Source organism: Streptomyces sp. NPDC000941, assembly GCF_053599555.1.
Genome location: NZ_JBSFMM010000065.1, coordinates 1 through 50,308 on the forward strand (window position 1 = coordinate 1; position 50,308 = coordinate 50,308).

Sequence of the window (50,308 nt, forward strand, 5' to 3'; positions counted from 1 at the left end):
CGCCCCGCGCGGCCGCGGTCAGCCGCTCGCTGTCCGTCGCGTCCAGCGCGATGTGTTCGATGCCGGGCTCCGGCCCGACCTGGTGATGACCCGTACCGTATGACCCTGCTCGACCAGCAGCCGAGTGGTGGCGGCCCCTGCGGGCCCGGACCCTATGACGACATGGAGGCTCACACCAGCACACTAGCGCGCGTACGCGGGGCGGCTCGACGGCGGGCCGCGCAGGGCCGCGGCAGGAAGCGCCTACTTCAGCTGGACCTCGTCGTAGCGCCCCACCACGACGCGCGCCTGGTTCTCCAGGCTCTCCGAACCGGCCACCCAGTAGTTTCCGTGCCCCCTGGTGTCGGTGGACATCTGGTTGGCGCCGAAGATGCGGTCGTGGGGGGTGATGAACTGGGTCAGCCCCTCGTGGTGGCCATGGGACGGCGCCCCCAGCCTGGGGACCGGGTCGTCCTTCGCCTTCTGGTTCCACACATGCCCCGGGGGTACGTCCATGTCCTCGGCCCGCCCCACCTGGACGCCGGGGCTGCCGCTGAACATCACATCGTCCGCCTCCAGGGTGCCCTGGCGGGCGGCGGAACCCGCCACCACGCTCCCGTAGCTGTGGGCCTGCACCGACAGATGGTCATTGGCCGACGGGCTGTGGGAGGTGTGCAGCCCCGACAGGAAGTCGTTGAAATCTCCCGCCGCCCGGTCGGCGTACCTGTCCAACGCGCCTTGCGGGAACATGTTCTGCGGAGCGTCGTAGCCCTGCCAGGTGATGGTCGACACCTCGGGGTCGCCCGGCATCGCGCTGGCGGCCTGCCACAGATTGGTGCCCCTGACGATGGGGGTGCGGATGGCGCCGAGTTTGCTCTTGGTGCCGTCGACCATCACGGCGGTGTGGTCGGCCGTGTCCGGGTTGCCGTTCGCGATGATCGCGCGCCCGTTGTTCTCGGGGTCGATATCCAGCAGATACGCGGGCGGCAGCCCGTCACCGGTCGGTTTGTAATCGGACGGTCTCTTGCTGGGATAGGGGTCGACCTTTCCCGTGAGATCGAAACGCTCCTGAATGGCGTTCAGCCCGTCGAGGGAGGACTTCACATGCTTCCGGTGGTTGTCCCATTTGAGCCATTCCGGGTTGATCACGTAAGAGCGCCCGGCGAGGATGTTCTTCGGCTTGGGCTCGGGCGGCAGATTGGCCAGCTCGGTCTGGTACTTCGCCCGCTGCTCATTGAGCACGACGCGGTTGGCCTCGTCGCGGTCCTCGACGGGGAGGCCGTCCAGCTTGCCGATGCTCGCCGGGAAGAGGGAGATGTATTCCGCCTGCTCCTCTTTGCTCAGGCTCTTCCACCAGGCCGCGTTGTCCTTGGGGGACTTGTCCTTGGGAACGTCGCGCAGATAGTCCCCGACCGTCTTCTCAACCGCCCCCCGGTCGTTGTCCGCATCGATCCAGTCATCCTTGGTGACCGACAGATCGGCCGTCGTGATCAGCTTGCCCAGCGTCTTGGCGTACTTGCCGTCCGCCTCGGTCGCGTCCTTGAGCGCGTCACCGATCCGGTCGGCGAACCCCTGGGCCCGCTGCTTCGGCGTCGTCGTGACATACGGCGTACGGCCGCTACCCACCGGCTCGTACTCCTGGCCCGGCAGCAGCACGAGCGGCGGTTTGTACTCCACCGAACCGTCTTCCTTGACGGTCATCCCGGCGTCCTGCGCGTCCTGGACGGCGTTGTCCAGTTTCTTCTTCGCCGCCCGCAACTCCGCGGCCAGCCCGTTCAACGCCGTCAGGATCAGCGCACACTCCACCTGCATATAGTGGAAGTTCCCACTCAGCCGCTCCAGCCGCCCCAGCGCCGCACCGACCCCCTGCCCTTTGAGCCCCCCGCGAAGCTTCGCGTTGATCTCATTGTTCAGCCGGTCCTTGGCCGCACTGGCACTGCTGCTCACCTTGTGCCAGCCGTCCGCCGCCTGCTCGAACTGGCCAGGATCGACCGCCTTCAACTGCGCGAAAGTCACCATGAAGCGGGCCCCCGTCCCCGAACCTAACCAAGCGCAATAACGGACGGGAAGTTTACGTGAGTTCCGCTGTTTGGGTGTGGGTACCGGGAATCACCTCGACATCTCAGCTCCACGCACCACATGGGTGAGGGGACTCCCGTTCGCCAGACGGGTGATGTTGGCGGCGATCTCGGTGGCCCGGTCGGCGAAGGTTTCCTCGGTATGGCCGGAGTTGTGCGGTGTCATCACCACATTGGGCAGGGTGTGGAACGGCAGCCGGCTCGGGGGGTGCGGCGGGCCGGCCCACCATACGTCGAGGGCCGCGCCGGCGATCGTGCCGGCCGACAGCGCCTCGTACAGTGCCTCCTCCTGAACGACGGGGCCGCGGGCGACATTGACGAGAAGGGTGTGGCGGCCCATCGCGGCCAGCTCGGCCGGTCCGATCAGCCCGCGGGTCGCGGGGCCCAGTGGAACGGTGACCACGACGATGTCGGAGTCGGCCAGCAGTTCCGGCAGCCGGTCCGTGCCGCCCACCCAGTCGGGCCGCAGATCGTCCGGCAGGGGGGCCGACGGATCGCGGCGTACGGCCCGTACGCCCAGGCCCACCGCCTGGCACAGCCGGCCGATCTCCGTCCCCGTCTCCCCGAAGCCGATGACGCCGACGCGCCGCCCCCGCAGGGTGTCCCCGAACGGCAGCGTGACGTCGACGGCGACGTTCCGCCACCGCCCCGTACGCAGCTCCTGATCGGCCGCGAGCACACGCCGGGACAGCATCAGCACACACATCAGGACGTGTTCGGCGATCGATCTGCCGTGGTGGTGGGTGTTGGCCACGATCACCTCCGGCCCCAGCGCCCCCAGGGGGATGCCGTCGTAGCCCGCGCCGACCACATGGACGAGCCGGAGCCGTCGGGCCCGCCGCGCGGCGTCCTCGGTGAGCTGTGAGCCGATGTATACGTCGATGTCGCCGATGGCGTCGGCGATCCGCTCCGCGTCCCAGTCGGAGGCCTCCAGCCACTCGTGGTGGCCCTCGGTACGCGTCCTCAGCCGCTCGCTGAACCTGCTCAGGATCCGGTGGTTGAGCATGATGCGCATGGCGCGGTCACCACCGGGGCGTGGTGGGGTCGAAGTCGGGGTCGACGCGGCGCATATAGCCGGTGTCGTCGCGGTCGCGCAGCCCGCAGTCGAGGTACTGCTGGTGCAGCCGGGCGAGCGCGTCCCGGTCGAGATCCACGCCGAGTCCGGGGGCGGTGGGCACGTCGACCTGCCCTTCGGTGAACCGCAGCACTCCGGGGGCGATCACGTCCTCGTCCGGCCGCTTCCACGGCCAGTGCGTATCGCAGGCGTAGGTCAGCCGTGGCGTGGCGGCGGCCAGATGGGTCATCGCGGCGAGGCTGATGCCCAGATGGGAGTTGGAGTGCATGGACATGCCGAGGCCGAAGGTCTCGCAGATCGCGCCGAGGTGCGCAGCACGCCGCAGACCGCCCCAGAAGTGGTGGTCGGACAGCACGATGCCCACCGAGCCCTGTGCGACGGCGGGGGCGAGGTCGTCGAAGGAGACGACGCACATATTGGTGGCGAGCGGTGTGTCGGTCTGCCGTGCCACGGCCGCCATACCGGCCAGGCCCGGGGTCGGGTCCTCCAGGTACTGGAGGGTTCCACCGAGTTCCCGGGCGACGTGGAGCGAGGTCTCCTCGCTCCACGCACCGTTCGGGTCGAGCCGCAGCGGCAGTTCGGGGAAGGCCTCCCGCAGGGCGCGGATCGCGGCGATCTCCTCGTCGGGAGCGAAGACGCCGCCCTTGAGCTTGATGGAGGAGAAGCCGTACTGGTCGATCATGCGCCGGGCCTGTTCGACCAGCCCCTCCGGGTCGAGCGCGGCGCCCCAGTCGTCGTCCGGCTGATCCGGGTGTCCGGCCCACTTGTAGAAGAGGTAGGCGCTGTAGGGGACGGAGGGACGCACGGCGCCGCCGAGGAGGTCGCTGACCGGCCGCCCGACCAGCTTGCCCTGGATGTCCAGGGCGGCGACGTCGAACGGCGACACCACGCGGTCCACCGTGCTGCTGCCCGTGACCATGCCGGACATGCCGTCGCCTCCGGAGGTGTCCGAACCTAGCGCGCGGCGGGTGCGCGACAGCAGGTCGTTCAGGCTCCAGATGTCCATGCCGACAAGTTCCTCGGCGGTCCGGCGCACCCGCTCCAGATGCACGCTGCCACCGTAGGTCTCACCGATGCCGGTGACGCCGCCTTCCGTGGTGACTTCGACGATGGTGCGCAGCGCGTACGGCTCATGCACTCCCACCGTGTTGAGCAAGGGGTAGTCCCGGAAAGCCACCGGGGTCACCGTGACTTCGGCGATGCGTTCAGCCGTCCCAGCCATGAACACCGTCCTCATATGTAGCCGACGTCTTCATTTGTAAACAGGAGCCCGTCCGGCTGTCAATGTTCCGGCACCGGCGTGAGCAGGCTGCCCTCGGTCATGAACCGGTGCAGATTGCGGAAGGTGAGCTCCCCCATGGCCTCACGTGTCTCATGGGTGGCGCTGGCGATATGCGGAAGCAGGACGACCGTGTCCAGGTCCAGCAGATCCTTGGGGACACGGGGCTCATCCGCGAAGACGTCGAGTGCCGCGCCCGCTATCCCACCGCTGACCAGGGCGTTCACCAGGGCCGGCTCATCGATGACACTGCCCCTCGAGACGTTCACCAGACAGCCCTGGGGGCCGAGCGCGTCGAGCACACTCGCCGAGACCAGGCCCTGGGTGGCGCCGCCTCCGGAGACCGCCACGACCAGCGCGTCACATTCCGCGGCGAGCTCGGTGGGCGAGGACACACGCCGATAGCTCACGTCCTCGACGGGCGTACGTGAGCAGTAAAGGAGCTCGACATCGAAGCCCTCGAGCCGCCGGGCGATGGCGCGGCCGATCCTGCCGAGCCCGAGGATGCCCACGCGCTTTCCGCTCACCTTGGACGCGAGGGGGAAGGCGTCCTGGAGCCAGTCGCCGCGGCGGACGAAGCGGTCGGCGGCCGACAGCCGGCGCATCACATCGATCAGGGCGCCGACGGCGAGATCGGCCACGCAGTCGGTGAGGACGTCCGGGGTGTTGCTGACGTCGATACCGCGCGCCCGGGCCCGGGCGACATCCGTGGTCTCGTAGCCGACCCCGAAGTGGACGATCGCGCGGAGCGCGGGCAGGGCGTCCATCAGCTCGTTCGACACGCCGATCCGGGCGCTGGTCACAGCCGCCACCACCTCGCCACCGTGGTCCCGCAGATAGGCGTCGGGATCGGGCAGTTCCGCGAGCCGCACGGTGTGATGGTGCTCGGCCAGCGCGGACTCCAGCGTCGGCAGCAGTGGACACACCTGCAACACGGTGCCGACGGTGCCAGTTGAGGAAGGCATGGGGCCACTCCCGTTCTTGTGGAATGGGCGGGAGCGTATGGCCGATTTCGATGCGTGTCTAAGCTCAAAACTGTATCGCTCGATACCTTCTCCATATCAATGGGTGACCGCGGGGCCCGTCCCGACCTGCTGCGGACCGCGCAACCAACGCTTTGGCCACACCCCTTGACGCCCCTGCACCTCGGCCTTAGCTTCGGCGTTTACAAATGCAGACCGGGTACGCATGTATGGACAGCCATGTCAGCAATCGCGTCTCCGGCGGCACCACTTCAGCCCTTTCGGAGATACGCCGACGATGAAGTCCTCCGTACGCTCCTTGCCTCGCCCAAGAAGGTCCCGAGCACATCCGGTTCTCGCGCTTCTGGCCTCGGGCACGATGCTGCTGACCAGCGCGTGCACCGTGGCGAACAGCGACAGCGCCGGTGACGCCGGCAGCGCGGACGGCAGCACGCTGCGGGTGGTTCTCACCCAGGAACCCCCTACGCTGGAACCCTGCGAGTCATCCACAACCGCGACCGGTGTCGTGGTCCGCTCCAACATCACCGAACCGCTGATTGAACGGGACCCCACCTCGGGCAAACTGGAACCGCTGCTGTCCACCGGCTGGCGGCAGACAAAGCCCACCACGTGGACCTTCGACATCCGCACCGGCGTGACCTTCCAGAACGGGCAGCCGTTCACGGCGAAAGACGCCGCCTTCTCCATCGACCGCGCCGTGAACTCCGATCTCGCCTGCAACGTCGACGGCTATGTCTTCGGCGACGAGAAACTCGATGTGCGCGCCGTCAGCCCCACCCGGCTGACCGTCACCACCAAGAAGGCCGACCCCATCCTCCCGCTGCGGATCAGCTTCATCGAGGTCGTGCCGCGCACCACCGACACCAAGGCCAAGGTGCGCATACCGATCGGCACCGGCCCCTACGCCGTCGAGAAGTGGCAGACCGGTGTCTCGATCTCCCTGGCCCGCAACAACAAGTACTGGGGGAAGGCTCCCGCCTACCCCCGGGCCACCTATGTCTGGCGCAGCGATGCCAGCGTCCGGGCCGCCATGATCAACAAGGGCGAGGCCGACATCACCACATCGCTGGACCCCATGGACGCGACCAAGGAGAACTCGGTCGCCTACCCCAACAACGAGACGACCGCCCTGCGTCTTGACGGCCGCGAGGCACCGCTCGATGACATCCGGGTGCGCAAGGCGATCGGCATGGCCATCGACCGCGACGGCATCATCGACGCCCTGCTCGACGGGAAGGCCAAACCCGCCGCGCAACTCGTCCCACCCGGTGTGGTGGGCCACAACGACGACCTCGTCCCTCCCTCGTACGACGTGGCCAAGGCCCGTGCGCTGGTCAAGGAGGCGGCCGCCGACGGCGTCCCTGTCAACCGGCGGATCACCATCGTCGCGCGCAACGGCCAGTTCGCCGGGATCGCGGAGACGGCCGAGGCCCTGCAGTACGAGATGGATCAGATAGGGCTGAACGTAAGGATTCGTATGGCGGACACGGCCACCAGTCTTCAGTACCAGCTGCGTCCGCTGCCCCGCGGTGTCGGGCCGATCGCGATGCTGGTCATGCACGGCAACCAGGCCGGGGACGCGGCCTTCACCACCAGTCAGTACCTGCTGAGCGACGGCCCGCAGTCCACGTTCGGCACCAAGGAGCTCGACCGGCGGATCGCCGCCGCGAACGAGCTGTCCGGCAAGGCGCGTGCGAAGGCCTTCGCGGATCTGCTCGCCTATCAGAACAAGACGGTCGCGCAGTTCGCCTACCTGGCTCATATGCGCGGACTGCTCGGCCTGTCGCCGTCGGTCCGGTACCGGCCGAACTCCGCCACCGGAGACGAGATGCGGCTGGCCGAGGCCAGCCCCGTGAAGGCGGGGAAGCACTGATATGACGTCCTTCCTCGGCAAGCGCATCATCTCCAGCGCGATCCCGCTGGTGTTCGTGGTGCTGGGCGTGTTCTGCCTGGCACGCCTGACCGGCAACCCGGTCGACCTCTATCTCCCGCTGAGCGCCACCCCGCAGCAGCGCGCGGAGTTCTCCGCCGCGCACGGCTTCGACGACTCCATCCCGGTGCAGCTGTGGGACTACCTCGGCCAGGCCGTGCAGTTCGACTTCGGCACCTCGCTGCGCACCGGGCAGTCGGCCGCCACGATGGTGCTCGACGCGTTTCCCGTCACGCTCCAGCTCGCCGGTATGACCATGCTGCTGGCGATCCTCGGCGCGCTGCTGGTCGGCAGCCTCGCCGCGTACCGGCCCAACTCGCTCATCGACCGGATCGCCGGTCTGCTGTCGATGATCGCGGCCAGCATCCCCGACTTCTGGTTCGCCATCATGGGTGTGCTGGTCTTCGGAGTGGGCCTGGACTGGCTGCCGACCTCCGGCACGCTGGGCGGCCCCGAGGTGTGGGTGCTGCCCATCGCCACCTTGCTGATCCGTCCGTTCGGCGTGCTCGTCCAGGTGGTCCGCGGCAGCATGGTCGGCGCGCTGTCCGCGCCGTACGTCAAGGTCGCCCGCAGCAAGGGGGCCGGCGCCGGGCGCGTGGTGTTCGGACACGCCCTGCGCAACGCCGTCACGCCCGTCCTGACCGTCGCCGGAGACCTCACCGTCGGTCTCGTCAACGGCGCGGTGATCGTGGAGACGATCTTCGGCTGGCCCGGAATCGGCAAGCTCATGATCGACTCGATTCTGCAGCGCGACTTCGCCGTGCTCCAGGCCGCCGTTCTGATCACCGCCGTGACAATCTTCGCGCTGAACATCCTCGTCGACGTCTGCCACGCCTTGATCGACCCCCGAGTGCGCCAGGCGGTGCCGGCGTGAGTGAAGGAGCCAACATGACCGATCCCGCGGACCGTCCCTCCGACGACACCGCCTCCGCACCTGACACCACTGCCACTTCTGAGGCCGCGTCGCCGCGCACCCGCCCGCCCCGCTGGTGGCTGCTGCTCGGCCGGGACCGTGGCGCGGCCGTCGCGGCCGTCATCCTCGCCCTGGTGTTCCTGGTCGCGCTGCTCGGCCGGCTGTTCATCGGCGACCGGGCGATACGGCAGGACCTGCGCGCCTCGCTGCGCCCGCCGTCCTTCGACCACGGCTTCTACGGGCTGCTCGGCACGGACGTACTGGGCCGCAGCGTGCTGGCCCGGCTGATCGAGGCCGCCGGGACGACGCTGTACGTTGCGGTGCCCGCGGTGCTGTGCTCGCTGCTGATCGGCTCCGCGCTGGGGATGTGGGCCGGCTACCACGGTGGCTGGCGCGAGAACATCGCGATGCGCGTCGCCGATGTCATCCTCAGCTTCCCGTCCCTGCTGGTCGCGGTGGTCGTGCTGTATGTCTTCGCGCCCAGCGCGCTGAACATCGTGCTGATCCTCGCCGTCGCGCGTATCCCCGTCTATCTGCGCACCGCCCGCGCGGAGTCGGCCGAGCTCAGGAGCCGGCTGTTCGTCGACGCGGCCCGGACCTTCGGCACCCCGAGCCGGCAGATCATCTACCGGCACATTCTGCCGATCGCGCTGCCGACGCTGCTGACGGTGGCCACGCTCGACTTCTGTTTCGTCATGCTGACCGAGTCCAGCTTGAGTTTCCTCGGCATCGGGATCCAGCCCCCCGATGTGAGCTGGGGCCTGATGGTGGCCCAGGGCCGCCAGTATCTGCAGACCGCCTGGTGGATCGCCGTGCTGCCGGGCATCGCGATCGTACTCACCACGGTGTCGGCCACGGTGCTCGCCGCCTGGGTGCGCCTGGCCACGGATCCCGCGCAGCGCTGGCGTCTGACGCTGCCCAAGAAGCGGCGCGGGACCCGAGCCGCTGTTTCCCCGGAGGTGATCGCGTGAAGCCGTCAACCCTGCCCCCACCCGCCGCGGCCGAAGGCGCCGCGCTCGAGGTCGAAGGGCTCCGCGTCGAACTGCGCACCCCCTCCGGCACGGTCCGCGCCGTGGACGACGTCAGCTTCAGCGTGCGCAAGGGGCGCACACTGGCGCTGCTGGGCGAGTCCGGCTGCGGAAAGTCCATGACCGCCCTGTCGATCGCCGGGCTGCTCGACCCGGTGGCCGAGGTGACGGAGGGATCCGTACGGGTGTCCGGCACCGATGTGCTGCGGCTCAGCCCGGCGGGCCGCAGAAAGCTCGCCGGCCCCGGTCTGTCGATCGTCTTCCAGGACGCGCTGACCGCGCTCAACCCCGTACAGCCGGTCGGCAGGCAACTCGCCGAGCCGTTCCGCATCCATCGCGGTCTTTCGCGGCGCGAGGCCAAGGAGAAGGCGATCGAGCTGATGACCCGCGTCGGCATCCCCGAACCGCGGCTGCGGGCCCGCTCGTATCCGCATCAGTTCTCCGGCGGTATGCGCCAGCGCCTGCTGATCGCGATGGCCGTCGCCCTCGACCCCGACGTACTGATCGCCGACGAGCCCACGACCGCCCTCGACGTCACCGTGCAGGCGCAGATCATGCGGCTGCTGCGGGATCTGCAGACCGAGCGGGACATGGCGATCGTCCTGATCACCCACGACCTGGCGGTGGTCGCCCAGCGCGCCGACGATGTGGTGGTCATGTACGCGGGCAATGTGGTGGAGACCGGCCCGGTACAAGAGGTGTTCGCCCGCCCCCGCCACCCCTACACCAAGGGGTTGCTCGACTCCGTACCCGAGCATGCCGTCAGGGGCCGCCCGCTGCCCGCCGTACCGGGCAGCCCGCCCGAGCTCAGCGCGGTCCCCTCCGGCTGTGTCTTCCAGGCCAGATGCCCGCTGGTCAGGGAGCGCTGCGCCCAGGAACGTCCTCATCTGGTGTCCGTCGACGCCTCGCGCTCGGCCGCCTGCCACTTTTCCGAGGAGCTCGACCGTGTCTGAGATCTCTGGGGCCCCGACCTCCGGGGCCCCCGTCACCGAAACCACCGCCACGGGCCCGCGCCGCGACAGCTCGGCCGGCTCCCCGCCCCTGCTCGAGGTCAGCGGCATCACCAAGTCGTTCGGCCATGGGCGCCGGCGTCTGACCGCGCTGGACGGAGTCGATGTGCGGCTCGAGCGCGGGGAGACCCTTGGCCTGGTCGGCGAGTCCGGATGCGGTAAGTCGACCCTGGCCAGGGTGGTGCTCGGGCTCGAGCGGCCGGACGCGGGGACGGTGCGCTTCGACGGCACCGACCCGTTCACCCTCAAGGGCAAGGAACTGCTGGCCTGGCGGCGTCGGGTGCAGATGGTGTTCCAGGACCCGTTCGCCTCGCTCAACGCCCGGATGTCAGCGGCCGACCTCATCGGGGAGCCGTGGCGCACCCACCGCAACATCGTGCCCACGGCCAAGGACCGGGAGCGACGGGTACGTGAGCTGCTGTCCCTCGTCGGACTGCGGGACAGTGACGCCCATCGCTACCCGAACGAGTTCTCCGGCGGGCAGCGGCAGCGCATCGGCATCGCCCGCGCGCTGGCGCTCGACCCCGACCTCATCGTGTGCGACGAGCCGGTGTCCGCGCTGGACCTGTCGGTGCAGGCCCAGGTGCTCAATGTGCTCTCCGAGCTGCGGGAAAGGCTCGGCGTCTCCTATGTCTTCATCTCCCATGACCTCTCGGTGGTCCGGCATGTCTCCGACCGGGTGACGGTGATGTATCTGGGCAAGGTCATCGAACACGGCCTCACCGAGGACGTCTTCGACCGGCCCCTGCACCCCTACACCGCCGCCCTGATGTCGGCCGCGCCCACGCTCGACGTCTCCGGGGAGACACCCGACGAGGAGATCCAGTTGCGCGGGGAGATCCCCTCCCCGTTCGACATTCCGTCGGGCTGTAGGTTCCGCACCCGCTGCTGGAAGAGCGAGGCCCGGTGCGCCGAGCACGCTCCCCTGGCGATCACCCGCGACGGCTCCGCGGACCCCGGGCGGGAGCCGCATGAGGCGCTGTGCCACTTCCCGCTGGGCACCGGGCCGAGGGGAGCGTGAGCGCGCCGGAGTTCGCCCTGCTCTTCGTCACCGTGGCGGTCGGGTCGCTGCTCCAGGTCTCCATAGGCTTCGGACTCGGCCTGATCGCCGCCCCGGTGATCGCCACGCTGGACCCCTCGCTCACCCCGGTGGTGGTGCTGCTGCTCGCCACCGGGGTCACGGGCGCGGTCATGGCGCTGGAGGGCGGGCACGCGGACGTACGAGGAGCGGGGTGGGCGCTGGTCGGCCGGGTGCCGGGCGTCCTGGGCGGCGCGGCACTGGTCGCCCTGCTGCCCGCCCGGCAACTCGCCTTCCTCGTCGCCGCGGTCGTCCTCGCGGGCGTCGCGGTGAGCCTGCGCGGCTTCGTACCCCGCACGGGACGGCGGTCCGTGCTGCTGGCCGGGCTGGTCTCGGGGGTGATGGGCACGGCCACCTCCATCGGAGGGCCGCCGATGGCCATGGTCTGGCAGCGCTTGAGCGGCCCGAAGCTGCGCTCCACGATGAGCGGGTTCTTCCTGGTCGGCTCCGCGATGAGTCTGGTCACGCTGGCGGCGACCGGGGCCGTGCACACGAACAGCCTGCGGTACACCGCCCTGCTGGCCCCGGCCGCGGCAATCGGGGTGCTGCTGGCCCGCCCGCTGTCGGGCAGGCTGGACATGCGGCGTACCCGGTCCGCCGCCATGGTGCTCGCGGTGGCGAGCGCGACCGTGCTGGTGGTCCAGCAGTTCGTCTGAGCCTGGCGCCGGCGCGTCAGGCGCTCGCCGCGCGCGCCGCCGCCAGGTCCGTCACCAGGCGCTCCTCGACCGGAACGCTCGGGTCGGAGTACTGGCCCGACAGACAGACGGGCCCCGTCCAGCCCATGGCCGCCAGCCGGTCGAAGACCGCCGACCAGTTCGACCGCCCCTCGGCGCCCGGGACGAACCACGGCTTCCAGTGACCGCCGACCGACTCACCGGCCGACCCACCGGCGGGCTCGACCGGCACATGGACGACGTTCTTGAGGTTGACGATGCCGAGCCGGTCCGCGACCAGCGGCAGCGTCACCCCGGGGTCGTCGCCCGCGAGCGCGTCGTGGGCCGCGTCCCACACCACCCGGAAACCGTCCACCGGCAGCCCGTCGAGAAGGTCCATCACGCCCAGCGCGGAGGAGACGAAGCGCCCATGGTGCGGCTGCACCCCCACCTGCACGCCGTACCGCTTCACCAGGGGCGCGGCGGCCTCCAGGCGCTGCCGGAAGCGGCGTACGGAGGCGGTGTAGCCGTCGGGGCCGAGCTCGGCCATGACGCGGATCATCGGTACGTCCGCCGCCCGGCACGCCGCGAAGACGGGTTCGTCCAGGCCGCTCGCGACGCTGATGACCTCGACGCCCTCGGCCCTCAGCCGTGCGGCGAAGGGCGGCAGCAGCCGTTCCGCCTCGGCCGGGGTGACATAGGCGCTGTCCCGTACCGGGACCTCGGCGCCGCTGAAGCCGAGCCCGGAGACCAGCTTGCCCAGTTCGTCGCCGGGCAGGGCGGACCAGGGCTTGGTGAAGACGGACCACAGATATGTCATGGGTCAGCGGCCTCCGAGTCCGCTCATGGTGATGCCTTTGACGAACCATCGCTGGGTGAGGAAGAAGAGCAGGATCAGCGGGACGGTGGTGATGGTGGCCGCCATCAGCATCAGGTTCCACTGGGTTCCGTTGGTGGACTGGAACACCTGGAGGCCGACCGACGCGGTTCTGGTGGCGTCGCTGTTGGAGATCACCAGCGGCCAGAGCAGGTTGTTCCACTGGCTGATGAACTTGAACACGGCCAGGGTGGCGATGGCCGGTACGGCCAGCGGGACGATCACCCGGATGAAGGTCTGCCAGCGGTTCGCCCCGTCCAGCCGGGCCGCCTCCTCGTAGTCGCGGGGGATGCCGAGGAAGAACTGCCGCAGCAGGAACACCCCGAGCGCGGTGAAGGCGTGCGGCAGGATCATCCCCGCCCAGGTGTCGACCCCGTGCAACTTGGCGACCAGGATGAACTGCGGGACCAGGGTGACCTGCGACGGGATCATCAAGGTGGCCAGATACACCCCGAACAGCACCTCGCGGCCCCGGAAGTTGAGCCGGGCGAAGGCGTACGCGGCCAGCGCCGCGGTGATCGTCTCCAGGATCGTGGTGCCACCGGCGAAGATCACGGTGTTCAGCAGATAGCGGCCGATGGGGACCAGGTCGAAGGCGCGGCTGATGTTCTCGGTGTGCCAACTGCTCGGCCAGAACGAGGGCTTGGTCTGCATCGACTCGGTGTCGGACTGGAAGGCGACCAGCACCATCATCACGATCGGGGTGAGGGTGACCGCCGTGGCCAGGAAGCAGGTGAACACCAGCAGTTTCCGTCGGGCGACGGGCGAGCGGCGCAGCGGCGCGAGTACGGGGATGTCAGTTGTCATAGTGCACCAGCCTCCGCTGGAGGAGGAACTGCATCGCGGTGACCACCGCGATGAAGGCGAACAGCACGATCGACTGCGCGGCCGCGTAGCCCTGCTCGTAGTTCTGGAACCCCGTTTGGTAGATGTACATGACGAGGGTGGTGGTACGTGACCCCGGCCCGCCGTCCGTCATCACCAGGGCCTGGTCGAACACCTGGAACGAATTGATGATCGAGGTGACGACGACAAAGAACATCGCCGGTGAGAGCAGTGGCAGCGTCACACTGCGGAAGGTCCGCCACGGTGTGGCGCCGTCGACCCTGGCGGCCTCGTACAGCTGCTGCGGGATGGCCTGCAGTCCGGCCAGGAAGATCACCATGCCGAAGCCGAAGCTCTTCCAGACGCTCATCACGATCAGCGCCGGCATCGCCCAGTCGTCCGAGATCAGCCACGCCGGGCCGTCGATTCCGAAGACGCCGAGCACGGCGTTGACCAGTCCGTCGGTCGGGATGTAGAGCCAGACCCAGACGAAGGCCACCGCGACGGTGATGGTGGCGTACGGCAGCAGAAGCAGCGAACGGAAGACCGCGATGCGCCGGAGCCCCTGGTTGAGCAGCAGGGCGAGGGCCAGGCTGACCAGCAGGGTCAACGGCACGCTGGCGAAGGTGAAGTACAGGGTGTTGCCGAATGCCGACCAGAAGGTCGCGTCCGGTCCCAGCCGGGTGAAGTTGTCAAGGCCCGCGAAGCTGGGCGGGCTGAACAGGTTCCAGTCGAGCAGCGAGATCACACCCGCGGCGATGACCGGGCCGGCGGTGAAGACGAGGAATCCGATCAGACTGGGCAGCAGAAACAGCCAGGCGGCGAACGCCTCCGAGCGGCGCCACCGGGGGCGTGGGGGCCGCGGAGTCGGGGTCCGGGATGCGGCGGTGCGGGTGTCGACAGCCATGGTCATCCTCACTCACCGCGCCGGTCGGCCTGTCGGACGGCGTCCCGGTGCTGACGCATCAGGACGTTCAGCCGGGGGTTGATGTTCTCGATGGTCTCGGCGACCGTCAGATCGCCGAGAAAGGCCCGTGGCAGCTCCTGGCCCATCAGCAGCCGCACCCGGTTCCAGTTGGTGGTCACGTCGAAGGGGTGGCCGCCGCCGACCTCACCCTTGAGAATCTTCTGGACGACGCCGAGGTTGGCGGGCGGTGGTTTGAAGGCGCTGCCCGACGAGCGTCTGGCCGGGTTGTTGCGCCCGGCCGTCGCATAGATGTCCAGCGCGCCGGTGCTGGTCAGGGTCTTCAGCAGCCGCCAGGCCAGGTCCAGGTCGGAGCCCTTGACGCCGGAGGGGATGCCGAAGCTGGAGCCCGATACGCGCGGTTTGCTGCCCGCGGGCCCCGCCGGGAAGGGGACGATGTCCCATTCGAAGGGCGCCTTGCGGACGTTGAGCACCTGCCAGGGCCCGTTCTGCATAAAGGCGACGTTGCCCTGGAGGAAGTTGGACAGGGCGGCGCCGCTGGCCTTCGCGCTGACCAGGTTGGTGATCGGCGGGGTCGCGCGGTCCTTGACGAACAGATCGATGACGAATTCGATGGCGTGCCGGGCCTCGGGGGCGTCCAGGGCGCTGCCGTCGCCTTTGTCGTTGATGACGTTGCCGCCGGCGGAGTAGATCCACGACACCAGGTCGTCGATGGCCGGACCGCAGGTGAATCCGTAACTGTCCTTGGGCCCGCTCAGCTCGATCGCCAGATCCCGCAGGGTCTCCCAGGTCATGGGCTCGGTGGGGGACGGCGGGTCGATGCCGTGCTTGTCCAGCAGCGTCTTGTTGTAGTAGAGCACGGTGGGCGCCACGTCGAAGCCGATGCCGTACGTCTTGCCGGCGAAGGACGAGATCGACCGGATCGCGGGGTAGAAGTCGTCGAGGTCGAAGTCCGGGTCGTCGGCGATCAGATCGTCCAGCGGCCGGTGCGCGCCGCGCGCCGCGTAGGTCGGCACCATCCAGCCGTTGATACCGGTGACCAGACTGGCCGTTCCGCTGACCAGTTGCAGGTCGAGTTTGGTGGCGTAGCTGTCCGACGGGGTGAGCGTCGAGACCGACTTGACGTGCATGCGTTTCTCGACGTATTCGCCGAACGAGGCCCAGACCTTGCCCTCCTCCGGGCCGTTGGACCACATGGACCAGGTGGCGGTGCCCGGTGGCGGGCCGGTCGAGCAGCCGCTCAGGCCCGCGACGGCGAGCCCTCCGGCGGCGGTTCTTCTGAGCAGGGTGCGGCGGGACAGGCTGGAAGACATCGTCGTCTCCTCGCTGTTCAAGGACGTGCTGTGGTGGGGACGTGCTGGGGGGGCTCCGGTGAGGACGTGCGGTGTCAGGCGAACGCCAGGTCCGTCGACTCGGCGCGGATGCGCTCCTCGTCGACCTCGACACCGAGGCCGGGAGCGGTGGGGACGGTCGCGACGGCCGAGACGATGTCCAGGTGGTCGACGTAGAGATCGGACAGCAGCTCGGGGCCGTTCAGCTCGGCCGGAAGGGCCAGTTCCAGCTGGCTGAACAGATGCAGCGCCGCCGCGAAGCCGATACCGCAGTCGGTCAGCCCGCTGGCCAGCACCTCCAGACCGCCGGCCAGGGCGACTTGGGCCGTCTTCAGCGCGCTGCGGATGCCACCGGACTTGCAGAGCTTGACGACCACCAGATCGGCGGCGTCGAGGCGGAGGGTACGGGCCAGGTCCTGGGCGGTGAAGCTGCCCTCGTCGATGGCGACCGGGAGGTCGATCATGCTGCGCAGCCGCTGCAGACCGAGGGTGTCGGTGCTCGGCACGGGCTGTTCCACGCAGTGGATCCCCGGCACGTCGTGCAGCGCGTGCAGCAGCCGCTTCAGCCCGCTCGGCCGGTAGGACTGGTTGGCGTCCAGCCAGATGGGTTTGGCTGTCGCCACTTCTGCGACGGCCGTGACGGCCGCGGCGTCGGCGTCGATGTCCCCGCCGATCTTCACCTTGTACGCCGGGTAGTCGGCGGACGCTCGCGCATGCTCGCGGACCGCGGCCGGCTCCCCCACGCCGATGGCCGAGCAGAGCGGGATGGTGTCCCGTACCTTGCCGCCCAGCAGGGCGTGGACCGGCAGCCCGGCAAGTTTGCCCGCCGCATCGTGCATGGCGATGTCGACCGCGGCCCGGGCGAACGGAAAGCCGTTGGACACCGCGGGGCTGAGCCGACGGTTCGCTCGTGCGTGGAACAACTCCACGTCGAAGGGGGTGAGTTCGAGCAGCAGGGGCGCCAGGTGCCGCTTGATGACCACGGCGATCGTCTCGGCGGTCTCATAGCTCCAGCTCGGCAGGGCCCGCTGTTCGCCCCAGCCGACGACGCCGTCCTCCGTGGCCAGCCTGACGAAGATCACCAACCCCGCCTGGTCCGGGGTGCCGACGGTGCCGCTGCCGAGTACGAACCGCCGGGCGAACGGCACGGCCACGGGGAAGACATCGACCGCCGTGATACGCGACATGGGAGCGTGGGTCCTTTCGCGGGAGACCTGAGAGGGAGAGCTGAGGGGGTGCGCAGGCAGGTGGTCATGCGGTGGTCGGCCATGCGGCGGGATCGACGTGGCTCGGGCCGTGGACGCCCTTGTCGAGCCAGTCCACGACATCGGTCAGCACATATCCGGCCAGCGCGAGATGCCCTTCCGTGGTGTCTCCGGCGATATGCGGGGTGAGCAGCAGATTCCGGCAGCTCAGCACGGATTCGCCGAAGCTCGGGGGCTCGGGGTCGTACACATCCAGCGCGGCGAGGAGCCGGCCGGACAGGACGTGGTCGAGAAGCGCCGGCTGGTCGACGGCGGGGCCGCGCGAGGAGTTGACGACGATCGTGCCGTCGGGCATCGCCTCGATGAGCTGCCTGGTCACCATTCCCCGGGTCGCCGGCAGATCGGGTACGTGCAGCGAGACGAACGCACAGCGAAGCGTCTCCGCCAGCGTGGCGGTGCGGACGCCGAGCGCGGCGGCCCGTGTCTCGTCCAGGTACGGGTCGTACACCAGCACATCGCAGCCGAACGGCTTCAGCAGGGTGATCAGGGCGCGTGCGGTGGAGCTGGCTCCGACGATGCCCACGGAGCGGCCGGCGAGTTCGCCACCCCTGAAGTCCTTCTGTTTCCAGCCGCCACCGCGCAGCGCGGCGTCGAACCGCGGCAGACGGCGGGCGAGGGTGAGCATCGCGGCCAGGCAGTACTCCCCCACCGACCAGGCGATCCGGCCCGCGGCGGAGAAGACGGTGACGCCCTGGTCGAGCACCTGGCGATCGATGAGCTTCTTCACGGTGCCGGCCGCATGGGCGACCACCTTGGGGCCGCCGCCGTCGGCCCAGATCGACGCGTCCAGATGAGGGGTGCCCCAACTGGTCAGCAATACGTCGCAGCCGGCGGCCAACCGGGCCACTTCCCGGTCGTCAAGACCACCTTCGACCCAGGTCGCCTCGAAGTGTTCCTCGATCAGACGCCGGGCATCGGGGCCGCATACGTCGGCGGCGCGCTCGGGGGTCATGACGACGGCGAGTTTGGACACCATTGCTCCTCGTACCGGGTCTGCCTGCGCTGGTGTCACGACCGTAGGGACCCGCGGTTATGCCCGTCCAAGCCCCATTTCGCATTGCGCGATACCTTGACGGCATGGGCGTTTCTCTGCCATGGCCCCACGGCCGGCGTCCTCGGCCCGCACAGCGCGCCTAGGCGCTGACGGCCGCCCGCTCACGGGCCGCGCGCACCGCCGCGGACAGGCCGGTGATGTCGTACGCCCCCTGGTGTCTGCGCCCGTTGACGAAGAACGTGGGGGTGCCCGCCACCCCGCCGACATCCGCCGACTCCACATCCTCCGCGACACGGGCCGAACCGGCGCGGGAGCGCATGTCCCGCTCGAAGCGCGCCACGTCCAGACCGATGTCCGCGGCGTATCCGCGCAGGTCGTCGAAGCGCAGGGCGCCCTGGTGGCTGAGCAGCAGGTCGTGCATGTCCCAGTAGCCGCCCTGGAGGGCCGCCGCCTCGGCGGCCTCGGCGGCCAGCTGGGCGTGGACGTGCACATCCGTCAGGGGGAGGTGGCGCCATACGTAGCGCACATCTCCGAAGTCCCCCAGCAGCTCACGGATGACCGGCTCGGCCTGGCCGCAGTAGGGGCATTCGTAGTCGCCGTACTCGACGACGGTCACCGGGGCGTCGCGGGGTCCGCGCACATGGTCGCGGTGGGGGTCCACGGGCACGGGGAGGTCGATGATCGTTTCGGCCTTGCCCAGCAGCGCTCGCAGCTGGGCTTCCCGGGGAAGCGCCCCGATGGCGCGGGTGATCAGCCAGCTGATGACAAAGGAGCAGAGGACGGCGCTCAGGATGCCGATCTTGGCGTCCTGGAGGCCGGTGCCGTGGAAGGCAAGGGTGGCGATCAGCAGGGAGACTGTGAAGCCCACCCCGGACAGCGAGCCCCCGACGGCGACGGCTCCCCATCCGACCGGCAGCCGGATACGGCCGCGGCTGAGCCAGGTGGTCAGTGCCGACGCGCCGATGACGCCGATCGGCTTGCCGAGGGTGTAACCGAGCAGGATGCCGAGGGTGATCGGTGAGGAGAACGCGCGTGACAGCTGCTCGCCGCTGATCGGGATGCCGGCGTTGGCCAGGGCGAAGAGGGGCACGATGACATAGCCGGCCCAGGGGTGGAAGATCTGCTGCAGGCGGTCGTTGGGTGAGATCGCGGAGGCCAGTCCGGCGCGGACCGAGCGCTCGAGTTCGGGTGTGGGTTGTTCGCGGAACAGCCGGAACAGCCCGGTGGCGCGCTCCAGGTCGCTGCGCGCCGCGGGGTAGGCGTAGGTCAGCAGCCCCATGGCCAGCCCGATGACCACGGGATCCACACCCGATTCGAGCATGGCGGCCCAGCCCACCACCGCGAGCACCGCGTAGACGGCGCCGCGGCGCACTCCCAGCCGCCGCGCCAGCAGGACGACGGCGAAGGTGCCCATGGCCACCAGCAGCGCCGGGACGGAGAGGCCGCTGTTGTAGGCGATGGCGATGACGGCCAGCGCCAGGAAGTCGTCGACCACGGTGATGGTGAGGATGAAAACCCGCAGGCTGGAGGGCATGTGCCGGCCGACCACGGCGAGGATCCCCAGGGCGAAGGCGGTGTCCGTGGACATGGCCGCGCCCCAGCCCTGCGCCGATGCGTGGCCGGCGTTGATCGCGAGGTAGATGGCGACCGGTACGAGCATGCCGCACAGGCCCGCCGCGACCGGCAGGGCCAGTCGGCTGCGTTCGCGCAGTTCCCCCATGTCGAACTCGCGCCGCGCCTCCAGGCCGACGACGAAGAAGAACACCGTCATCAGCCCGCTGTTGACCCATTCGCGCAGGTTGAGCGCGATGCCATGGGAGCCGAGCCGCAGGGACAGATGCGTATGCCAGAACGCCTCATAGGCCGAGGGCGTCAGATTGGCCCAGATGAGCGCGGCGAACGCCGCCGTCACCAGGACGGCGGCGCTGCCGGTTTCGGTCCGCAGGAAGTCACGGAGCGGGGAGTGCGAGTCGGCTGCGCAGGCGGTCTGCTCCGTGTAGTCGTTGGCCTCGGAGGACATGATCAGCCGCGCACCGCGCCCTGCCCGGACGGCGTGGTCATGTCGTCGGCGCGGTGGCCGTCGATGGCCCTCTTCCGGTTGTTCGGCAGCTCTGTCAGGACGGTGCTCACTTCTACCTCGCGTCGTAATCCAAGTGTCCGACATGCCCGGCGGCCGTGCCCGCCGGGCTCTCGCCGACACTTCGCCGGGGCGGCGGTTCTCGCCGCAACAGCGACCACCAGCCGTTTCATTCCTGGGCGGCCGAATCGCTGCCCCGGCCTATATGAGGACCTTGACGAGGGCTTCCCCGAGTGCGGTGGCCGAGGCCGGATTCTGCCCGGTGACCAGGCGGCCGTCGACGACCACATGCGGTTCGAAGTCGGGTGCGCCGGTGTGCTTGGCGCCCCGCTCCTCGAGCCTGCTCTGCAGCAGGAACGGCACCACGTCGGTCAGCCCCACCGCGGCCTCCTCGCTGTTGGTGAACCCCGCGACGTTCTTGCCGTCGACCAGATACGCCCCATTGGACAGCTTGAGGTTGACCAGGCCCGCCGGGCCGTGGCACACCGCGGCGACCGCCCCTCCGGCCTCGTAGATGTCACGCGCGATACGGGCGAGACCGGCGCTGTCGGGGAAGTCCCATACGGCGCCGTGACCGCCCACGTACAGGATGGCGTCGTAGTCGCCGGGGGTGATGTCCTCCGGCCGGGCCGTCGCCGCCAGCTTCTCCGCGATACGCGGATCCTCCAGGAAGGCCTTCTGGATCGGATCGGACAGGTCGCGGCCGTCCATCGGCGGACGGCCCCCGGAGACCGAGACCAGGTCGACCTCGTAACCGGCGTCGGACAGCACCTTCCAGGGGTGCGCGGCCTCGCCCACATAGAAGCCTGTGGTCCGGCCGGTTTCGCCGAGTTCCTGGTGGCTGGTCAGGGCGAGCAGGATCCTTCGGGTGCCGGGCATGGCGGTCTCCTCTGTGCTTCCGATGTGCTTTCGATGTGCTTTCGATCGAGGGGCAGTTCCCCGGCCCCCCGGCGTCTGTGCAGCGTAGAGCGGCGCACCCATGGGCGACCAATGGGAAGATCGCCCCACACCCATCGGAAAACAGATGGGTGTGCCGGACCCTGAGGAGCCCTGGTGGATCTGTCCCTGCTGAAGACCTTCCTGGCCGTCCACCGGTCCGGTTCCCTCACGGCGGCGGCGCGCCAGGTCGGCCGGTCCCAGTCCACCGTCACCGCGCAGATCCGCACGCTGGAGGAGCAGCTGGGCCAGCAGCTGTTTCTGCGTATGCCGCGGGGCGTCGTACCGACGTCCGTGGCCGATGAACTCGCCGCCGAGGCCGGTCCGCATGTGGATGCCCTCGCCACCATCGCCGAGCGCGGCGTCGCCGGCCGGACCACCCCGTTCACCAAGCCCATGCATCTGGCCGGCCCCGCCGAACTCATGAGCACGCGGGTGCTGGCCGCGCTGGCGCCGCTGGTCCATGACGGACTGCGGCTGAGGGTGACCCTGGGGCTGACCGACGAGCTGCTGGCCGGTCTCCCCGACGGCCGGTTCGACCTGGTCATCTCGACCCACCGCCCGCGCGGCAAGGCGATCGCTTCGGTGCCGCTCACGGATGAGGAGTTCGTCCTGGTCGCCGCCCCGCACCTGGCCGCGCTCGTCGACGGCGGGCAGCTCATTCGCGAAGGGCCGGTGGCCCTGCGCGAGCTCCCCCTGATCAGCTATGCGGAGGACCGCCCCATCATCCGCCGCTACTGGCGCACCGTGTTCGGCACCCGCCCCACGAGCAGCCCCGCTGTCGTCGTCCCCAGATCTGCGGGGTGTGCTGACCGCCACTGTCGCCGGTTCCGGGATCACGGTGCTGCCGCGCTATCTGTGCGCGAAGGAACTCGCTTCCGGTGCCCTGGTGCCGCTCCTGGAGCCCGAGATCCCGCCCATCAACACGCTCTACCTCGCCTGTCGCGTCGGCACCGAGAACGCACCGTCGATCGCCGCCGTTCGCACCCGGCTGCTCATGCAGGCGCCCTCGTGGTGACGTCGGGGGCCCGGTCGCCTGACATGTCGGCGGCGTGTCGCGACGCCGAGGCCGGCCTCCACGGGTGGTGAGTTCGCGGATGCGCTGGGTGGGCCGGTACGGTCGTCCAGGAGATCGGCCGGCGCGATGGACTCCTCGCCCGCCAGCGGGCGGTCGCTGCGCAGTACGGCCTCATAGGCGTCGGTCGCGAGGTGGAGGGCTCCGCGAGGAAGCGGGTCCGGGTCGATGAGCACGGCCGCGTCGACCGTACCGCGGCGGCCGCGCCGGAATAGCACTTTCCCTAGTCCGGGCTCCGTATCCTGGCTGTGCGTCTCTGGAAAGTGTTATGCCTCAGGGGATAAATCAAGCGACATACAGAGGCGGCATGGAAATGACCATAATTTTCGATCCGCGAGATCCGTCGGTCCGCACCGACCCATATCCCATCTATCGACGCCTGCGCGAGACAGACCCCCTCCATCAATCACACTTCGGCTATTGGGTTCTTTCGCGCTACGCCGATGTGGATGCCGTACTGCGCGCGCCTGGAGCGTCGAGCGAGTTCTATCGGGACCGGACATGGGCCAACCGCCGCGGTGGTCCGGACAGCCCTCTCGTGCAGAGCGTACGAAAATGGATGCTCATGCTCGACGGTCCCGCCCATCGACGGATCCGAGGCGCGATCAGCAAGGTTTTCACCCGGGCCTCAGTGGAACGGCTACGGCCGCGCATAGCCGCCGAGACCGCCCGGCTGCTCGACGCCGTGGGCGAAGGTAAGACGGATCTCATCCACCGTCTTGCTCTGCCCCTTCCGGTGACTGTGACCTGCGAACTTCTCGGTTTACCCGGGAGTGATCGAGACCAGTGCCGCCGTTGGACGGAACAAATAAGCCGCGTGATCGACCCCTCGATAACCGCCGAGGACGCGGTCGAGATGAACGCGGCGGAGGTGGAATTTCGCGAGTACGTCGCCGGCCATCTCAAAGAGCGCAGGTCAGCGCCGCGAGACGATATTCTCTCCCTCCTTCTGCACGCCGAGGTCGATGGCGGGCGGCTGACCGAGGAGGAGATCATCGCCAATGTCCAGTTCTTGTTCGTCGCAGGCCATGAGACCACCGTCAATCTGATCGGAAACGGCCTCCTGGCGCTGCTCCGCCATCCCGACCAGTTGCGCATGCTGCGCGACAACCCGGAAATCATCACCGACTCGATCGATGAGATCACTCGATACGACCCTCCCGTGCAGATCGTCTCCAGGCTCCTGACCGAAGATGTCCCCTTGGCAGAGGTCACCCTCCCCGCGGGTGCCAAGGTGATGCTGCTTTTCGGGGCGGCCGGCCGTGACCCCGAGCGCTATCCCGATCCCGACCGCCTCGACCTGACCCGCACCGGAGTGAAAACGCTGGCCTTCAGCGGTGGACCGCACTACTGCATCGGTGCCGCGCTGGGGAAGCTGGAGACCTCGATGGTGCTGACGGAGCTGCTGCGGCGCTATTCCACGATCGAGCTCACCGGCGACGACCTGGTCTGGCGACCGAACGTCAGCTTTCGCGGGCTGCGGGAACTGCCGCTCCATCTGGTGCGCTGACGCGGCTCGCCGGTCTCAGCCGAAGGTGTCCCGCATCCAGTCGCGCATCAGGCCGGCCGTATGCGGGGCGTGTTCCTCCAGCATGGTGAAGTGGTTGCCGCGGGTGATGACGGCGGTGTGGTCGTACGGCCAGACGGGTTGCCAGTCCCAGTCCGCCGGCCAGCTCTCCAGCGGCTCCCCGGCGCGTACGAACAGCACCGGGGCCGGCAGCTCGGTGAACGGCCAGGCGAATGTCTCGTAGTGCAGCATGGCGGTGACCCAGTTGTCGTCGCTGGGCACCGCGGAGTCCGGGTCGTCGGCCCGGTGCTGGAGTTCCCCCCGCAGACCGGGGGCCAGCAGGGTGAGCCGTTCGTCCTCGCCGGGGGCGTAGCTGTCCAGCAGGATGACACCGACGGGCGGGACGCCCTGGTCGTAGAGGTACCGGGCGAGCATATGGGCGATCAGGCCGCCGGAGGACAGGCCTGCGAGCACGAAGGGCCGCTCCCCCAACTCCGCGCGCAGACTGGCGGCGTGCGTCTCGAGCAGCGCTTCCGGGGTCTTGGGGAGCGGGTCGCCGCGGTGGAATCCCGGTTGCCGCAGCGCCCAGACGTCCCGCTCGCCCTGGAACGGCTTCGCGAGACGCGCGTACTGCACCGGATCCGATGTGCCGACGGCCGAGGTGACACACACCAGCGCCGGCCCCTCCGGGCCACCGGCCAGCCGGGGCGGTCGTGGGATCCGCGGCAGCTCGGCCGGCGAGGTGAAGTAGGCGCGCGTCTGCGCCCAGGCGGTGGCCCTGGTCCGGGCGATCAGCTCGTCGACGGTCTCGCCGTGCTCCTCGGGGGCCGGTTCGCCCTCCGGCCGGGCCAGCACTTCCGCCAGATGCCGGACCAGCGCCGGCGGGGTCGGATGGTCGAAGGTGACGGTCGCCCGCAGCCGTATGTCGAGGGCCTGGCTGAGGTGGTTGCGGATGTGCACGGCGGCCAGTGAGTCCACGCCCATCTCCAGGAACCCGGCGTGCGGTCTGAGCTCGTCCGTGCCGTCGTGTCCGAGGACCAGCGCGACCTTGTCCAGCACCAGGTCGAGCAGCGCCCGTTCGCGCTCCGGTTCGTCCAGGCGGTCGAGCAGCTGACGCGGATTGTCCCCCGGGATCTCCGGCCGGTTCACCAGCTCCCGCAGCAGTGGCCTGACCTGACGGCCACGCAGGTCGAGCCGGGCGGGTACGAGCACCGGGTCGGCGAGTGCGGCCGCGGCGTCGAAGAGCGCCAGCGCCTCCTTGGTGGACAGTGAGTCGGCGGTGGACGGTGGGGTGGCGGCCGAGTCGAGGTGGCGGGTCATATCGCTGCGTTCCTGCCACAGGCCCCAGGCGAGCGAGACCGCGGGCAGCCCTCGCGCGCGCCGGTGGTGTGCCAGCGCGTCGAGTACGGCGTTGGCGGCGGCGTAGTTGGACTGGCCGGCGCTGCCCGCGGTGGCGGCGGCCGACGAGAACAGCACGAACGACGTCAGTGGCAGGTCCTGGGTCAGTTCGTGCAGGGCGAGCGCGGCCTCGGCCTTCGGCCGCAGGACGGCGTCGACGCGGTCCTCGTTCATGGCCGTCACCACGCCGTCGTCGAGCACCCCGGCCGCGTGGACGACGACCGTCGGCCGGTGTGCGCCGAGCAGTTGGGCCAGTTGAGTCCGGTCCGCGACGTCGCAGGCGACCACGGTGACGGTGGCGCCCAGTGCGCCGAGCTCGTCCCGCAGTCCTGGTGCCTGGCCACGGCGGCCGGCCAGGACCAGCCGCCGCACCCCGTGCGCGGTGACCAGATGGCGGGCCAGCAGCCGGCCGAGGGTGCCGGTGCCGCCGGTGATCAGAACGGTGTCCTCGGGCCCGGCGAACGTTCCGGGAGCCCGGGGGACGACCCGCACCAGGCGGCGCGCCAGCACCTGTCCGCCCCGCAGGGCGACCTCGGGTTCATCGGCGGCCAGGGCGGCGGTGATCGTCTGCGGGGTGATCTCATCGGCGTCCAGCAGGACGAACCGGCCGGGTTCCTCGGTCTGCGCCGACCGCACCAGGCCGATGACGGCCGCGCCCGCCAGGTCGGGGAGGTCGTCGCCGGTCCTGGCCGCCACCGCGCCCGAGGTGAGGAACACCAGCCGGGACGCCGCGAACTCGGGGCGCCCACACCACCATTGGACCAGCCTCAGTGCGCGGTGTGCGGATTCCCGGACCGAGCCGTGTGAGCCGCCGACGAGCACAGCGCCCGGCACCGGCAGACCCGCGCGGACCGCCTCCTCCAGCGTCGTGAGATCGGGGAAAGCCGGGAAGTGGCGGGTCTGGAAACCCACGGCCACCATGGTTTCCGCCGCGAGCCCGCCCGAAGGGCGCACCTCGACCCACCTGTTCCGGAACAGCGCGTCTCGCGGGGCGCCGCTGCGTACGGCCGCCGGGCGCAACACCAGCGAGTCCACCGACAGCACCGGCGCGCCCTCGCTGTCGGTCACGGTCAGCCGCACCCCGCCGTCGACGGATCCGCACAGTCGCACCCGCAGCGCCGAGGGCCCAGCCGCATGCGCGGTGACACCGGTCCAGGTGAACGGCAGCACCGGTCCGTTGCTCTCGTCAGCCTCGCCAGCCGCCGGGCCGCTGAAGCCGAGAGCGTGCAGGGCGGAGTCGAGGAGCGCCGGATGGACCACGAAGCCGTGGGTGTCCACTGGGCAGGCCACCTCGCAGAAGACCTCGTCGCCGCGGAGCCATACGGTGCGCAGCCCCTGGAACGTGGGGCCGTAGCCCAGCCCGTGGCCGATCAGCGCGGGGTAGAGCCCGGTGTGCGGGACCTCTTCCGCGTCGGCGGGCGGCCACTTCTCCAGCGCCTCGGGCTCGGCGGGTGCCGGGCTCAGCACGCCTTCGCCGTGCCGCACCCAGCCCGCGCCGTCCACCTTCGCATGGAGGTCCAGCCTGCGGCGCCCGGTGCCATCCGGTGCGCCGACGCGCAACTGCACCGTGGCGGCCCCCTCGTCCGGCAGGACCAGCGGCACCGCCAGGGTCAGTTCCTCGACCGTGGCGCAGTTCGCCACGGCGCCCGCGTGCAGCGTGAATTCGAGCCAGGCGGTGCCGGGCAGGATCACCTCGTCCAGTACACGGTGGTCGGCAAGCCACGGAGTCGACTCCGTCGACAGACGTCCGATCAGCACCAGCTCATCGCTCCCGGCCAGCTCGACCGCCGGATCCAGCACGGGATGGTCAGCGCTTCTGGACTCACCCGGCATCAGCCAGAACCGCTTGCGTTCGAACGGATAGGTGGGCAGTTCGGTGAATCCGGGTGTGTCAGGACCCGCCCATACCGTCCAATCAGGACACAGACCGCGGACGTACAGTTCGGCGAGCGAGGAGAGCAGCGCCCTGCGGCCGTCCTCCCCGCGGCGCAGCGATCCGACGACCACGGCCTTGTCGCCGACGGCCTCCAGAACCGCCGGGCCCAGCACGGGGTGCGGGCCGACCTCCACGAAGAACGAGTGTTCCGGCGCCGCGAGCCCGGCGATGACCTGGTCGAACCGCACCGGAAGGCGCAGGTTCCGGTACCAGTACCCGGCGTCGAGCTCCGTCCCGGCGAGTACGGCGCCGGTCACCGCCGAGTGGAAGGGGATGTCCGTGGCCTTCGGCGAGATCGGGGCCAGCTCGGTGAGGACGCGGTCGCGGACGAGCTCCATCTCGGGTGAATGGGACGCGTAGTCCACCGGCAGCTTCCGTACCCGTATGCCGGATTCGGCCAGGTCCGCCAGCAGTACGTCGAGCGCGTCGGTGTCTCCGGCGACCACCGTAGCCCTCGGTCCGTTGACCGTCGCGATGCACAGCTTCTCGTCCAGGCGGGGCCACAGTTCGTCCGCCGGCAGTTCCACCGAAGCCATCCCGCCGCTGCCGGACAGCCGGGTCAGCGCCTTGGCACGCCGGGACACCACCAGCGCGGCGTCCTGGAGGGACAGTGCGCCTGCCACATGGGCGGCGGCGATCTCCCCCTGGCTGTGCCCCACCACGGCATCCGGTTCGATGCCGCAGGAGCGCCAGAGGGCGGCGAGCGCGACCATGACCGCGAACAGCGCCGGCTGCACCACGTCCACTCGCTCCAGCGAGGGCGCGTCCGGCTCCTGCCGCAGCACGGCCCACAGGTCCCAGCCGACATGCGGCGCCAGCGTCCGGGCGCAGCGGTGGATGTGCTCCCGGAACACCGGCGATGTCTCCAGCAGGTCACCGGCCATTCCCGCCCACTGACCGCCCTGGCCGGGGAAGACGAACACCACTTTGCCGGTCAGATCGGCGGTGCCGGTGATCAGGCCCGGCGCGGTGCCGCCGCGGCTCAACGCGGTCAGGCCGGCCCGGGGATCCGTATCGAGCACCACGGCACGGCGCTCGAATGTGCTGCGGGAGGTGACCAGCGCGGAGGCGACGCCTGTCGCGTCCCTACCGTCGACATACGAGAGCAGCTGTGTTGCCTTGGCACGGAGGGCGGAGTCGGTACGTGCCGAGAACACCCACGGCAGCGGTTCCGCTCCGGCGGCCGGTGTCACTTTGGCGGGTGGCGCCTCTTCGAGAATCACATGGGCGTTGGTGCCACTGATGCCGAACGCGGACACTCCCGCGCGCCGGGGGCGGCCCGGGCCGGCCGGCCAGCGGCGGCTTTCGGTGAGCAGTTCCACCGCGCCCGAGTCCCAGTCCACCTGCGACGACGGGGTGTCCGCATGCAGCGTCTTCGGCAGGGTCCGGTTTCGCAGCGCCAGTACGGTCTTCAGCACCCCGGCGATACCGGCGGCGGCTTGGGTGTGCCCGATGTTCGACTTCACCGACCCGATGGCCAGCGGGGTTTCCCGGTCGCCACCGTACGCCGCCTGCAGCGCCGACGCCTCGATCGGATCGCCGAGCCGGGTCCCCGTGCCATGCGCCTCGACGGCGTCCACATCCCGGCCGCGCAGCCCGGCGTCGGCCAGCGCGTCGCGGATGACCCGCTGCTGTGCGAGCCCGTTCGGCGCGGTCAGCCCGTTGGAGGCGCCGTCGGAGTTGATCGCGGTGCCCCGCACCACGGCCAGCACCGGGTGTCCGTGGGCGAGGGCGTCGGTCAGCCGCTCGACGAGCACGACCCCGGCACCCTCGCCCCAGCCCACGCCGTCCGCCGCCTCGGCGAACGCCTTGCAGCGGCCGTCCGCGGCGAGCGCGCCCTGGCGCCGGAAGGCGGCGAACAGTCCGGGCGTGGACAGCACGACGACACCGCCGGCCAGCGCGAGATCGCACTCCCCCGAGCGCAGCGAGCGGACGGCCAGATGCAACGCCACCAGCGAGGACGAGCACGCGGTGTCGATCGTGGCCGACGGGCCCTCCAGTCCGAGGAAGTAGGCGACTCGCCCGGACAGCACGCTGGCCGCGGTGCCGGTCGCCAGGTGGTCGGCGTGTTCGTTGTGGTTGCTGACCTTGCCCAGCAGGCCGCGGTAGTCCTGGTCGTTGGTGCCGGTGAACACTCCGGTCCGGGAGCCGCGCAGGGACAGCGGGTCGATCCCGGCCCGCTCCACCGCTTCCCAGGAAATTTCCAGCATCAGCCGCTGTTGCGGATCCATCGACAGGGCCTCCCGGGGGCCGATGCCGAAGAAGCCCGCGTCGAACCATGCCGGGTCGGTCAGAAACGCCCCCGCCCCGGTGAACTCGTCGGGCCAGCCGCGGTCGGTGGGAAAGGGCGTGACGGCGTCCCGGCCCTCGCCGACCAGCCGCCACAGCCCCTCCGGGTCGCTCACTCCACCGGGGAACCGGCAGCCCGCGCCCACGATGGCGATCGGTTCGCGGTCGCCGGCCTCGGCCACACGCAGCCGTTCCCGGGCGTCCCGCAGCGCGGTGGTCAGGCGCTGCACGGTGTCGAGGAGCCTGTCGTCAGCCATCGTGGCGGTCCTCCCCGGCCCGGGAGAGTTCCTGTTCGGCGAGGCTCAGGATGGCCTCGAGATCGGTCGTCCCGGGCTCCGCCTCCGGCGGTGTGCGGTCGGGTGGAACGGTGTCCGGGGCGAGCTCCGTGGCGAGGTGGCCGGCCAGCGCGGAGGGGGTGGGATGGTCGAACAGCACACTGGCGGGCATCCGCAGCCCGGTCTGCGCGCTGAGCTGGTTGCGCAGTTCGACGATGCCCAGCGAGCTGAGCCCCTGCTCATGGAAGGGTTTCGCGGGCTGGATCTGCGCGGCCGAGTCGTGCCCGAGCAGCTGCGCGGTGTTCTGGCACACCAGATCGCGCAGCGTACGGACGCACTCGGCCCGCGGCATCCCGGCGAGCCGCCGTACCAGCGCGGAGATCTCCGCGGGCGGCGGGGCGGCCTTGCTCTGCTGGGCCTCGGGCAGGTCCGTGAACAGCGGGCTGTTGCGGGTGGTGGCGAGCGTCGAGAGGAATCGCGTCCAGTCGATGTCCGCGATGACGAGCCCGGATTCGTCGTGTGCGCAGGCCCGGGCCAGTAGGTCGATCGCCAGGTCCGGGTCGAGCACCGTCATGCCGTTGCGGCGCAGCCGCGTGCCCACGATCTGCGCGTCGGTCCCGTCCACCGCCATGCCACCGGCCCCCCATGGCCCCCAGGCCATCGACGTGGCCGCGAGTCCGTCGGCGCAGCGTTGTTCGGCGAGCGCGTCGAGGTAGGTGTTGGCCGCCGCGTAGTTGGCCTGACCGGCGTTGCCGACCGCGCCGGTGGCGGAGGAGAACAGCACGAACGCCTCCAGCTTCCCCGCGAGTTCGTGGAGGTTCTTGGCGCCGGTGGCCTTGGCGTGCAGAACGCGTTCGAGCCGCTGGGGGTCCAGCGCGTCGATCACGCCGTCGTCGAGCACCCCGGCCGCATGCGCCACCGCGGTCAGCGGGCGGTCCTCGGGGATGCGTGCGAGCAGGGCCGCCACCCCTTCCCGGTCGCCCACGTCGCAGGCGGCGGTGTCGACCTCGGCGCCGAGCGCGGTCAGCTCGGCGACCAGTTCGGGGTCGTCGGCGTGCCGGCCCGTCAGCAGCAGCCGTTCGGCGCCCTCGGCGGCCAGCCACTTCGCGACGCGCCGGCCCAGCGCGCCGAACGCTCCGGTGATGAGGGTGGTGCCGCGTACGGGCCACTCGCGCCGGGGATCGGTGGGCAGCGGTGCGCGCAGCAGACGCCGGACGAACACTCCTGTGGCGCGGATGGCGGCCTGGTCTTCGGCCGAGGAAAGGATCCCGGCCAGCCGTTCGGCCGCTGGTGCGTCGAGGGTGGCGGGGAGGTCGACCAGTCCGCCCCACCGCCCGGGGTGCTCAAGGGCCGCTACCCGGCCCAGTCCCCACACCATGGCCTGCACCGGGCTGCCGAGCCGGTCGCCGTGGCCCGTGGACACCGCGCCCTGCGTCGCACACCACAGGGGCGCTTCGAGCCCGGCGTCCCCCATGGCCTGGATGAGCGCCGTGGTCAGCGCGAGTCCCCCGGGTACGCCGGGTGTGCCCGGACGAGTCCGCTCCGCCAGCGCCAGCAGGGACAGCACCCCGTCGATCGGTTCGCCGTTCGCCGCGGACACCAGGCGCTCGGCGATCTCGGTGCGGTCCGCGTCGACGGCGAGGGGCAGTGTCCGGGAGCCGAGCGTGGCGCCGAGGGTTTGTGGCACGGGGAGGGTGTCGCAGTGGACGATCAGCCAGTTGCGCGGGGAGGCGGTCCGGTCCGCCGTGGGCTGCCAGCCGATCCGGTACCGCAGCCGGTCCATCTCGGCTTCCCGGTCCGTCTGCTGGGGGCGGTTCACGGCCGCGTCGGGCAGCAGCCAGAACCGCTTGCGCTGGAAGGCGTACGTGGGCAGGTCCACGCGCCGGGCCCCGCTTCCGGCGTACCACCGCGACCAGTCCGGCCCATGGCCGCGTACGTGCAACGCCGCGATGGCGCCGAGCACATCGTCGTGGCGCAGGGCGGGGATCACCACCGCCTCGGCGGTTTCCATGAGGCAGTCGGCGGCCATCTCGGTGAGCGTGCTATCCGGTCCCAGCTCCAGGAAGGTGGTGACCCCGTCGTCGTGCAGGGTCTGCATCCCGTCGTGGAAGCGGACCGTACCGCGCACATGGCGGACCCAGTACTCGGGGGAACACAGCTCGTCGGCGGTGGCGAGTTGCCCGGTCAGATCGGAGACGACGGGGATCTCGGGCGGATGGTAGGTCAGGCTCCGGGCGACCGTGTGGAACGCGTCGAGCATGGGCTCCATCAGGGAGGAGTGGAACGCGTGGCTGACCCGCAGGCGCGCGGTCCTGCGGCCCTGGGCGCGGAACCGCTCCGCCAGTGCGACGACCGCCTCCTCGGCACCGGAGATCACCACCGACCGGTGGCCGTTCACCGCCGCCAACGACACGCCCGGCGGTAGTTCCTCCAGTTCGTCCCGCGCCGCCGCCACCGCGTACATCGCCCCTTCTTCGGGCAGCGCCTGCATGAGCGAGCCACGCGCCGCGACCAGTGCGCACGCGTCCGGCAAGGACAGGACTCCGGCCAGATGGGCGGCGGTCAGCCCGCCGAGGGAGTGTCCCAGCAGCAGGTCCGGCCGGATGCCCCAGCTTTCGAGCAGCCGGAACAGCGCCACTTGGAAGGCGAAAAGACCGGTCTGCGCGTACTCGGTCCGGTTCAGCAGTTCCTGATCCGTGCCGAACACCGTCTCCTTCACCGGCAGGCCCAGCCCGGCGCACACCTCGTCGAAGGCATCGGCGAAGACCGGGTACGCCGTGTACAGCCCGTGTCCCATGCCCACCCGCTGACTGCCCTGACCGGTCAGCAGAAAGGCCAGACCGCCCTCTGCCACCGCGCCGACCGTGAGGTCGGGGTCGGGCCGGCCCGCCGCCAGCGCGGTCAGCGAGCGCCGCAGCCGGTCGTGGTCGCCACCGGTGAGGACGGCTCGGTGGGTCAGGGCCGAGCGGGTCGTGGCCAGTGAGAAGCCGATGTCGCGCGTGTGGAGGTCGGGATGGGCGTCCCAGTGCGCGGCGAGTTGTCCGGCCTGGGCGCGCAGAGCGGCCTGTGAGCCGCCGGAGACGGTCCACAGCGAAGGGACGCTCCGTACGGGCTCCGCCGGAGCCGGTGGCTCGGCGGGCGGCTGCTGAAGGATGACGTGGGCGTTGGTCCCGCCGATCCCGAACGACGACACGCCCGCCCGCCGGAGCGGGCCCTGGTCGGGCCATGGCGTGTCCTCGGTCACCAGCCGCAGCCCGGCGGCCCAGTCCACATGCGGGCTTGGCCGGTCGACGTTCAGGGTCGCCGGGACCAGCCCGTGCCGCATGGCCAGCACCATCTTCATCACGCCTGCCGCGCCGGCCGCGGCCTGGGTGTGGCCCAGATTGGATTTCAGCGAGCCCACCAGCAGCGGGCGGTCCGGGGGCCGGTGCGCCCCGTATGCCTCCAGGAGGGCACCGGCTTCGATCGGGTCGCCGAGCATCGTCCCGGTGCCGTGCGCCTCCACGACGTCCACGTCGGACGGTCGCAGCCGGGCGTCGGCGAGCGCGGAGAGCAGCAGCCGGTGCTGGGCGGCGCCGTTGGGCGCGGTGAACCCGTTGCTCGCGCCGTCGGAGTTGACCGCCGAGCCCGCGATCAGGGCGAGCACCGGATGGCCGTTGCGGCGCGCGTCGGAGTACCGCTCCAGGACGAACATGCCACCCCCTTCGGCCCAGGCGGTGCCGTCGGCGCCCTCGGCGAAGGGTTTCGCCCGCGCGTCCGGTGCGAGCCCGCCCTGGCGGCTGAACTCGACGAACACCAGGGGCGACGACAGCACGGTCACCGCGCCCGCCAGCGCCAGCGAACACTCGCCACGGCGCAGCGCGGCTGCGGCGAGATGCAGCCCGACCAGCGACGACGAACACGCCGTGTCGATGGCGAGATTGGGCCCGTTCAGCCCGAAGGTGTACGAGATCCGGCCGGAGGCCGTGCTGGCCCCGGTGCCGATCGCCAGATGCGGTCGCAGACAGATGTCCGCGTACCCGGGGCCGGTGCCGTAGTGGCCGTATGACAGCCCGGCGTACACCCCGGTGTCGCTGCCGCGGAGGGTGGCCGGGTCGATACCGGCCCGTTCACATGCTTCCCAGGTCAGTTCGAGCAGCAGCCGCTGCTGCGGATCCATCTCCAGTGCCTCGTGTCCGCCGATGCCGAAGAAGGCGGGATCGAACTCGGCGGCGTCGTGGAGAAATCCGCCGTGGCGCACATAGCTGGTGCCCGGGCGTTTGCGCTCCGGGTCGTACAGTCCGGCCAGGTCCCAGCCGCGGTCCTCGGGCATCGGCGATATGACCTCACGGCCTTCGGCGAGCAGCCGCCACAGGTCGTCCGGCGATCGCACCCCTGCTGGAAACCGGCAGCTCATCGCGGTGATGGCGATCGGCTCGTCCGGGCCGGTCCGGCGGGGGCGGGCGGCCACCGGCCGGGGTGTGCGGTTCTCCAGGTGGGCCGCCAGCCGGTTCGGGGTCGGATGGTCGAAGAGCGCGGCTGTGGCGATCTTCAGCCCGGTCCGCTTCCGCAGTCGGTTCACCAGTTGCACGGCGGCGAGGGAGTCGAGCCCGAGTTCGAGGAACGACCGGTCCGGCCCGTAGCCGCCCTCGATCATCGCCTCGGTCTCGGTCCTGATCACCCGCCGCAGATCCATCGCCCGGGATACGGCGGATGCCGTACGGGAGGGCCGTGCCACGCCGGTCGGCAGATGGATGCGCCGGCCACCCCAGCCGCGGAACACGGCGGGCCAGTCCACCGGGACACCGTGGGTGTGCAACCCGCCCAGGGTGCCGAGCACGGCGCGCAGATCGGACCCGCCGCCGTGCAGCGCGGCGGTGATATGCGCGTTCGCGGCGGAAGACTCGGGCAGAGTCTCCTCGACCAGCGCCGCCAGCACACCGTTCGCGCTCATGTCCACATAGGTGTCGACGCCCGCCGCGTCGAGGCTCGTCACGCAGTGAAGAAAATGCCCGGTGCCGCGCACCTGCGCCCCCCAATATTCGGGCAGGTGGACGACACCGGGGTCTGATCCCAGCGCGTTGTGCACCGGAACAATCGGAATGCGCGGCGGTCGCGGGGCGAGGCCGCGGACGAATTGCTCGAAGTCGCCGGCCATCGCGGCCATATGCGGCGAGTGGAAAGCCCGGTCGACCGGCAGCTGTTTCACCTTGCGTCCCCGCTCCGCCCACCCTCCGGCGATCCGCAGCACGGTTTCGCGGTCCCCGGAGACGACGACGGAGTTCGGGGCGTTCACAGCGGAGATACCGGCCAGATGCTCAAGACCGGCCAGCGATTCCAGCGCCTCGGCCTCGGAGATCCGCATCGCGACCATCGCGCCGCCGACCGGTGTCTTCTCCCGGAACAGCCGAATCCGCTCGGCGAGCAGCGCGCATACGTCGGGCAGGGGGAACACCCCGGCCGCCGTCGCCGCGGCCAGTTCCCCGACCGAGTGCCCGGCCACGAAGTCCGGGCGTACACCCCAGTCCTCGAACTGCCGGAACAGCGCCACCTGAAGGGCGAACAGCGCGTCCTGGGTGTACAGCGCCTCGTCGGCCGGGGCGACCTCGGTGGCGTTGCCCGTACCGAGGAGCAGATCACGCACCGACCAGGTGGCGACCGCGTCCATATGGGCGCACACCTCGTCGAGCGCGTCGGCGAACACGTCGAACAGTGGGTAGAGCTCGCGCCCCATGCCCGGCCGCTGCCCGCCCTCGCCGGGAAAGAGGAAGGCCACCTTGCGCCCGCCGTCGGCCTTCCCCGCGCCGCCCCGCCCCAGGGCGAGTTCGCCGAGCCCGTCCGCGAGCTCCGCGCGGTCGGCGCCGAGAACCACCGCGCGATACGGCAGCTGCGGCCTGGCGACCGCCAGGGTGTGCGCGGCATCGAGCAGATCCGGGCTCTCCGGCTCGGCCAGATGGGCGCGCAGGCTCTCCGCCTTGCCGCACAGCGCCTCCTCGCTGTCCGCCGACAGCAGCAACGGCAGCGTCGGGACCGCGGTCCGCGCCGACGGCGAGGGGCGCGCGGGCGGTTCCGACAGCACCAACGCGCAGGCCACTCCCGCGCCGTCGGAGGAACTGTGCACCGCGGTGATACGGCGCTCGGGGTCGGGCCGGGTGCCGGGGATCGGAACCCGTCCGCGACCCAGCAGCACGGGCATCTCCAACAGTGCCGCCACCGCTCCCACCGCGCCCTCGCCCCGGCCGCCCGGCTCGCCGCCATCGCCGGGCAGGCCGTCCGACGCGGCCTCGCCCGCGCGGTAGTCGCCCGCCCGGTGGTCGCCCCGCCACCAGAATTGGATCCCGTCGCCTTCCACCTGGGCGCGCGCACAGGCCTGCCGTACGACGTCGCCCCGGCCCAGCGCGCTGCCCTCGATCACACAGTGGATCGGATCGCCTTCGGCCACCGCGGCCGCAACCGGCTTGAGTACGAGGAATCCGCTGCCGCCGTCCGGTGAGGCGATCCCGGCGAGCGCCGGCGCGGACTCGCCCGTGAGGATGCTCTGGCAGGCCAGGTGGACCACACCGGCGGGAAGGATGTCGCACGTCAACACGGGCCCGCTCACGCCCAGTTCGGCGGCGATCAGATCGGCCTGCTCGGTGGCGAACACACCGGCCGCCGCCTCCCGGAGCCGTTCCGGGACGATGCCGGCGTTCTCCAGCGCCCGCAGCGCCGCCTCAGTCGGCGCAACCCCGGGGAGGCAGGGGGACAGGCCGATGACCGCGACCGGCGTCAGGCGAGCGGTACTTCCGGGCTGCATGGAACCACCTGTCCTGTTCGCCGTCTCACCGTCGGTCGGAATCGTGCCGAACACGGGCCGTACACGTATCGCCGGTGGGAATAGCGCCGAATACACGAGCATTCCCAGGAAGAGGCGATGAGATCGGCAGGCTAACCTTTCCGGTCAAGCGCTTCCAAGCCCAGCATCTCCGTGGAGCGGGTGTTTAGCAGATCTCCTAGTCATTCCCGCAGGCGGCGCTGCGCCTCGCGCGGCCATGCCATGATGAGATCTCCAGAACTGTCATTGCCCGACTCAAAAGCGTTATCAATCAAGGGTCCGGAATGCATGAATCTGGTCTTCGACCCGCGATAGGGGAATCAGTGTGCAGCGATCCATGCGACCTGCCTTACTGGCCGGACAGACCCTGGGAGAAAGCCTGACCCTGCTGGCGAAATCCGCACCGGACTCCCGCGCGAGATTTCCCACCGCAGGCGACGACATCACCGCGGCGGACCTCGATATCGCTTCCGCCGCCGCGGCGCACGAGTTTCTGCGCGCCGGGGTGCGGCCCGGTGACATCGTGGGTGTGCTGGTGCCCACCGCCGCCCGGTTCTTCACCACGGTCTTCGGGCTCTGGCGGGCCGGTGCGGCGATCAGTGTGCTGCCGGTCCAGGCCGGTTTCGGTGACCCGCGGGACACCGCGCGCCGTCTCGCGCGCATCGCGGACGTCGCGGGCCTGCGCCACCTCGTGCTGGACCCCGACTACGACGAGCTCGGCCACGAACTCACCACAATGGCCACCGGGGTGGCCCTGGTGTCCCCGCCGTCGCCGAGCGGCACCGGCAGCCCACTCACGCTGCCCACCGTCGATCCCGGCTCGCTGGCCATCGTCCAGTTCACCTCCGGCAGCACCAGTCTGCCCAAGGGCGTGATGCTGCCGCATCGCACGACCATGGCCGGTCTGCGCGCCTGCGTGGTCTCGGGCGCCTTCAGCCCGGACGATGTGTTCGTCCAGTGGGTGCCGACCTTCCACGACATGGGTCTGATCGGCTTGCAGGCCCACTGGCTCAACGGGGCCGATGTCCACGCGTTCTCACCGACCACCTTTCTCCGACGGCCGGGCACGGTACTCGAACACTTCGCCGCGCACCGCGGAACGGTGATGACCGGGCCCAACTTCTCCTACGACTATCTGCTCGACCGCGTGCCGGCCGAGCGGCTTGCCGCGCTCGACCTGTCCAGCTGGCGGCTGGCGTTCAACGGCGCCGAACCGGTCAGCTCGGCCACCGTGCGGCGGTTCACCGAGGCACTGGCGCCCAGCGGCGTCGGCCCGTCGGTGATGTACCCGGTGTACGGCATGGCCGAGGCCACCTTGTCGATCAGTTACCCCGCCCCCGGAGACACCTCGAAGGTCCGTACGGTGGACCGCGACGAGCTCGCCACGACCGGCGTCGCGCGCACCGTCGACGAGGCGGCGCCCTCGGCCAAGCCGGTGGTTTCGGTGGGCCGCGCGGTGCACGGCATCGAGCTGCGGATCGTCGGTGACGACGGGGCGGTGGCGGCCGACGGCACGCTCGGCGAGATCCAGATCGCCGGGGAGCCGGTGACCACCGGCTACTTCCGCGCCCCCGAGGCGACACGCGAGGTGTTCGACCACGGATGGCTGCGCACCGGTGATCTCGGTTTCCTGCTCGACGGCGAGCTGTACGTCACGGGGCGGCGCAAGGAAATGGTCGTGGTGCACGGGCAGAACTTCTTCCCCGACGACGTGGAGAACGTCGCGCGCACCGTGCCGGGCGTCTACCGCCACCGCTGCGTCGCCTTCTCCGACACCGATGCCGAGGGCGGCGAGCGGATCGGCGTCATCGTGGAGACCGATACCGACCCCGCCCCGGTGCTCGCGGAGGTCCGCAGAAGGGTGGCGGCCGAGCTGGACCTGTCCCAGGTGCGGGTCTATGCGGTCAAACCACGCTGGATCCCTCGCACCACCAGCGGAAAGTGGCAGCGCGTGCTGGCCGCGCGGCGGGTGGCCGCCGCTGACGGCGACAGCGCGGTGGCGTACCCCGCCACCGGAAGTCCAGACCGAGGAGAACGGGTGTGAACAGCAGAACACAGTCGCCGGCCGGGGTCCCCCTGCTCGCGGACGACCGGATGCACAGCGCCCGGATATTCGCCGAATATCAGCACGCCACCTGGGAGCTGCACCACATCCCATGGGAGGAGTTCCGGCCCGATCTGGTGTTACCCGAGCACATCGTGTTCGCCAAGGGGGCCATCGTGGGCGAGTCGAACGTCATCGCCGCGACCCACGGCCTGCTCAACGAGTTCGCCATGGACTACGACTTCTCGCAGTTCGCCTGTATCTGGGGCTATCAGGAGATCCAGCACCACCTCGCCTTCCAGACCTGGCTGCAGCTGGCGGGCCATGACATCGACCACCGGACGATCGCCTCGATGCGCGAGGCGTACCCACCGGGAGTCACCACGGCGGCCACCCTGGCCACCAACGTCATCTGTGAGGTCCTTGCCACCCACGCTTACAAATGCGTGGCCCGCACCATGAAGGAGCCGGTCCTCGCGGCCATCCTGAAGAAGGCCAGCGGCGACGAGGCGCGCCACGCGCGCGAGTTCGTCCACTACACCGCGCAACAGCTGGCCGAACGGCCACAGGAATGCGCGTCGGTCGTGGAAACCCTGTACATCTACATGGGCACCACCCGCGACCTGTACCGCCATCCGGTCAGCCGGTTCAAGGGAAACCTGCCCGAGCTGGAGAACCACGAGACCATCGACGAGATGTTCGCCTACTTCGCCGAGGTCGACGAGGACGGCAAAGAATGGGCGAAGTGCTGTGAGCAGCTGTTCAAGTACTTCTCCGCGCTCACCGGCCACAAGCTGACCAAGATGTCCGATGTGCGGCGGGCGATCGCCGAGGAGTCACTGAACAGCAAGGTCCCCGCATGAGCACCGCACAGCACACCGCCGGCGAGGCGATCGAACTCCCCTGGCACGCGGAGCCCTCCTTCAACTGCTTCGGCTGCTCGCCGCGCAACCCCATCGGGCTCAAGCTGCGTCTGAAGCGGCTGCCGAACGGGGACCACGCCGCCGAGACCACATTCTCGGAGAACTACGCCTCCTACCCCGGGATCGTGCACGGCGGCATTGTGAACGTGCTGCTGGACGAGGTGATGGGTGACACCCTCGCCCTGGTGCACGGCCTGCTCGCCTTCTCCGTGACCCTGCGCAGCAAGATGCTGCTGCCACTCGCGGTGGGCGAACCGTATCTGACCGTCGCGCGGATCAGCGGCCGGGGTAACGGAGTGCTGCACACCCAAGCCGAGATCACCGGGTCCGGCGGCGAACTGCACGTCATGGCCACCGGCACCTACCAGCCGATCCGCTCCGAACAAGCCAGGAAACTCATGCAGCTCGACGATGCCGCCTTCGGCCGCGTCCAGCACTACTTCGACCACGGTACGGGAGAGTCATGACCGCCGAACCCACCGGCCACGAGCCCACCGGCCGCGCCCAGATCGCCGCGATCACCATCGAATACCTCGCCTCCGAACTGGAGGTCTCCCCCGCCGAGATCGGTCTCACCGACCCCCTCAAGGCACTGCCCGGCGCCGACTCGATGAAACTGCTGCGGGTGGTCTCCAAACTGGAGCGCCAGTGGGACATCGAGTTCGACGACCAGGCCGTCTTCGCCGCCGACACCGTCGAGGAACTGGTCACCCTGGTGCACACGTACGTCAGCGGAGAACTGACGACACCATGACCACTGTGACCCCCCAAGCGGCGTACCAGGCCACCAACCGGCACTACGAGCTGCCCGCTGAGCTGTTCGCCGGCTACCTCGACCGGCGGCTCAAGTACAGCTCCGGGCTGTACACCGACCAGAACACCGACCTCGACCAGGCGCAGACCGACAAACTGCACTTCGTCGCGCGGCAACTCGGTCTCACCGGCGGTGAGCGGCTGCTCGACATCGGCTGCGGCTGGGGCAGCCTGATCCTGTTCATGGCCCAGGAGTACGGCTGCCACGCCACCGGTGTGACACCGTCACGCCCCCAGCTCGAGTACATCCGGGCCCAGGCGGAGGCGACGGGCGTGGCGGACCTGATCACGCTGGAGCACGGTTCCTTCAGCGATATCGAGGTGGCCGGCCCGTATGACGCGATCACCATGCTCGGCTCGATCGTGCATATGCCGAACCGGACGGCGGTGCTGCGCAAGGTCCACGAACTGCTGCGCCGCGGCGGATCGCTGTATCTGTCGGAAAGCTGCTTCCGGAACCACGCCGCCTACGAGGAGTTCTCGCGGCGGCCGGGCACCAAGCACGTCACCGAGGACATTTTTGGATTCGCCGATATGGTGCCGCTCTCCACGCTCGTGGAGGCGGTGGAGTCGGCCGGGTTCAGCCTCACCGCGCTCTCCGATCTCACCGCGCACTATCACCGCACCATCGAAGACTGGGAACAGCGGATCCACGCCGAGCGCGACCGCGTCGAACGGGCGGCACCGGGCATGAGCGAGCCGCTGATCCGCTATCTCCGGACGGCCAACGCCGGCTGGGGCTACACCACCAAGCACTATGCGCTGAGCGCGCTGAAGTCCCGGATGGGCCCGACGGAGGCACCATGAGTGACACCGTCGCGCCCGAATCCCCTCCGGAACCGCTCCCGCGCTCCCTCGACCCCGCGGAGCTCGGAAAGCTGACCCGGAAGGCGGTGAGCCGCGCCGATACCCACCACTGGTCCATCGACGAACTGCCCTGGACAACACTGCGGCCGGAAGAACTCACCGAGACCGACCGCTCGGTCGTGCGGTTCATCACCTTCATCGAGGACCACATTCCCGGGTATCTCACTTACTTCCTGGATGCCTTCCCGGTGTCCGGTGAGGATCTGGCCATCGAGGAGTTCTGCTTCAACCGCGAGTACTTCCGGTTTCTGATCTCCTGGGCGAACGAGGAGGAACGGCACGCCTCGGCCCTGACCAGATATCAAATCGAGGCCGGTATCAGCGACCCGGACACACTGCTCCGGGAGCTGGCCGAGGAAGGCAGAAAGAAGTTCTCGCTGCCTTATGAGAGCCCGGTCCAGGCATTCACCTACACCCTGGTCCAGGAGAAGGCCACTCAACTCTTCTACCAGCGGTTCAAGGCGGTCGCCACCGAACCGGTGCTGCGGGAACTGCTCCACCGACTGGCCAGGGACGAGGCCCGGCACTTCGCGTTCTACACCGAAATCCTCACCGCCTACATCACGCGGCACGGACTCGGCGCGACGATACCGGACCTCAAAGACGTACTCTCCACCTTCCGTATGCCCCTGGCGGACACGCTCAACGGATACTGGCGATGGTCACTGCGCGTCGCGGACGCCGTGTCCTACAACCACACCGAGGCGTATGGCGCCCTGATCCGGCTCGTCAACAACTTCAGCACCACAAAAGGCAGCGCGTCGACAGCCGACCTGGCCGAGTTCATCCACCGCATCCGTGCCGTCTGACCACCGCACACCGCTCACCGCTCACCGCTCACCGCTCACCGGGAGGCGTCGGGCCCCACCGTCGGCAGATAGCGCGGCGCTCGCCAGGCGCTCAGCCGGTGCTCCACCGCCGCCCCCAGCGACAAGAGCCCCGCGTCCTGGTGGTCACCGGCCATCAGCAGCACGCCTACGGGCAGCTCGTCCACGAACCCGGCGGGCACCGACAAGGACGGGTATCCGGACACGGCCGCGGGCGTTGACGACGGGATCACATCGTTGTCGCCCCGCGCACAGTCGGTCGTCCAGGCGGGCGGGTTCGTCGGGGCGGCGATGGCGTCCAGCCGATGGGCGGCCATGGTCTCGTCGATGGAACGCCGGGAAAGGTCCTTCAGCTCGGCGCGCATGGCCCGGTATCCCGGGTCGGTGGTGGGTGGCGCGGCAAGGGCCTGCTCGAACAGCTCCTGACCGGCGAAGCAGGTCTGCTCCGCCGGATGCGTGCGGTTGAACTCGACCAGCTCGGCGAGGTTGCGCGGCCCGCCGCGGGTGGCGAGATAGGCGTCGATGTCCCGGTGGAACTCGCTCAGCAGCGCCGGGAATTCGAGTTCGGCGAGGCGCTGCTGATACGGAGGTGTCACCTCGACGACCTCGGCCCCCGCGTTGCGCAGTTTTTCGGCCGTACGGGTCATCAGGGCGTCCACCTGCGGCCCGAGCGAGGGCAGCCGCCACAGGCCGATCCGTTTGCCACGCAGACTGCTGGAGTGCGTCATCCGGTCCGGGACGCCGAAGCGCGATGCGCCGCTGATCACGGACAGGCTGAGCGCGGTGTCGATCACATTGCGCGCCATGGGCCCCGCGGTGTCCTGCTCGGCGGAGATCGGGACCACGCCCGCCTGGCTGACCAGCCCGAGGCTGGGCTTGTGGCCGACCACCCCGTTCATCCCGGCCGGACACACGATGGAGCCGTCCGTCTCGGTGCCGATCGCCACCTGCGCCAACGACGCGGCGAGCGCGGCACCCGAACCGGCGGAGGACCCGCATGGATTCCGGTCCAGTACATAGGGGTTGTTGGTCTGCCCGCCCACCGCCGACCACCCTGATGTGGGCTTCGCCGCGCGGAAGTTCGCCCACTCTGACAGGTTGGTCTTGCCGAGGATCACCGCCCCCGCGTTCCGCAGCCGGGTCACCAGGGCGGCGTCCACGTCCGGCGGGCTGCCGGCCAGCGCCAGCGACCCGGCGGTCGTGGGCATATCGCGGGTGTTGACGTTGTCCTTGAGCAGGACGGGGATCCCGTCGAGCGGGCCACGGGTGTCGCCGCTCCGATGCCTGACGTCGCTCGCGGCCGCCTGCCCCAACGCCGTCGGATCGGTGCGCAACACCGCGTGGATCTTGGGGTCGATGGCCTTGATCCGCCGCAGGTAGGCGGTGGTCAGCGCCGCAGAGGTCAGCGAACCGTCAGCCATGCGCGCCTGTAATTCCGGGATCGTCACCGTGTCGAGGTCGACCCCCAGCCCCACGGACACACCCGTCGGCGGCGGCAGATCGACGCCGACTTCGGCGGCTTCCGCACGCGGATTCGGCGCACCCGCGCAAAGGGACCCCGTGACCAGGGTGGCGATCAGCGTGGCAGTGCTCCGCTCCCTCATGCTCCTCATGAGGATCAGCCGACTACAGGCCGACGGCCCGGCACAAGGGCCTTTCGCGCCGCCGTCCGAGTCGGCTAGCCGATCCAGATGACCATGGCGTGCCCGTCGCGGGCCGCCGCCTGGAAGAACGGAACCAGCACCTGGTAGTAGTTGGTCACATAGTCCAGCGACTCGTCGCCCACCCAGATGATGTCGGGATAGATGTCGGCCTGGACGAGATCGTCCGGAGTGACCCCGCCGGCCAAGGCCTCCGCAGGTATCGCCGCGAACGCCTCAGCCGCCGCCCGCACGCGCCCCGGCGTGAGATAGCAGGGCGGCCCCTGGCCCCAGCCGTCGGCCCCGGGGATTTCCTCCTCGCCGAAGACGACGTCCACGGGAAACGCTTGGCGGCGTAGCAGGAAGTCGAGGGCGTGCCATGCTTTGTCGGTGTCGAAGCAGCGCGCCGGTGACGCCCCTGGCCCCTCGTCCGGCTCGGTTTCGGCCAGTTCGCCGATGAACTCCCTGCCCCAGTCCGGATCGCGGACCGCGCGCTCGAGTTCGGCCGGGGTCAGCCGCGCGTAATTTCCGATCATGCTCATGGGGCCGGATGTTACGGGTGGGCGCTGACAGCGCGGGGCGAGGGTCGAAGTCCCCGGGCCTCTCCCGGCCCCGACGGGCACACGGCATACTTGGGCCGCCCGCCCGCGCCCAGCCGGTCCGGCCCGCTCGATCCGCACTGACCAGGGGTTTCCGTGACAGCATCCGCATCCGTTACCGTCCCTGTGCCCGCGCTGCCCAGCGGCGTGGACCCGGCGTGGCTGCCGCCCGAGGTGTTCCGCCCGCTCGGTTCCCGGCGCACGATGATCTTGGGAACGGGCCCATTGGTGGACACGGTGCACGGCGAAGTGGCGAGCGCCTGCGCACGGTTCGGCGGTGAGGTCGTACGGGATGCGCGGGCGCAGGGCGCGCCGTACGACCTGGTGCTGGAGCTCGGCCGACAGGGCGAGGACGGGGACCGGCTCGGGGACGAGGGGTTCGCCCTGGTGCGGGCCGAGAGCGTCACCCGGGTGACGGCCGCCGGTCAGGCCGGGCTGCTGTACGGGCTGTTCCACCTGGTGCGGCTCGGCGAGGCGGCGTTCAGCGGCGAGCGTGCGCGCGAGACGCACCGGCCGGCGCTGGCCCTGCGGATGCTGAACCACTGGGACAACGTGGCGGTGCATCCGGTGATGGGCCAGGTCGAGCGGGGGTACTCGGGTGGCTCGCTGTTCTGGCGGGACGGTCTGGCCCGGGGCTCGCGGGATGAACTGGAGCGGGTGCGCTGCTACGGCAGACTGCTTGCCGCGTCCGGTATCAACGCGCTCACCGTGAACAACGTGAATGTGCATGAAACCGAGGCGCATCTGCTGACCGACCGCATCGGCGAGGTGGCCGCGATCGCGGACGCGCTGCGCCCGTACGGAATCCGGACGCATCTGTCCGTCTCCTTCGCCGCGCCCGTCGTGCTCGGCGGTCTGCCCACCGCCGATCCGCTGGACGCCGCGGTGGCCGACTGGTGGGCGGAGACGACCGGCCGGGTGTACGCGGCGATCCCCGACTTCGGCGGGTATGTGGTGAAGGCCGACTCCGAGGGCCAGCCCGGCCCGTTCACCTACGGCCGCAGCCACGCGGACGGCGCCAACATGCTGGCCGCGGCGCTCGCCCCGTACGGCGCCACGGTGCACTGGCGGGCCTTTGTCTACAACCACCGGCAGGACTGGCGGGACCGGTCGGTGGACCGGGCACGCGCGGCCTACGACCACTTCGCACCCCTGGACGGCCAGTTCGCGCCCAACGCGGTGCTCCAGGTGAAACACGGCCCGATGGACTTCCAGACGCGCGAGCCCGTCTCCCCGGTGATCGGCGCGCTGCCGAACACCCAGCTGGCGGTGGAGATACAGGCCACCCAGGAGTACACCGGGCAGCAGAAGCATGTGTGCTGGCTCGGAACGATGTGGAGCGACGCGCTGCGGTTCCGGCGGGGCGGGGAGGACGGGCCGAGCGTCGGGGATCTGGTGCGCGGCGGCGGCCTGGTGGCGGTGTCGAGCGCCGGTGACGACCCGTTCTGGACCGGGCATCCGCTGGCGCAGGCCAACCTGTACGCGGTCGGCCGCCTGGCCTGGCAGCCCGACGCGGACCCGCGCGCGATCCTGCACGAGTGGATCGAGCTGTCCTTCGCCCCCGAGGAGACCGCCGATCCCGCCAGGCTGCGCAGCGGGCTGCGGGCCGTTCTGGACGGCTCCTGGCGGACGTACGAGAAGTACACGGCGCCGCTCGGCATCGGCTTCATGGTGCAGCCCGGACACCACTACGGGCCGAGCGTGGACGGCTACGAGTACAGCCCGTGGGGGACGTACCACTTCGCCGACCGGGACGGGGTCGGCGTCGACCGCAGCCGGGCCACCGGCACCGGGTACGCGGGGCAGTACGCGAAGCCGTGGGCACAGGCGTACGAATCGCCCGAGACCTGCCCGGACGAGCTGCTGCTCTTCTTCCACCATGTGCCGTACGGACATGTGCTGCACAGCGGCGAAACGGTGATCCAGCACATCTACGACACACACTTCGAGGGGGTGGCAGAGGTCGAGGAGGCACGCCAGATGTGGGCCGGGCTCGCGGATCTGGTGGATTCGGCACGCCACGCCCGGGTGGCGGAGCGCTACGAGGAGCAGCTTCGCAGCGCCCGGGAGTGGCGCGACCACATCAACACGTACTTCTTCCGGAAGTCCGGCGTACCGGACGCCCGCGGGCGCCGTATCCACTGAGCGCGTTGCCCGCGTTCACTCCGCACCCTGGGCCGCCGGGTTGCCCTGGTGGGTGAAGGCCGCCCAGAAGTGCACCTGGTCGAGGTCGATACGGGCGGCCTCGCCGCGTAGATCGTCATGGAGGGTGGGCGGTGGCTCGCGGTGCGGGTCGAGCATCCACAGCTGGGCGGCGCGCAGCGCGTCCACCGGGGCGAGGCCGTGCGCGGTGACGAAGTCGTGGAAGACGGCCATCATCACAGCCGTCGAGGCATCGCGAACGGCCCAGCGCGAGCCGATGACATCGGCCGCGCCGCGGGCGATCAGGGCGGTGGACAGAGTCAGCGCCTCGTCGTGGTTGCGGGTGCTCAGATCCGTCTCGCAGGCGCTGAGCACCACCAGCGGGCCCGCGACGTCCGGCGCTCCGGTGGCGGTACCGTCCAGGATGCGGGCCACGGTCAGCCGTCCGGCGTCCTGGGGGCCGTCCGGCGGGGTGGCGAGCCAGAGCGCCGAGCGCGTGGGATACGGGCCGACCAGGGCGTGGCAGGAGATATGCAGAACGGCGGCGGCCGGGGAGCTGCCGCCGGGCAGGACGGCGAGGATGTCCTCCGGGGTGCCCGGCGCGTCGCTGACGGCCGTGGGGAACTCGCCGTAGCAGAGGCCGTCCGGGTAACAGGCCGAGCGCAACGCCTCGGTCTCGATCTCGGCCCACAGGAGGGAGAGTTCGGGGTCGGCGACCAGGACCTGTCCGGCGGCGATGGGCAGCCGGTCCCGGGCCGCGGCCCGCAGGAGCTCGGCTCCGGAGGGGGCGTAGCTGAGCACCGCTTCCTCGCAGGCGTACCGGTGCGCGCGCCCGTCGCGCCCGTACGGGGTACGCGCCGCATGCCAGGCGACCGCGCCGAGCGCCCCGCAGGGCACCAGCACGATCCGCGGCGGCTGGTGGAGTGGGCCTACAGCTGCCAGAACCGGGCCCATCGCGGCGGGCCAGGCCCAGTCGCACAGCTCGCGCAGCGCCGCCTCCCATTCCCGGTCCGGCGCCGCCTGTCCGCTCGGGTCGGCCGTGAAGTCGGCGACCGTGGAGTCGGCGGCAGTGGCGGTGGCAGCGGCGGTGGCAGCCTGGGAACGTCGGGCCGTGGCGTCGAGATAGCGCTCCAGCGGCGGGCTGCCGGGCGTCAGCAGCGGCAACTTGAGGACGGTGGGCGGGGCGTCGCCTGTGTCGGGGCGGAGGATCAGCGCGAAGCCGTTCTGGCCGGGTTGGAGCCCAAGGACGAGATAGACGAGCGCATCGGTGCCGGCGGTGGTGAGGCCGGCCTTCAGCCCGGCCAGGTCCGCAAGGCCGAGCACTTTCCGGGCGTCCGCACCGCTGCCCGCGCCCAGCGCGTCAAGTGCCCTGCGGCGCAGGGTGCCCGGGATCTGCCGCTCCGTGGCCCGGCCCAGGAGCGGGGCCGCGGTATCGGTCGGGGGCCGGTCCGCGGCGTCCTCGGCGCGCCACTGCCGGGCCAGATCCGGGTGGCCGCGGGCTTCGAGGAGCTCGGGAATGCCACGGGACGCGGCGGCGGCCCGCAGCACCAGGGCCCGGCCCAGTTCCAGCGCGTGCACCGCGTCGGCGGGGCGGAAGCACACGGTGTTCCAGTAGGCCAGCCACAGTGCCTGCGCAGACCCGGTGCGGGCCACGGCCAAGCCGTGCTCGGAGCCGAGTTGGAGAAGGACGTCCAAGGCCAGCCTGATCAGTGCCTCGCCTCGGGTGGCCAGGCTGGCGTTCACATCCTCGACCGCGGTCGGACGGTGGCGCTCGCGGCGCAGCCAGTATGCCTCGGACAGTTGCGTCAGTGCGTCGGCGGTGTGCGGCAGGCCGTGCCCTTGGCCAATCAGCTCGCGGACCCGGGACAGCTCGGTGATGCTCTGGTCGAGCAGGACCGGGTCATCGAGGTGGCGGGCCGTATGCAGCAGGACCCGGCCGAGGTGGGACCGCAGCCGGAGTTCCTGGTGGGGGGTGGGCTGCGGTCCCTCGAGGATCCGATGGACCTCCGCGACGGCCCGGTCGGCGGCCTCCCGGCTGGGATCGATCATGAGTAGTTCGATCATCGCGTCGGCCCGTAGGGCCGGGAAGTACGGTGCGAGCAATGCGGCCATCTGCCGCTGGTCGGTCTCCACCACGTCCCGGAAGTACCGGGCCGCGGCGCGGAGTTCGGCCGGGTCCTGGGTGCGGTTGGCTTGTTCCCGGTGGGCATCGGCCAGGATGGCGGCGATGGCGAAGCGGTTCTCCTGGTCGGGCGGCAGGGTGGTGTACAGGGCGGTCAGTTCCTCGACAAGGCGCGGCAGCACGGTCGGGTCGTCGTTGCGGCGCGCCAGAGCCAGCTCTTGGTAGGACGCAAAGATCACCGCGTTGACCATGCTCGTGGAGGGCGGTGCGCCGTTGTCGCGGTAGGCGGCGCGCAAATCCCTGGCCATCGTCAAGGCGGCGTCGGCGGCCTGGAAGCTGCCCCCGAGCGTCGCGGCCGCATCGAGGCGCCCGGCCAGGGCGCTGGCGATGCCCTGCCTGGCGGACGCGGTCTTCTCACCTTCCCCGGACAACCCGTCGATCATCTCCCGGAGCCGCGTGGCGCCGCTCTCCAGGTGTGCCAGATCGCCGGTCTGCTGCACCCGTACTGAATCGATCAGACTGGTCAGCCACTGTTCCAGAGTGATCTGGCCCGGCTGGCCAATACGGCCGGCGGGCTCGGGGTCGGGCTCCGATACGGCCTCGTCCACCTCGTCGAAGTCCATCGTGCCGGGTACGAAGAAGTTGGCCTGCAGCAGCAGAGCCGCATGTAGCTTGGCCATGCGGGCCCGTTCGGGTACGTCCGCCGGCAACTCCCGCAGCGCACACCGGGCGACATCCGCACTGCGACGGGCGCCCTCGGCCAGCGCCCGGGGGTCGCCCTCCCCCGACCTGAGCTTGGCCAACAGCTCGCGCAGCGGTGCGAAGACCGTTTGATCCAGGCCCAAGGCCGCCACCTCCTCGTCGGCCTTCCCAGTGGAGATCCTGAGCTCGTACACAGTGCTGGACAGCCACACCAGGAGACCCGTGAACCGCGGGATGTCCTCCAAGGCCCAGGCGAGCACGGCCTGGACGGCGTCGGCCAACGGGTCGTCGGCGTCTCCCGGGGGAGCCGTACCCGTCGGCTCCGACGCGTTCTCCTCGTGCGGTGCCACCGCATCGGACACTGTCAGCTTGATCTCCGATACGACGGACCCGAGCAGTCGGAGCAACTGCGGTTCTTCAGGCGCCTCGGCGAGACGCCGGAGAATGCCCATGGCCTCCACCAGTTCGTCCGGCGTGGATACGGTCAGCGGCTGCGGGCCGGAGGCGCGAAGCGGCGGCTCCTGACCGGGGCCTTGACGCGAGGCGCGCATGGCTCGTGCGTAGTGCTCCGGGACGAGCAGCGAGAGCAGCGCCTTGCGGGCTTGCACCGCGAGCGGGTCGTTGAGCGGTCTGGTGCGGTCGGCCCAGAGCAGGTGATAGAGGGCGTACTCCCGTGCGGACCGGACCGCGTCGTTCTGTCGGCCCGGCCCACGGCTGTCGAGCCAGACGCACATCAGGATGCCCACCGAGGCGATGACGTCGTCCCGGAGCGGATCGTCCGCGGGCAACAGTTTTGCGATGGCGGCGAGATGCTGAACGCTCTGCCACAGCGCGGCTCTCCGCGACGGGTCGTCCGCCGGGCGGCGCATCACCTCGTTGGCCTGGCGGGTGGCGATGTCGGCCCAGGCGCGCAGCACCGACGCCCTGTCCCCGCTGTCGTTGTGCTCCTTGTCCACGTGCTCCTTGTCCACCCGGCGCTCCCCCGTGTCCGATGGCCGCGCGGCCCGACCGACCCGCCGGGCCGCGCCGTCAACCAGGATGGCGCGTCGAATGGCCTGACGGCGCCGAACGGGCCTTCGCAGCAGCGGGTGATCCGGCAGGCCCTGGCCAACGCCGGGTT

30 protein-coding genes and 4 pseudogenes are annotated in these 50,308 nt (G+C 70.2%); 16 read left to right on the plus strand and 18 right to left on the minus strand.

Annotated features, from left to right (window positions below; genetic code table 11):
* The 5 genes and pseudogenes from ACWDSL_RS21770 to ACWDSL_RS21790 form a co-directional block, all read right to left on the minus strand.
* Positions 1 to 174, minus strand: a pseudogene (locus ACWDSL_RS21770) (NAD-dependent epimerase/dehydratase family protein); the annotation flags it as partial.
* A 69-nt stretch (positions 175 to 243) separates the two neighbouring features.
* A complete protein-coding gene (locus ACWDSL_RS21775) occupies positions 244 to 1,998 on the minus strand; it encodes an alpha/beta hydrolase (RefSeq protein ID WP_450487754.1) in 1,755 nt (584 codons plus the stop codon).
* 90 nt (positions 1,999 to 2,088) lie between these two features.
* Positions 2,089 to 3,072, minus strand: a complete 984-nt coding sequence (locus tag ACWDSL_RS21780; RefSeq protein WP_450487756.1) for a 2-hydroxyacid dehydrogenase — start codon at positions 3,070 to 3,072, stop codon at positions 2,089 to 2,091.
* 7 nt (positions 3,073 to 3,079) lie between these two features.
* Positions 3,080 to 4,354: a glucarate dehydratase family protein gene (locus ACWDSL_RS21785; RefSeq protein ID WP_450487758.1), complete on the minus strand. Its 1,275-nt coding sequence runs from the start codon at positions 4,352 to 4,354 to the stop codon at positions 3,080 to 3,082.
* 59 nt (positions 4,355 to 4,413) lie between these two features.
* Entirely contained in the window at positions 4,414 to 5,376 is a 963-nt protein-coding gene (locus ACWDSL_RS21790) for a 2-hydroxyacid dehydrogenase (protein ID WP_450487760.1), read from the minus strand.
* Between the two features lie 376 nt (positions 5,377 to 5,752).
* Between ACWDSL_RS21790 and ACWDSL_RS21795 the strand changes: the two genes are divergently transcribed.
* Genes ACWDSL_RS21795 through ACWDSL_RS21820 form a run of 6 tightly spaced genes read left to right on the plus strand, consistent with a single transcriptional unit; the run spans position 5,753 to position 12,009 of the window.
* A complete protein-coding gene (locus tag ACWDSL_RS21795; protein WP_450487761.1) occupies positions 5,753 to 7,267 on the plus strand; it encodes an ABC transporter substrate-binding protein in 1,515 nt (504 codons plus the stop codon).
* A gap of 1 nt (position 7,268) precedes the next feature.
* The gene (locus tag ACWDSL_RS21800) at positions 7,269 to 8,198 is read left to right on the plus strand and encodes an ABC transporter permease (RefSeq protein WP_089510608.1); all 930 of its coding nucleotides are present in this window, start codon (positions 7,269 to 7,271) and stop codon (positions 8,196 to 8,198) included.
* Positions 8,199 to 8,212: 14 nt separating this feature from the next.
* Positions 8,213 to 9,208, plus strand: a complete 996-nt coding sequence (locus tag ACWDSL_RS21805) for an ABC transporter permease (protein WP_450487764.1) — start codon at positions 8,213 to 8,215, stop codon at positions 9,206 to 9,208.
* Positions 9,205 to 10,218, plus strand: coding sequence for an ABC transporter ATP-binding protein (locus ACWDSL_RS21810; RefSeq protein WP_450487766.1), 1,014 nt, complete (start codon positions 9,205 to 9,207; stop codon positions 10,216 to 10,218). Before ACWDSL_RS21805 ends, ACWDSL_RS21810 begins: the two co-directional genes overlap by 4 nt.
* Positions 10,211 to 11,296, plus strand: coding sequence for an ABC transporter ATP-binding protein (locus ACWDSL_RS21815; protein ID WP_450487768.1), 1,086 nt, complete (start codon positions 10,211 to 10,213; stop codon positions 11,294 to 11,296). The genes ACWDSL_RS21810 and ACWDSL_RS21815 overlap by 8 nt, the downstream gene beginning before the upstream one ends.
* The gene (locus ACWDSL_RS21820) at positions 11,293 to 12,009 is read left to right on the plus strand and encodes a TSUP family transporter (RefSeq protein ID WP_450487770.1); all 717 of its coding nucleotides are present in this window, start codon (positions 11,293 to 11,295) and stop codon (positions 12,007 to 12,009) included. The genes ACWDSL_RS21815 and ACWDSL_RS21820 overlap by 4 nt, the downstream gene beginning before the upstream one ends.
* Before the next feature lie 16 nt (positions 12,010 to 12,025).
* Here ACWDSL_RS21820 and ACWDSL_RS21825 read toward each other — a convergent pair whose 3' ends face one another.
* From ACWDSL_RS21825 to ACWDSL_RS21860, 8 genes are all read right to left on the minus strand, one after another.
* The gene (locus tag ACWDSL_RS21825) at positions 12,026 to 12,826 is read right to left on the minus strand and encodes a sugar phosphate isomerase/epimerase family protein (RefSeq protein WP_450487772.1); all 801 of its coding nucleotides are present in this window, start codon (positions 12,824 to 12,826) and stop codon (positions 12,026 to 12,028) included.
* Positions 12,827 to 12,829: 3 nt separating this feature from the next.
* Positions 12,830 to 13,690, minus strand: a complete 861-nt coding sequence (locus ACWDSL_RS21830) for a carbohydrate ABC transporter permease (protein ID WP_450487774.1) — start codon at positions 13,688 to 13,690, stop codon at positions 12,830 to 12,832.
* Positions 13,680 to 14,615, minus strand: coding sequence for a carbohydrate ABC transporter permease (locus tag ACWDSL_RS21835; RefSeq protein WP_450487775.1), 936 nt, complete (start codon positions 14,613 to 14,615; stop codon positions 13,680 to 13,682). Before ACWDSL_RS21835 ends, ACWDSL_RS21830 begins: the two co-directional genes overlap by 11 nt.
* 8 nt (positions 14,616 to 14,623) lie before the next feature.
* On the minus strand, positions 14,624 to 15,946 hold the full coding sequence (locus ACWDSL_RS21840) for an ABC transporter substrate-binding protein (protein WP_450487777.1): 1,323 nt from the start codon (positions 15,944 to 15,946) through the stop codon (positions 14,624 to 14,626).
* 74 nt (positions 15,947 to 16,020) lie between these two features.
* A complete protein-coding gene (locus ACWDSL_RS21845) occupies positions 16,021 to 17,151 on the minus strand; it encodes a mandelate racemase/muconate lactonizing enzyme family protein (RefSeq protein WP_450487779.1) in 1,131 nt (376 codons plus the stop codon).
* A 64-nt stretch (positions 17,152 to 17,215) separates the two neighbouring features.
* A complete protein-coding gene (locus ACWDSL_RS21850) occupies positions 17,216 to 18,205 on the minus strand; it encodes a hydroxyacid dehydrogenase (RefSeq protein ID WP_450487781.1) in 990 nt (329 codons plus the stop codon).
* A gap of 157 nt (positions 18,206 to 18,362) precedes the next feature.
* A complete protein-coding gene (gene nhaA / locus ACWDSL_RS21855; RefSeq protein ID WP_450487783.1) occupies positions 18,363 to 20,243 on the minus strand; it encodes a Na+/H+ antiporter NhaA in 1,881 nt (626 codons plus the stop codon).
* Positions 20,244 to 20,501: 258 nt separating this feature from the next.
* Positions 20,502 to 21,179 carry a type 1 glutamine amidotransferase domain-containing protein gene (locus tag ACWDSL_RS21860; RefSeq protein WP_450487785.1) on the minus strand — a complete coding sequence of 226 codons (678 nt, stop codon included), beginning with the start codon at positions 21,177 to 21,179 and terminating at the stop codon, positions 20,502 to 20,504.
* A 174-nt stretch (positions 21,180 to 21,353) separates the two neighbouring features.
* Here ACWDSL_RS21860 and ACWDSL_RS21865 point away from each other — a divergent pair.
* Positions 21,354 to 22,254: pseudogene (locus ACWDSL_RS21865) on the plus strand (LysR family transcriptional regulator).
* A gap of 364 nt (positions 22,255 to 22,618) precedes the next feature.
* Positions 22,619 to 23,821 (plus strand): cytochrome P450, encoded by a 1,203-nt coding sequence (locus tag ACWDSL_RS21870; protein ID WP_450487787.1) that lies wholly within the window; start codon positions 22,619 to 22,621, stop codon positions 23,819 to 23,821.
* A 48-nt stretch (positions 23,822 to 23,869) separates the two neighbouring features.
* On the opposite strand, the pseudogene ACWDSL_RS21875 reads toward ACWDSL_RS21870, so the two are convergent.
* Both ACWDSL_RS21875 and ACWDSL_RS21880 read right to left on the minus strand, forming a co-directional pair.
* Positions 23,870 to 29,698: pseudogene (locus ACWDSL_RS21875) on the minus strand (SDR family NAD(P)-dependent oxidoreductase); the annotation flags it as partial.
* Entirely contained in the window at positions 29,691 to 36,491 is a 6,801-nt protein-coding gene (locus tag ACWDSL_RS21880; protein WP_450487789.1) for an SDR family NAD(P)-dependent oxidoreductase, read from the minus strand. The gene ACWDSL_RS21880 and the pseudogene ACWDSL_RS21875, both read right to left, overlap by 8 nt.
* A gap of 355 nt (positions 36,492 to 36,846) precedes the next feature.
* Here ACWDSL_RS21880 and ACWDSL_RS21885 point away from each other — a divergent pair, with 355 nt between their 5' ends.
* From ACWDSL_RS21885 to ACWDSL_RS21910, 6 genes are read left to right on the plus strand one after another with little or no spacing between them, the layout of a single operon-like run.
* Positions 36,847 to 38,553: an AMP-binding protein gene (locus tag ACWDSL_RS21885; protein WP_450487790.1), complete on the plus strand. Its 1,707-nt coding sequence runs from the start codon at positions 36,847 to 36,849 to the stop codon at positions 38,551 to 38,553.
* A complete protein-coding gene (locus ACWDSL_RS21890) occupies positions 38,550 to 39,416 on the plus strand; it encodes a ferritin-like domain-containing protein (protein ID WP_450487792.1) in 867 nt (288 codons plus the stop codon). The genes ACWDSL_RS21885 and ACWDSL_RS21890 overlap by 4 nt, the downstream gene beginning before the upstream one ends.
* Positions 39,413 to 39,943 (plus strand): PaaI family thioesterase, encoded by a 531-nt coding sequence (locus ACWDSL_RS21895; protein ID WP_450487794.1) that lies wholly within the window; start codon positions 39,413 to 39,415, stop codon positions 39,941 to 39,943. Before ACWDSL_RS21890 ends, ACWDSL_RS21895 begins: the two co-directional genes overlap by 4 nt.
* A complete protein-coding gene (locus ACWDSL_RS21900; RefSeq protein WP_450487796.1) occupies positions 39,940 to 40,230 on the plus strand; it encodes an acyl carrier protein in 291 nt (96 codons plus the stop codon). Before ACWDSL_RS21895 ends, ACWDSL_RS21900 begins: the two co-directional genes overlap by 4 nt.
* The gene (locus ACWDSL_RS21905; RefSeq protein ID WP_450487797.1) at positions 40,227 to 41,096 is read left to right on the plus strand and encodes an SAM-dependent methyltransferase; all 870 of its coding nucleotides are present in this window, start codon (positions 40,227 to 40,229) and stop codon (positions 41,094 to 41,096) included. Before ACWDSL_RS21900 ends, ACWDSL_RS21905 begins: the two co-directional genes overlap by 4 nt.
* Positions 41,093 to 41,965, plus strand: coding sequence for an acyl-ACP desaturase (locus ACWDSL_RS21910; protein ID WP_450487799.1), 873 nt, complete (start codon positions 41,093 to 41,095; stop codon positions 41,963 to 41,965). The genes ACWDSL_RS21905 and ACWDSL_RS21910 overlap by 4 nt, the downstream gene beginning before the upstream one ends.
* 35 nt (positions 41,966 to 42,000) lie before the next feature.
* Here the strand turns inward: ACWDSL_RS21910 and ACWDSL_RS21915 are convergent, their stop codons facing one another.
* Complete coding sequence (locus ACWDSL_RS21915) at positions 42,001 to 43,587, minus strand: amidase family protein (RefSeq protein WP_450487801.1); 1,587 nt, start codon at positions 43,585 to 43,587, stop codon at positions 42,001 to 42,003.
* Between the two features lie 74 nt (positions 43,588 to 43,661).
* A complete protein-coding gene (locus ACWDSL_RS21920) occupies positions 43,662 to 44,165 on the minus strand; it encodes a YfbM family protein (protein WP_450487803.1) in 504 nt (167 codons plus the stop codon).
* A 153-nt stretch (positions 44,166 to 44,318) separates the two neighbouring features.
* Between ACWDSL_RS21920 and ACWDSL_RS21925 the strand changes: the two genes are divergently transcribed.
* Positions 44,319 to 46,367, plus strand: coding sequence for an alpha-glucuronidase (locus tag ACWDSL_RS21925; protein ID WP_450487805.1), 2,049 nt, complete (start codon positions 44,319 to 44,321; stop codon positions 46,365 to 46,367).
* A gap of 15 nt (positions 46,368 to 46,382) precedes the next feature.
* Here ACWDSL_RS21925 and ACWDSL_RS21930 read toward each other — a convergent pair whose 3' ends face one another.
* Positions 46,383 to 50,159, minus strand: coding sequence for a CHAT domain-containing protein (locus tag ACWDSL_RS21930; RefSeq protein WP_450487807.1), 3,777 nt, complete (start codon positions 50,157 to 50,159; stop codon positions 46,383 to 46,385).
* A gap of 48 nt (positions 50,160 to 50,207) precedes the next feature.
* Here ACWDSL_RS21930 and ACWDSL_RS21935 point away from each other — a divergent pair.
* Positions 50,208 to 50,308 (plus strand): annotated as a pseudogene (locus ACWDSL_RS21935) (hypothetical protein); the annotation flags it as partial.

Coding starts and splice junctions, on each gene's coding strand:
- ACWDSL_RS21840 (WP_450487777.1), bottom strand. CDS start 15,946: ATGTCTTCCAGCCTGTCCCGCCGCACCCTGCTCAGAAGAACCGCCGCC.
- ACWDSL_RS21795 (WP_450487761.1), top strand. CDS start 5,753: ATGCTGCTGACCAGCGCGTGCACCGTGGCGAACAGCGACAGCGCCGGT.
- ACWDSL_RS21905 (WP_450487797.1), top strand. CDS start 40,227: ATGACCACTGTGACCCCCCAAGCGGCGTACCAGGCCACCAACCGGCAC.
- ACWDSL_RS21825 (WP_450487772.1), bottom strand. CDS start 12,826: ATGACATATCTGTGGTCCGTCTTCACCAAGCCCTGGTCCGCCCTGCCC.
- ACWDSL_RS21885 (WP_450487790.1), top strand. CDS start 36,847: ATGCGACCTGCCTTACTGGCCGGACAGACCCTGGGAGAAAGCCTGACC.
- ACWDSL_RS21860 (WP_450487785.1), bottom strand. CDS start 21,179: ATGCCCGGCACCCGAAGGATCCTGCTCGCCCTGACCAGCCACCAGGAA.
- ACWDSL_RS21880 (WP_450487789.1), bottom strand. CDS start 36,491: ATGCAGCCCGGAAGTACCGCTCGCCTGACGCCGGTCGCGGTCATCGGC.
- ACWDSL_RS21790 (WP_450487760.1), bottom strand. CDS start 5,376: ATGCCTTCCTCAACTGGCACCGTCGGCACCGTGTTGCAGGTGTGTCCA.
- nhaA (WP_450487783.1), bottom strand. CDS start 20,243: ATGTCCTCCGAGGCCAACGACTACACGGAGCAGACCGCCTGCGCAGCC.
- ACWDSL_RS21870 (WP_450487787.1), top strand. CDS start 22,619: ATGGAAATGACCATAATTTTCGATCCGCGAGATCCGTCGGTCCGCACC.
- ACWDSL_RS21800 (WP_089510608.1), top strand. CDS start 7,269: ATGACGTCCTTCCTCGGCAAGCGCATCATCTCCAGCGCGATCCCGCTG.
- ACWDSL_RS21805 (WP_450487764.1), top strand. CDS start 8,213: ATGACCGATCCCGCGGACCGTCCCTCCGACGACACCGCCTCCGCACCT.
- ACWDSL_RS21895 (WP_450487794.1), top strand. CDS start 39,413: ATGAGCACCGCACAGCACACCGCCGGCGAGGCGATCGAACTCCCCTGG.
- ACWDSL_RS21920 (WP_450487803.1), bottom strand. CDS start 44,165: ATGAGCATGATCGGAAATTACGCGCGGCTGACCCCGGCCGAACTCGAG.
- ACWDSL_RS21850 (WP_450487781.1), bottom strand. CDS start 18,205: ATGGTGTCCAAACTCGCCGTCGTCATGACCCCCGAGCGCGCCGCCGAC.
- ACWDSL_RS21780 (WP_450487756.1), bottom strand. CDS start 3,072: ATGCGCATCATGCTCAACCACCGGATCCTGAGCAGGTTCAGCGAGCGG.
- ACWDSL_RS21915 (WP_450487801.1), bottom strand. CDS start 43,587: ATGAGGGAGCGGAGCACTGCCACGCTGATCGCCACCCTGGTCACGGGG.
- ACWDSL_RS21900 (WP_450487796.1), top strand. CDS start 39,940: ATGACCGCCGAACCCACCGGCCACGAGCCCACCGGCCGCGCCCAGATC.
- ACWDSL_RS21775 (WP_450487754.1), bottom strand. CDS start 1,998: ATGGTGACTTTCGCGCAGTTGAAGGCGGTCGATCCTGGCCAGTTCGAG.
- ACWDSL_RS21785 (WP_450487758.1), bottom strand. CDS start 4,354: ATGGCTGGGACGGCTGAACGCATCGCCGAAGTCACGGTGACCCCGGTG.
- ACWDSL_RS21830 (WP_450487774.1), bottom strand. CDS start 13,690: ATGACAACTGACATCCCCGTACTCGCGCCGCTGCGCCGCTCGCCCGTC.
- ACWDSL_RS21835 (WP_450487775.1), bottom strand. CDS start 14,615: ATGGCTGTCGACACCCGCACCGCCGCATCCCGGACCCCGACTCCGCGG.
- ACWDSL_RS21845 (WP_450487779.1), bottom strand. CDS start 17,151: ATGTCGCGTATCACGGCGGTCGATGTCTTCCCCGTGGCCGTGCCGTTC.
- ACWDSL_RS21910 (WP_450487799.1), top strand. CDS start 41,093: ATGAGTGACACCGTCGCGCCCGAATCCCCTCCGGAACCGCTCCCGCGC.